This window comes from Allobosea sp. GW821-FHT10B12, from assembly GCF_059415545.1.
The window spans coordinates 55,986-110,062 of the sequence record NZ_JBWKNL010000012.1 but is presented as its reverse complement, the minus strand read 5'-3'; the positions used below and the strand labels follow the sequence as shown (position 1 = coordinate 110,062).

Below are 54,077 nucleotides of genomic sequence, written 5' to 3'. Positions count from 1 at the left end.
TGGGCGGGATCAATGGCTGGCTCGTCACCAAGGGCGCACCGAAGGAAGCGGTCGCCTTCCTGAAGCACTTCGTCAGCGCCGAGCCGCAGAAGCGCCTCGCCGCCGGCAACTTCATCGTGCCGGTCTACAAGGGCGCCGAGGCCGGGCTCGGCAGCGCCTTCATGCGCAACATCGCCCAGAACATCGCCAACTCGACCTACCACCAGAACTTCTACGACCAGGATCTCGGCCCCTCCGTCGGCCGCGTCGTCAACGACGCGACCACCGAGATCGCCGCCGGCACGATGACGCCGAAGCAGGCGGCCAAGGCGATCCAGGACGCCTTCCGCCAGGGCAACTGACGACAAGCGAGGACGCGGGGGCGTGGCACGCCCTCTCGCCGATCGCAGCGCCGGGCGGCGGATCGTCTTCCGCCGGCCGACCTCCCCTGCCCGTCCTCCATCGCGCGAGGTGATCATGGCCGCTCTCGCCGGACGCAGAGTCGCCGATACCGGCAAGCTCTCGACCATCCTGCTCTTCCTGCCGCCGGCGTTGCTGCTGTTCACGCTGTTCGTGGTGCTGCCGGTCGGCGAGGCCGCCTGGTATTCGGGCTTCAACTGGAACGGCTTCGGCAGGCCGACCAACTGGATCGGCCTCGACAATTACCGCTTCGTCTTCGACAACCGCGCCTTCGGCACCGCCTTCAAGAACAACGTGCTGATCATCGTCGTCTCGCTGGTGATCCAGCTGCCGCTGGCGCTCTCGCTCGCGATCATCCTGGCCGACCGCTTCCGCGGCTCGGTGGCGCTACGGATGGTGTTCTTCCTGCCCTATATCCTGGCGGAGATCGCCACCGGCCTGATCTTCAGCTTCGTCTATGACGGCGACTACGGCCTGCTGGCCGCGATCTACAAGAGCTTCGGGGCGCAGGCGCCGCATCTGCTGGCGAGCCCGCAGACGGCCTTCGCCGCCATCCTCGTCGTCGTGGTGTGGAAGTATTTCGGCTTCCACATGATGCTCTTCATCGCGGCACTGCAGACCATCGACCGCTCCATGCTGGAGGCGGCCAGGATCGACGGCGCCAGCCGCTGGCAGAGCCTGCGCTACGTCGTCATCCCCTCCCTGGCGCCGACCATCCGCCTCTCGGTCTTCTTCGCCATCGTCGGCTCGCTGCAGCTCTTCGACCTGGTGATGCCGCTGACGCGCGGCGGCCCTTCGGACTCCTCCCACACCATGGTGAGCTTCCTCTACACCTTCGGGATCACCCGCATGCGCGTCGGCTTCGGCAGCGCCGTCGGCGTCATCCTGTTCCTGATCTGCGTGGTGTTCGCCTTCACCTATAAGCGCTGGATCATGCGTGATGAGTGAGCCTGCCGCCTCCACCCCCTTCAGCGACGACGGCTTCAGCCCGGCCGCGGTCGGCAAGGCGCTCTATCTCCTCGCCGTGGTCCTGTTCGTGATGACGCCGCTGGTCGCGACGGTCCTCGGCGGCTTCAAGTCGCTCGGCGAATTGCGAACCAACCCGTTCGGACTGCCCGGCGTCTGGGAGTGGAGCAACTACGCCGACATCCTGCTCTCGCGGCGCTATTGGCAGCTGCTGGGCAACTCCTTCGTCATCGCCACGCTGACGGTCGTGCTGACGCTGATCTGCGCCTCGATGGCCGCTTTCGTCTTCGCCCATCTGCACTTCTTCGGCCGCGACATGCTGCTGAACTACCTGACGATGGGCCTACTCTTCCCGGCCGCCACCGCGATCCTGCCGATGTTCATCAAGGTGCGCGATCTCGGCCTGCTCGACAGCCATATGGGCGTCGTCCTACCCCAGGTCGCCTTCGCGCTGGCGATGAGCATCCTGCTGCTGCGACGCTTCTTCAAGGACCTGCCGACGGAGCTGCTCGAAGCCGCGCTGGTCGACGGTTGCTCCTATCCCAAGTTCTTCCGCTACGTGACTCTGCCGCTGTCGCGGCCGATCCTGGCAACGGTCGGCACCATCACCTTCGTGCATAGCTGGAATTCGTATCTGATCCCGCTGGTGATGCTGAACAGCGACAGCCTCTACCCCTGGCCGCTCGGCATCATGGTCTACCAGGGCGAATATTCGACCGAGTGGCACCTGATCCTCGCCTTCATCACCCTGACCATCCTGCCCACCGTCCTCCTCTTCCTCGTCGCCCAGAAACACATCGTCGCCGGGCTCACCGCCGGCGCGGTGAAAGGCTGAGCGGCTGCTTCATCCGGCTATCAAGGAGCCTCCCATGCGAAAGATCGGCGTCGGCATCATCGGATGCGGCAACATCTCGACGAAATACATGACGGCGATGCAGCAGTTCTCGACCATCGAGCTGCGCGCCGTCGCCGACATGCGCTCCGCTCCGGCCGAGGCGCGCGGCGCCGAGTTCGGCGTGCCTGCGATGCGGGTCGACCAGCTGCTCAAGCGCGACGATGTCGAGATCGTCGTCAACCTGACCGTGCCGCTGGCCCACACCGATGTCAGCCTCGCGGTCCTGCGGGCCGGCAAGCACGTCCATTCCGAGAAGCCACTCGGCGTCAACGTCGCCGAGGCCCGCAAGGTGATGGACCTTGCCCAGGAGAAGGGCCTGCGCGTCGGCTCGGCCCCCGACACCTTCCTCGGCGGCGGCCACCAGAGCGCCCGCAAGCTGATCGATGACGGCGCGATCGGCAGGCCTGTCGCCGGCAATGCCTTCTTCGGCTGCCCCGGCCATGAGCGCTGGCACCCGGCGCCCGGCTTCTACTATCTGCGCGGCGGCGGGCCGATGCTCGACATGGGTCCCTATTACATCACCGACCTCGTCAATCTGCTCGGGCCGATCGCCTCCGTAGTCGGCTGCGCGACGCAGCCAAAAGCCGAGCGCCTCGTCACCAGTCAGCCGATGAACGGCGCGCTGATCCCGGTCGAGGTCGCGACCCATGTCACCGGCGTGCTCGAATTCGTCTCGGGCGCGGTCGTCTCGATCACCATGAGCTTCGACGTTCCCAAGCACCGCCACAGCCCGATCGAGATCTATGGCTCGGAAGGCAGTCTCTCCGTGCCCGATCCCAACCGCTTCGGCGGCGAGGTCCTGCTCGCCAAGGCCGGCGGCGACTGGCAGGAACAGGCCCTCAGCCACGGCAATAGCGAGGGCGAGTTCCGCTCGATCGGCGTCGCCGACATGGCGGCGGGCCTCATCTCTGGCCGGCCGCACCGGGCCAGCGGCGCGCTGGCGCTGCATGTGCTCGAAGCGATGGAAGCCTTCCAGACCGCCTCCGACGAGGGGCGGCGCGTCACGCTTGCAACCACGGTAGAGCGGCCGGCGATGCTGCCGCCCGGCCTGCCCACCGGCACTCTGGATTGAACGGAGATCGACATGACAAGGACTGCGCTGATCGTCTGGGGCGGCTGGAGCGGCCACGACCCCGACCTCTGCAGCTCGATGATCCGGGGCTGGCTGAAGGCGGAGGGCTTCGACGTGCGGGTGGAGACCGCGACCTCCGTCTTCCTCGATCCCGAGATCCGCAACTACTCGCTGATCGTCCCGATCTACACCATGTCGAAGATCGAGAAGCCGGAGGCGGCCGCCCTTTGTGAAGCTGTCGCCGGCGGCGTCGGCCTGGCCGGCCATCATGGCGGCATGGGCGACGCGTTCCGCGACGCGGTCGACTACCAGTTCATGTGCGGCGGCCAATGGGTGGCGCATCCCGGCGGGATCATCGACTACAAGGTCGACATCACCCGCCCCGACGACCCGCTGATGCAGGGCGTCGCCAGCTTCGAGCACCGCTCGGAGCAGTATTACATGCATGTCGACCCGGCCAACGAGGTACTGGCGACCACGACCTTCAGCGGCGAGCACGCCCCCTGGATCGACGGCGTGGTGATGCCCGTGGTCTGGCGCAAGCGCTACGGGGCGGGGCGGGTGTTCTATTCCTCGCTCGGCCACCGCGCCTATGAGCTCGACGTCCCTGAAATCCGCACCATCATGACGCGCGGCCTGCTCTGGGCCGCGCGCTGACATCTGGGCGCGGAGTCCACCTGAACGGCTGGACTTAAGGCCCCCGCCAATGCCAAGGCCTGCGCTGCGAGACAGGATGAAAGCCGATCCCGCGGCGCAGATTCGAGGAGAAGTCGTGGAGGACGAGGTGGATCGGATCCGGACCCCGATCAGGAGAGCGACGCTGGAGGATGTGGCGCGCGAGGCCGGGGTCTCGCTCGCCACGGCCGACCGGGTCGTGAACCAGCGCGACGGGGTGCGCGCCAAGACCGTCGAGAGCGTGCGGCGCGCCATCGCCAAGCTCGACTACCGGGCCAATCCGGCCGCCGCCCGGCTGGCCCGCGGCCAGTCCTTCCGCTTCGCCTTCATCCTGCCCTCCAGCACCAACGCCTTCATGGCCGGGCTGATGCAGCAGGTGCGTCGCATCAGCGACTGGCTGGAGCCGCAGAACGCCTTCATCGACGTGCTGCAGCTCGACGTCTTCGATCCCGAGGCGCTGGCGAGCGGCCTGTCGGGCCTCGCCGAGCATTTCCACGGCGTCGCCACCGTGGCGCTGGACCATCCCAAGGTCCGGGCCGCCATCGACGATCTCGTCGCGCGCGGCGTTCCCGTGGTCACTTTGGTCTCGGATGCTCCGACCTCCCGCCGCGCCCATTATGTCGGCATCGACAATCCGGCGGCGGGCCGCACCAGCGCCTCGCTGATGGGTCGTTTTCTCGGTGGCCGCAGCGGCCCGGTCGGCGTCATCCTCGGCTCGATGTCGCTGCGCGACCATGTCGAGCGGCTCTTCGGCTTCCAGCAGGTACTGTCCGGCGAATATCCCGGCCTGACCCTGCTCCCGGTGCTGGAAGAGCGCGACCAGAGCGAGCGCAACGAGGCGGCGGTGGCCCGGCTTCTCGCAGCGCATCCCGATCTGATCGGGCTCTACAATGTCGGCGCCGGCAATGAGGGCATCGTCGCTGCGTTGGAGGCTGCCGGCAGGCCGCTCGTCTTCATCGCGCATGAATTGACCGAGGCGACACGGCGCGGCCTTCTCTCCGGCGCCGTCGCCGCCGTAATCAACCAGGACGCGGGCCATGAAGCTCGCTCGGCAGCGCGGGTTCTGATGGCAGAGGTCACGGGCGAGTCGATCCTGCCCGACCAGGAACGCATCCGCATCGAGATCTTCCTGCGCGACAATATGAACTGAGCCGAAATGACGGCGAGCCGGGCCGGTGAAGAAATCGGTGGCGGCATCTCGTCGGCCATCGCGCAAGCCCTTGGCGCGGGCCGACGGGAGGAGGCGGACGCGGTGGTACTGCATGCCATTGTCTTGAACATTGTGATCGCGCTCGCCTTCTCGGCACTGTTTCTGGCGTTCGGCCGACCGATCTATGCGCTGCTCGGCGAGGTGGGCGGCGAGCTCGATGCGGGGCTGGCCTACGAGCGGCTCGCGACCTCCGATCAACCGCACGCTGGCCGACGGCAAACAACCCATGCTCGCCGCGCAAGGCAAGCGGGCAAACTGCCGAAAACCGCACGTTTCCAGAGTCGGGAATGGGCCAGCCGCGGACCCCTCCGCTTGCGCTCTCGGTGGATTCAGGTCCCCGCAACCAAATTACCTTCCAGCTCAAGCAAAAGCCCCGGAGCGCCAAACGCGACCGGGGCTTTTTTCTGCAGGTAGCTGTACGAATACGTGGCTCAGCTCGGGGTCTCGTCTCGGGCGAGAATCTCGGCGAGATGCGTCATGGCTTCAAGTCTCTCGACATCCGAAATGGTCGTAGCCGCTTGGATCAACCGGTCCCGCAATGCTTCTGCGGGTTGCTTGGCGTAGCGCGTCTGCTCCGCATCGGACAGCCCCGGAGCTGCTATTCCCAAGGCGATGCCTTCGTAGAAATAAGCTATCGGCACTGCGAGCGGCTCGACAAGTTTTCCCAAAGCGCCTGCGCTGATACGGCTCTTGCCGTCCTCGTATCGGCCGAACTGCTGATAGCTCACCTCAATGAAGTCCGCGAGCTCACCTTGGCTGAGCCGCAGTTCCTTGCGCCGCTGCCTAATTCGCTTCCCGATCTCCCGATCAATGAAGTCGAGCCGCCCGCGTGGCATGGCGCCACTCCTCCTGCTTCATCAATCATAGCGTGCTTCATCAGAAGAATGCTCGTCAAGGTGAGGATCGCTAAGGCAGGCAGCAGGAGCTCTGCCTGACGAGCCATGGTGGCGCCTGGCTTGCCCTCGCGCTGAAACTGACCTGATCCTGAGATCCAAGAACCCGGCTCCGGCCGCCAGAGCGCCCGAATGGAGCCATTCCGGCATTTGCGGCGGGTCTTCGCGCTTTGGCCGGGGCCTACTCGGGCGCAAGTTTCGCACGCTTCGCTGCCTCCCGGATGATCCGGCCAAGTTCGAGCGCGCCCGGGCCGGCGCCGTCCGGATCCGGGTAGACGAGGTAGAGCGATCCGCTCCGCTCGGCGCCGGTCTGCAGCGGCAAGGGCTTGAGCAGGCCGGAGCGCAGCTCCTCACGTATCCAGTCTTCGGGGTACCAGGCGAAACCCATCCCCATGCAGGCGGCGTGGATCGACGTCGCCTTGTTGCTCATGGTCAGGCGCCGTTCGGCAACCTCCCAGACGCTGGGCCTCACGCGCCTGGAACCGCTGTCGCGAATGACGAGGTGTCGGTGTCCCGCCAGGTCCTGAATGGCCAATGGCCGCTGCAGCTGATGCAGCGGGTGGAAAGGGGCGGCGGCACAGATGGCGCGATAGCTCAGCAGGACATCGCCGGTATGTCCCGCCGGCAAGTTGTCGGCGCAGATGGCCAGGTCGACGGCGCCGGCCTGCAGCAACTCGTCGGTCCCGCCCATCACCGTCTCGTAGAGCTCGATCCGGGTTTCAGGATAGGCCTCGGCGAACCTGTCCAGGCATTGCAGAATGAGCCAGGTCGGGAAGAGGGCCTCGACTGCGAGGCTGAGCATCTGCTCTCGGCCTTTGGCGAGATTATGAGCCGCGCGCTCGAGCCGCGCTGCTTCATCGACCAGGGCCTTGCCGCGCCGATAGAGAATCTTGCCGTCCCGGGTGAGCGAGGCCTTGCGCCCCTCGATCCGGAAGACCGCTAGGCCAAGCTGCTCTTCGATCTGGCGCACGGCGTAGCTGACCGTCGATTGCGATTTGTTCAGCACCGCCGCAGCTTGCGCGAAGCCGCCGGCTTCCACGATGCTCGCGAAGGCCCGCCATTGGTCGAGTGAGATACGGGGTATCATTGATCGATTGTATCGATTGATAGAGACGAAAAATTGAACTTTTATATCGATCAAGGCGATGGCTGAATAGCCCCATCGAAAGCGATGGGGCAGGCCATGAAAGTCCTGATTGTCACAGCCGAGCCGCGTGGCAAGTCCTTTGCGGCGACACTGGCGGAGCGCTATGTCGACGGTCTGGGGCTCTGCCGGCAGGTCGAGGTGGAATGGCTGGACCTGCTGGCGGTGGGCTTCGACCCTCGCCTGCAGGCGGCTGATCTGGCGCTCTATCACGGGGCCGGTCCAGTGCCGGTCGATGTCCGGGTCGAGCAGCAGCGCATCGAAGCGGGCGATGCCGTGATCCTGGCCTTTCCGGTCTACTGGTGGTCATTTCCGGCGGTGCTGAAAGGGTGGATCGACCGGGTCTTCACCAAGGGCTGGGCCTTCGACTCGAAAGCTACGCCCAAGCCGCTCGCCGGGAAGACCGTGCGCCTGATCGCCACTGGCGGCGCAGGGCCGCGGGCCTATGACAAGCATGGCTATCGTGCCGCGATCACCGCTCAGATCGAGCACGGCGTGTTCCATTTCAGCGGTGTCGACGATGTTGCGACACATCTCTTCCTCGATGTCGAAAGCGGTGATCCCGCAGATCGTGAGGCCGATCTTGCCGCAGCGTTCGCGCTTGGCGCCTCGCTCCCCTGCCGCGCGTCCATTGCGGCCTGATTCCTCTCCAACCCAAAGGTCGAAGACGATGTCTACCCGTAGCCGTGAGATCCACCTGAAGAGCCGCCCGTCCGGCGTGCCGACGCGCGATGCCTTTGCTTTCGTCGAAACCGCGCTGCCCGCGCCAGGAGCAGGCCAGATCCTGGTGCGGAACACCTGGATGTCGGTCGATCCCTATATGCGTGGCCGCATGGTCGATCGCAAAAGCTACATCGCGCCCTTCCAACTCGATGCAGTTCTGGAGGGTGCCGCGGTTGGCGTCGTCGAGCAAAGCGCCGATCCGGCCTTCGCGGTCGGCGACCGGGTCGTCCACTTTGCCGGCTGGCGCGAGCGAGCCGTGTTGGATGGGCGGTTCTCGACGAAGATCGCGACCGACGACATCGCGCCGCAGACCTATCTCGGCGCGCTCGGTTTCCCGGGCCTCACCGCCTATGTCGGGCTCGTCCGGATCGCCGAGGCCAGGGCGGGCGAGACGGTCTTCGTCTCGGCAGCGAGCGGCGCGGTTGGCAGCATCGTTGCGCAGATCGCCAAGCTGCTCGGCTTGCGCGTAGTCGCTTCGGTCGGCTCGCGCGACAAGGCCGACTGGCTGCTGAACGAGGTCGGCGTCGACGCGGTCGTCAATTATCGCAAGGCGCCGGACCTGACCGTCGCTCTGTCGCAGGCCGCTCCCGAAGGCATCGACATCTATTTCGACAATGTCGGCGGCGATCATCTGGAGGCAGCGCTGGCGATGGCCAATGATCACGCCCGCTTCGTCCTCTGCGGCATGATAGCCGGCTACAATCAGGAGGGTGGGGCAAAAGGGCCGGCGAATATCTTCCTCGCGATCGAGAAGCGTATCCGTCTGCAGGGCCTGATCGCCTCCGACCATGTCGATGCCTTCCCCGAGTTGATCGCGGTGGTCGGTGGCTGGATCAGGGAAGGGAAGATCAAGCTCCGTGAGACCGTCTATGAAGGCCTGGACAGCGCGCCCGACGCCTTCATCGGTCTGTTCAAGGGCGCCAACACAGGCAAGATGCTGGTCAAGCTCTAGAGCCGGGTTCTCATGGGAGCCGCGCCGAAAGGCGCGGCTATTCTGTGGTCCGGCGAGATCGCTGACAAGAACCGTTCTGGGCCTGGCCGGCTGTTGGCAGGGGGATAGGAGAATTCAGATGACCGTCGAAAAGACAAAAGGACCGGCTTCCTACTTCCCTTCGATCGAGAAGACCTATGGACAGCCGATCAGCCACTGGCTGGCGCTCCTCGCCGCATTAGGCGACAGGAAGCATGCGGAGATGATTGCCGTGCTGAAGTCGGAGCATGGGATGGGGCATGGGCACGCCAACGCCCTGGTGGCCTATCATCGGGCCAAGGGCAGCGGCGGCTAGCCTTTCACATCAGGCGCCGATCCATTGGGCGCGGGCTGCATGGGCTGTTGACGGGCTCTGGCGCGACACAGGCCGTCGACCCGGCGATCGGGTCGCTTTGCCTTGATCGCCCATGAGGGCGATGCATGTCCTTGATGTCAGCTAAGGTGCTGACAAACCACCACTCTGGTAGATGAGTGGTGCCCAGGAGAGGACTCGAACCTCCACGCCCTTGCGAGCGCCAGCACCTGAAGCTGGTGCGTCTACCAATTCCGCCACCTGGGCAACGGCGGTTCGTTTACGGGGGCCGAACGCAGCTGTCAACGGGCTAAGCCGGCTTTTCCAACAACGGCCCGAAAAGCCTTGCACGGGCGGCGCCGCGCCGCCTTCACAGCTGCGCCGCGATGAATTAGGACAAGCCCGACGGCCTTAGTTTTCAGCGCTTCCAAACGGAGCTTCGCGTCATCATGACGGTCCTGCCTCCCGCTTCGCAACTCGTCACGGTCTTCGGCGGCTCGGGCTTCCTCGGGCGCCATGTCGTGCGGGCTCTGGCGCGTCGCGGCTATCGCGTCCGTGCAGCCGTGCGTCGCCCCGATCTTGCCGGCTTCCTGCAGCCGCTCGGCATCGTCGGCCAGGTCACCGCGGTTCAGGCCAATCTGCGCTATCCCGATTCGGTCGTGGCCGCCGTGCACGGCGCCGATGCGGTGATCAACCTTGTCGGCATCATGCAGGAGAAGGGCCGGCAGAATTTCTCCTCGGTGCAGGCGCAGGGCGCGCGCAGCGTGGCGCAGGCCTGTGCGAACCTCGGTGTCGATCGGCTGATCCAGGTCTCCGCGCTCGGCGCCGACGCCGATTCGAAATCAGCTTATGCCCGCGCGAAGGCGGAGGGCGAGGCGGCTGCCCGCGCTCTGGTCAAGCAGGCGATCGTGTTTCGTCCCTCGGTGATGTTCGGACCGGAGGACACCTTCTTCAACCGCTTTGCCTCGCTGGTGCGCATGCTGCCGGTGCTGCCGCTTGCCGGAGCCGAGACCAAGTTCCAGCCGGTCTTCGTCGGCGACGTCGCCGAGGCGATCGCGCGCGCCGTCGACGGCAAGGTCGAGGGCGGCAAGGTCTATGAGCTTGGCGGCCCGCAGGCGAAGACGCTGCGGGAGCTGGTCGACTACGTCTGCGAGGTCACCGGCCGCAAGCGCCTGATCGCGCCGATGCCCTTCGGTCTCGCCCGCCTGCAGGGCCAGGTCCTCGAAATCGCGGACATGCTGACGCTCGGCCTCATGCCGAATGAACTCGTCCTGACGCGCGACCAGGTCAGCCTGCTCGAGAGCGATAACATCGTCTCCGCGACGGCCGAGAAGGAAGGCCGGACCCTGCATGGGCTCGGCATCGCTCCGGTCTCGTTCGAGGCCGAGGTGCCAGGCTATCTCTGGCGCTTCCGCAAGGCGGGCCAGTTCGCCACCGCACGCGCCAACTGAGCGGTCGTCAAGGCACCAGCACCAGCTTGCCGGCCGTGCGCCGGCTTTCCAGCGCAGCGTGGGCGGCGCCGGCCTGCGCCAGCGGGAAGGTGGCGCCTGGCAACAGCCTGAGCTCGCCTGAGGTCGCAAGCGTGAACAGTTCGTCGAGCTCGCTTGCGAGGCGTTCGGGCGCCAGATGCGGCAGCAGCGAGAAGCCGGCGACGACACGATTGCCGAAGATCAATGTCTTCAGCGCTTCGCCGTCCGGCTGGAAGTCGGCGAGCGAGAGCGGACCGTAGAGCACGAGCCGGCCGAACGGCGCGAGCAAGGTAAGGCATTGCGCCGGGATGTCGCCGCCGGAAGCATCGAAGATCAGGTCCGGGCCCGCGCCATCGGTCGCGGTACGAACCTGTTCCGGCCAGTCGGGGCGGGTGTAATCGACGCTGGCATCGGCGCCGAGTTCGCGCGCCAGGGCCAGCTTCTCGGCCGAGCTCGCCATGGCGACGACCCGCTTGGCGCCGCCACGCTTCGCCAGCTGGACCAGCAGGCTGCCGACCCCGCCGGCCGCGGCGCTGATCAGGACATTGCGTCCCGCTGCCGGATGACTGCGCAACAGATGCAACGCGGTGAGGCCCTGGACCTGCAGTGCGGTGGCTGCCGCGAAGGGGATCTCAGCCGGCAGGCTGACGACAACATCTGCGTTGATCGCCACGTATTCGGCATAGCCGCCGCTCTGCATACCGGCGGCATAAAGGGCGGCGGCGACACGATCCCCGACCAAGAGGGTGGTGACGCCTTCCCCTAGCGCCGCGATGGTGCCGGCGATCTCGACGCCGGGACTGAAGGGTAGGGGTGGTGTCACGACATAGCGATCCTGCCGCATCAGCACCTCGAAGAAGTTGACGCCGACAGCGCCGACCGCGACCAGCACCTCGCCGGGGCCGGGCACCGGCGTCTCTGTCTCGACGATTTCGAGCACTTCGGGGCCGCCGAAGCGGCTGTACTGAACGGCTTTCATGGGCAGGCCTCACGCGAAGGGGATGAGCGTGGGTGGCGTTCTGGGCTAGGATGCCGGCCGGTGACTACACACCGATTTGTTTGCAGCAGACCGAGAGGTGGGCATGGCTGATCCGATGAAGCGCCTGCCGATGCTGCCGGTCGAGCGGGCGCTCAAGGTGATTTCCGGCCGCTGGAAGGCCGTGATCCTCTACCAGCTCTTCGACGGTCCCAAGCGCCTGTCGGAGTTGCAAAGGCGGGTCCCCGCCATCACCCAGAAGGTGCTGATCCAGCAATTGCGCGAGATGGAGGAGCACGGCCTCGTCAGCCGCGAAATCCTGCCGCAGGTGCCGGCACGCGTCGACTATGCGGCGACGGCGCTCGGCCAGAGCCTTGCCCCGGTGATCGCAACGCTCTGCGACTGGGGCCGCCGCCATGCCGCCGATCTCGGCGAACTCGATACGTTGTCGGAATGCCGCTACCGCCCCGGAGCACGATCCGAGGCGGCATGAACGAGGATTTGGGCGAGAGCCAGACGTCGCCGGGGCGCGTCGACTGGTGTGGCCGTCGAGAACCGGAGCGGAGCGTACATCAGTACGTGAGCACCGGAAGCGCAGACGGTCGCGTCAGGCGGCTGCCCCGGTAGACGTCTCAGAGCATGCTGGGCAGGACGCGATCCGGCGGCTTGTGCCCGTCCATGAAGGTCTTGATGTTGACGATGACCTTCTCGCCCATGTCGGCGCGGCCTTCATGGGTGGCCGAGCCCATATGCGGCAGCACGACGACGCGGTGCTGACGGGCGAGCTTGAGCAGGCGCGGGTTGACCGCCGGCTCATGCTCGAACACGTCGAGCCCGGCACCGGCGAGCTCGCCAGCCTCCAGCATGCGCGACAGCGCCGATTCATCGACGATCTCGCCGCGCGCCGTGTTCACCAGGATGGCGTCGGGCTTCATCAGCTTGAGCCGCCGCGCCGAGAGCAGGTGATAGGTCGCCGGCGTGTGCGGGCAGTTGACCGAGACCACGTCCATGCGCGCCAGCATCTGGTCGAGCGAATCCCAGTAGGTCGCGTCGAGCGCTTCCTCGATGCGGGCGTCGAGTCGGCGGCGGTTGTGATAGTGGATCGACAGGCCGAAGGCGGAAGCGCGCCTCGCCAGCGCCTGGCCGATGCGGCCCATGCCGACGATGCCGAGGCGCTTGCCGGTGATGCGGCGGCCGAGCATCCAGTTCGGCGACCAGCCGGCCCATTCGTCATCGGTGATGATGCGGGCGCCCTCGGCGATGCGCCGGGCGACGGCGAGGATCAGCGCCATCGTCATGTCGGCGGTGTCGTCGGTCAGCACGCCCGGCGTGTTTGTCACGGTGATGCCGCGCTGCACGGCGCTGGCGACGTCGATATTGTCGACGCCGTTGCCGAAATTGGCGATCAGTCGCAATTGCTCGCCGGCCTGGGCGATCAGCCCGGCGTCGATCTTGTCGGTCACGGTCGGGACCAGCACGTCGGCGGTCTTCATCGCCTCGACCAGAGCCGCCTGGCTCATTGGTGTATCGTCGAGATTGAGCCTGGCGTCGAAGAGTTCGCGCATCCGCGTTTCGACCACGGCGGGCAGCTTGCGCGTGACCACGACCAGGGGCTTCTTCTTCGACATGGGCGGCTCCTTGAAGGCCCCTCAGACTCCGACATTGCCGGCACAACGCCAAGCCAGGCGCGACCAGTGGCCGCACTGTCTCCTTTCCGCCTCAACCCCCCATTAACCGAGGCGCATCAGGAATTGAGTCGGACAGTTTCGACGATCGGCAGCCGCCTCGTTGTCTAGCAGCGTTGCGGCGGAACACAACCTGACCCTTTGGGGCGTATTGCGCTACGACTGGGCAGGCCGGGGAGTGAGTTGGATGACGGTTAAGAGGACGCGGGGCCCGTTCGGCCTTCTGCTTGCAGCGGGTCTTGCCCTGCTGGCGACGCGGAGCGCGGCCCAGGAGGTTGCGAGCGGCCCCGTCTCCGGGCTGCCGCTGCCGCGCTATGTCAGCCTGAAGTCGGACCGGGTCAATCTGCGCGAGGGGCCGTCGAAGGAGCATCGCACCAGCTGGGTGTTCCAGCGCGCCGGGCTCCCCGTCGAGGTCACCGCCGAATTCGAGACCTGGCGGCGCGTGCGCGACGCCGACGGCACCGAAGGCTGGGTGTTGCACAGCCTGCTGTCGGGGCGTCGTACCGTCCTGGTTTCCCCTTGGTCTAAGAACAAGGGTGAGGCCTTCTCCCTGCGTGATTCGGCCAATGAAAGCGCACCGGTGGTCGCGACTCTCGAGCCCGGGGTCATAGCCAATGTGCAATCCTGCCAGAATACCTGGTGCCGGGTCACGGTCAGCAAGATTTCCGGCTACATCAAGCAGGATCGGCTCTGGGGCGTCTATCCCAACGAGAGCGTGCAATAAGGCCGCGACCGCTCCGGTCGAACCCGGTTGGGCTGTGGAGAAGATGTCAGTCGGCAGCCTTGCGCAGCCTGACAACGACGTCGACCCGGCTGATCTCGTAGCCGGCGGGCGGAGGCGGCAGTTCGGCCACGTCGACCGCCGAGGCCGGGATATCGATGACCTTGTCCTCGCCATCAATCACGAAATGGTGGTGATCGCTGTTGTCGGTGTCGAAGAAGGTCTTGGCGCCGTCGATGGCGAGCTCGCGCAGCAGGCCCGCTTGTGTAAATTGATGGAGCGTATTGTAGACCGTGGCGAGCGAGACCGGCACGCGCGCCTTCATCGCCTCCTCATAGAGCATCTCGGCGCTGACATGCCGGTCGCCCTTGGCGAAGAGCAGCCAGCCGAGCGAGACGCGCTGGCGTGTCGGCCGCAGGCCCACACGGCGCAGCTTCTGGCGCACATCGTGGAAGGGGCAGCCCTGCCGCGCGTCCGATCCATAGCCCTGGTCCTGCGTCTGGCCGTCCATGCCGCGCGTCGACTCCATGAAACTATCCCACCATCGGGACATCAACGTTTAGATTCGATGTAAGGCCTTGGCTACCTAGCCGCAAGCATAGCGGCGCTGCTGACAGCCTTCGGCGCGGCGCCTTGGCAGGAAACGGGCTTCGTCCCCGGAGGCGCCCATGCCTGATGCCGCCCTGCTCTGGCTGTTCTTTTCTCTCGTCTTCGGCATCATCATCGTGCCCGGCATGGACATGACCTTCGTGCTCGCCAATGCGCTGGCGGGCGGGCGCCGCCTCGGACTCTACGCCACGGCAGGCGTCGTTGCGGGTGGGGTGGCGCATGTCGTGGTCGGAGCTCTCGGCGTCGGCGCGCTGCTGAAGCTGTTTCCGGCTCTGTTCAACCTCCTGCTGCTCGCAGGTGCTGCCTATATCGCCTTGATCGGGTTCGCACTGCTGCGCAGAGGCGCTGCGCTCGGTGCGATTCCGGCGGCGCGGAGCCGCGACGCGGCTGCGGCCTTCCAGCAGGGCATGTTGACCTGCCTGCTCAATCCCAAGGCTTATCTCTTCATGTTCGCGGTGTTTCCGCAGTTCTTAAGGCCAGAGGCTGGTCAGATCTGGTTGCAGGCTGCGATCCTCGGGCTGATCATCGCGGCGACACAGTTCGGCGTCTATGGTGGGCTCGCTATCGCCGCTGGCGGGGGACGCGGCGTCCTTGCCGGCCATCCCCGGGCGGAGGCGGTTCTCGGCCGGGCGGTCGGCGCACTGCTGATCGTCGTCGCCATGCTCACGCTGGTCGAGGGCTGGCGCAGCCTCGTCGACTGATCATCCACGGCCGAGGCGGCCTTGCGCCCTTTCGTTCCGCAGCGACACCGTGTTAGGCACGTTGCATCGGGAGTTGGCCGCCGGATCATGGTGGCCGAAACGGAGTGAAGTCGGATATGGAGCGGCAATCGTCATTCAGCTACGAGGAGATCCTCGCTTGCGGGCGCGGTGAGCTCTTCGGGCCGGGCAATGCGCAGCTGCCGCTGCCGCCGATGCTGATGTTCGACCGCATCGCCGAGATCAGCGAGACCGGCGGCGAGCACGGCAAGGGCATGGTGCGCGCCGAGCTCGACGTGCGCCCCGACCTCTGGTTCTTCGACTGCCATTTCAAGGGCGATCCGGTGATGCCGGGCTGCCTTGGCCTCGACGCGCTCTGGCAGCTCACCGGCTTCTTCCTCGGCTGGCTCGGCCTGCCCGGCCGTGGCCGCGCGCTCGGCGTCGGCGAGGTCAAGTTCGCCGACCAGGTGTTGCCTTCGGTCAAGCACGTCGTCTACGGCGTCGATTTCAAGCGCGTCTTCAAGTCCAAGCTCGTCCTCGGCATCGCCGATGGCTGGCTCGAAGCCGACGGGAAGCGTATCTATACGACGACCGATATGCGCGTCGGCCTGTTCAAGCCCGAAGCGGCCTGAGCAAAATAAGCCCGACGCCTTGCCTTCGCCGGCCGCGCGGTCCATTTGCGCGGTAGGCGATCTATTACAGGTCCGGGGTTGGCCTCCCGGCCCGTCACCAAAGAGCCGGAGAAGCAGCATGAGACGCGTTGTGGTCACCGGGATGGGCATCGTCTCGTCCATCGGCAACAATACGCAGGAAGTGCTGGCCTCGCTGCGCGAGGCCAAGTCCGGCATCTCCTATGCGGCTGATTTCGCCGAGCACGGCTTCCGCAGCCGGGTTGCCGGCGTGCCCTCGCTCGATCCCTCGACCGTGCTCGACCGCCGCGCCATGCGCTTCCATGGCGGCGGCTCGGCCTGGAACCAGGTCGCGATGGAGCAGGCCATCCGCGACGCCGGGCTCGAGGACAAAGAAATCAGCCATGAGCGCACCGGCATCATCATGGGCTCGGGCGGCCCCTCGACCCGGGCGCTGATCGACGCCTATGACAAGGCGCGCGAGAGCGGCTCCTCCAAGAAGGTCGGCCCCTTCGCCGTGCCCAAGGGCATGTCCTCGACCGCCTCGGCAACGCTGGCGACCTGGTTCAAGATCAAGGGCGTCAACTATTCGATCTCCTCGGCCTGCGCGACCTCGAACCATTGCATCGGCAACGCCTATGAGCTGATCCAGTGGGGCAAGCAGGACGTGATCTTCGCCGGTGGCTGCGAGGAGCTCGACTGGACGCTCTCCGTGCTGTTCGACGGCATGGGCGCGATGTCCTCCGACTTCAACGAGACGCCCGCGGTCGCCTCGCGCGCCTATGACGCGCGCCGCGACGGCTTCGTCATCGCCGGCGGCGCCGGCGTCGTCGTGCTGGAGGAGCTCGAGCACGCAAAGGCCCGCGGCGCCCGCATCTATGGCGAAGTCGTCGGCTATGGCGCGACCTCGGACGGCTACGACATGGTCGCTCCGTCCGGCGAAGGCGCCGAGCGCTGCATGCGCATGGCGCTGCAGGGCGTGAAGGCCAAGATCGACTATATCAACCCGCACGGCACCTCGACCCCGGTCGGCGACGCCAAGGAGATCGAGGCGATCCGCGCCGTCTTCGGTTCCGGCGAGAAGAGCCCGCCGATTTCGGCCACGAAGTCGCTGACCGGCCATTCGCTCGGCGCCACCGGCGTGCAGGAGGCGATCTACTCGCTGCTGATGCTCAACAACGACTTCATTGCCGAGAGCGCCCATATCGAGGAGCTCGACCCGGCCTTCGCCGACATGCCGATCGTGCGCAAGCGCATCGACAATGCCGGCCTCGGCTGCGTGCTCTCCAACTCCTTCGGCTTCGGTGGCACCAACGCCACCATCGTGATGAAGCGCCTCGAAGCCTGAGGGGGCCGGCGATGCTGTTCATGGTGATCGAGCATTTCGACCAGGCGCGGGTGAAGGAGATTTACACCCGCTTCCACAAGCATGGCCGGATGATGCCTGAGGGCCTCACCTATATCGACAGCTGGATCTCCGCCGATTTCGCCCGCTGCTTCCAGGTGATGCAGTGCGACGACGTCACCAAGCTGCAGGAATGGGTGCTGGCCTGGGGCGATCTCGCCCGCTTCGAGATCGTGCCGCTGGCGAGTTCGAAGGATACGGCCGAGGCCGTGAGGAAGCATTTGTAGTGGCCACGGCGGCGCGCTTGCGCTTAATGGTTGATCGGCCGTGCCAGCGGCACTGTAGCGTCCTTCCTTCCTTCCCTCCCGGTTCCTGAATCCGTTCGAGACAGGCATATGCTCCCCCTGATGCACAACAAGCGCGGCCTCGTCATGGGCGTCGCCAACCAGAACTCGATCGCCTGGGGCATTGCCCGGACCCTGCATGCGCACGGTGCCGAAATGGCGTTCACCTATCAGGGCGAGGCGCTCGGCAAGCGCGTCAAGCCGCTGGCCGAGAGCATCGGCTCGAAGCTGGTCATCCCCTGCGATGTCGAGGATGTCGCGACGGTCGATGCCGCCTTCGCGGCGATCGACGAGGCCTGGGGTAGCGATCCCGAGCGCAACACGCTCGATTTCCTGATCCACGCCATCGGCTTCTCCGACAAGAACGAGCTCAAGGGGCTCTATGCCGACACCACCCGCGAGAACTTCTCGCGCACCATGGTGATCTCCTGCTTCTCGTTCACCGAAGCCGCCAAGCGCGCTGCCGCGCGCATGCCGCAGGGCGGCAGCATGATCACGCTGACTTATAGCGGCTCGAACCGCGTGATGCCGAACTACAACGTCATGGGCGTCGCCAAGGCGGCGCTGGAGGCGAGCATGCGCTATCTCGCCGCCGATTACGGGCCGAGGGGCATCCGGGTGAACGCGCTCTCGCCCGGACCGGTGCGCACCCTCGCCGGCGCCGGCATCTCGGACGCCCGTGCCATGTATTCCTGGCAGCGCGCCAACTCGCCCCTGCGCAAGTCGGTGACGCTGGAAGAGATCGGCGGCTCGGCGCTCTACTACCTCTCCGAGCTCTCGGGCGGGGTGACCGGCGAGGTCCACCATATCGACGCCGGCTATCACATCACCCAGATGCCGGTGCTGGAAGGCCTGCGCGCCGCCGATACCGGCAACGGCGACTAACTCGACCAGGCCCTTCCGCCGCTCGCGCGGCAAGGCTATCCTCTCCTCCGGTGGAACCAGGGGCGTATGCCGTCGGTTCGATCAGTGAGCCATGGAGGACGCTCATGGTCACGGTGAAATACGAGATCGTCCAGCACGATGGCGGCTGGGCCTACAAGGTCGGCGACGCTCTTTCGGAAACCTTCCGCTCGCATGACTCGGCGCTGAAGGCGGCCAACAAGGCCGCCGCTCGTCAGAAGCGGCCTGGAGTCACCGATGGCATCGTCTACCAGGATGCTGACGGTGAATGGCACGAAGAGCTCGCCGATGGCCGTGACCGGCCGAACACCCGGATCGTCGACGGCGGCTGAGGCGGCGCCTCATCTCTGTGTGAAGAAGGTCAGCAGCACTTTGTTCTTCTCGCCGAGCAGGCAGAGGAAGCGGCGCGGCCTGTCGGACTTGTCGGTCTTCAGATAGGCCTCGCCCATGATGATGCGCGTCACCGGGGTATCCTCGACCTTGGTCTCCGCCACGGCGACCGTCAGCCCGTCCTCGTCGATATAGATGTCCTTGATCTCGGGCTCGCGCGCCGTCAGCGCCGCCATCGCGGTCGACTTGCAGGCCGAGAGCTCTGGCGAGGATGGCTTCTCTGGCGTGGCCGGAGATGCCGGCGAGCCGGTCTGAGCGAGGGCCGGGGCGGAGAGCAGGGCGAGCAGCGCGATCGTGCAGGCGATATGTCGAAGCATGTGAACCTCGGTTGTTGCCGAGGTTCAACGCGTTCGGGGCGATCGGGTTCAGATCAGGCGTCTAAAGCCTGCTCGAGATCCGCGATCAGGTCGTCGGCATGCTCCAGCCCGATCGAGAGCCGGATCAGCCCGTCGCTGACGCCCATGCTGGCGCGAACCTCCGGCGTGAAGCGCTGATGCGTCGTCGTCGCGGGATGGACGATCAGGCTTTTGGCGTCGCCGAGATTGTTGGAGATGCGGATCAGCTTGAGCTTGTTGAGGAAGCGGAAGGCGCCGTCCTTGCCGCCTGCGACCTCGAAGGCGATCAGCGTCGAGGGGCCGCTCATCTGCCTGGCGATGATCTCAGCCTGCGGATGCTCGGGGTCGCCGATGAAGGCGACATGCGGCAGATCTTTGCGGCCCTTCAGCCATTTGGCGACCGCGGTTGCGCTCTCGGCCTGGCGGCGGATGCGCAGGGGCAGCGTCTCCAGCGCCTTCAGCATCACCCAGGCGTTGAACGGCGACATGGCCGGGCCGGTCTGGCGCAGGAAGGTCTGGATTTCGCCCTCGATCAACTCCTTCGAGCCGAGCACGAGCCCACCGAGACAGCGGCCCTGGCCATCGATGTGCTTGGTGGCGGAATAGGCGACGAGGTCGGCGCCGAGCTCGAGCGGACGCTGGAACAGCGGCGTCGCGAAGACATTGTCGACGATCAGCTTGGCGCCGGCTTCCCTGGCGATTGCGGCGACGGCGGCGATGTCGATCACCTCCAGCGTTGGATTGGCCGGGCTCTCCAGGAAGAACACTTTTGTGTTCGGCCGGACCGCGGCGCGCCAGGCGGCAAGATCGGTGCCGTCGACCAGCGTCGAGGCGACGCCATAACGCGGCAGATGGTCCTCGACGATGTAGCGACAGGAGCCGAAGAGGGCGCGCGCCGCGACGACATGATCGCCGGCCCTGACTAGGCTCGACAGCGCTGCGGTGACGGCGGCCATGCCGGTTGCGGTCGCACGGCAGGCTTCGGCGCCTTCGAAGGCGGCCATGCGCTGCTCCAGCATGGTGACGCTGGGATTGGAGAAGCGGGCATACTGGAAACCCGGATCCTTGTTGAGGAAGCGTGCCTCGCACTGCTCGGCGCTGTCGTAGACATGGCCCTGCGTCAGGAACAGCGCTTCCGAGGTCTCCCCGAACTGCGAGCGCAGCGTGCCGGCATGGACCAGGCGGGTCTCGGGGTGCAGCGCTGCTGTGTCTGCCGCTTCGATTGTCATGGTCTGTCGTCCAGTCCGTTCGATATAACGGACAGAGGGAATATCACCGTCGATTGCGTTCGTAAAGGCGAACGAATTTTCTGCGTGGGGAACGCCGGGCGGCATCCGGCGTCCCTCCATTCAGGCGATGCGTGGTTCAGGCGGCTAGAGTGCGCTCGCTTTCGGTCATGGCCTCGCCAACATTGGGACGACCCTTGCCGGTCGTGATCAAGTCGCGAAGGCTACCTTCGATATACATGCGCCAACCCTGCGAGCAGGCTTCATAGCATTCGTAGGTCGGCACGAGGCCGCGATGCGTGAATGTGACCTCGGTGAGGTCGCCCTTGTCGGCGATATCGAAGACGATGTCGGTGCCCTTCCACTCGGTTTCGTCCTCAGTGAAGCTGAAATAGTTGTCGAGCACCCGCCAGGCGATCTTCTGGCCAGGGATCGCCTCGATGACCGCGATCGTGCTGCGATGCAGGTCCTGGTAGCGATAGGCGAAGACGTCGCCGACATGCTCGGTGCCACCGCTGATCTCCTGCGACCACCAGCCGCGCACATTGGCGATGGCGGCGAAGACGGCGTCCGGCGACTGCGGGACAGTGAAGCTGAGGGTGTAGTCGTGATGGGCCATGGCGTTCTCCTCTCGTGTGGTGCGACGGGGAGAACCGTAGCCGGATGCCTCGGACGGCTGTGAGTAACAAGTCGGGCGCGAAATCGATCCGGAAATCGCAGCGACAGATTATATGGCGCGCGCGATGTCAGGCGCGCAGGTTGCTGGCAGGGATGACGACTTCGCCATCCTCCTTGGTGAACAAGCCGATATCCGGGTTCGGCAGGATCTTGAGAACCTCCTCCGAAGGCCGGCAAAGCCTTGTCCCCTTCGGTGTCTCGACGATCGGGCGGTTGATCAGGATCGGATGGGCGAGCATGAAATCGACCAGCGCGTCATCGCTCCACTTTGCATTGCTGAGATCGAGTTCGGCATAGGGCGTGCCCTTTTCGCGCAGGAGCCCGCGTGCGCCGATCCCCATGGCCGCGATCAAGTCGACGAGCCGGGCTCGGCTTGGTGGTTCCTTCAGATACTCAACAACGACAGGCTCTTCGCCGCTCTGCCGGATCATGGCGAGGGTGTTGCGGGAGGTGCCGCAATCCGGATTGTGGAAGATCGTGATCGTCATGGCTTTTCCTCGGCGGCTTGCATTGTGGTGCTGTCGGCTGGCGCTTGCAGCAGCCATGTCATCGCTGCCAGGGCACAGAGCGCGCCTGCGAGCTCCGCCAGGATGAACCCCGCCAGGTCGAAGGCCCGAATGCCGGAGAATGTGTCGGTGAAGGACCGTGCGATCGCGACGGCCGGGTTGGCGAAGGAGGTCGAGGCGGTGAACCAATAGGCAGCGCAGATATAGAGGCCGACCAGCCAGGGGACGGCTTTTCGCTCGAAGCGGTGGCCGGCGAGGATCGTCGCGGCGAGGCCGAAGCTCGCCACCCCTTCCGAAAGCCATTGGGCGCCGCCGGCGCGAATTTTCAGGGATGTCTGGAGCAGTGGCAGCGCGAACATCGCGTGGGCAATGACGGTCCCGGCGATGCCGCCAGCGACCTGGCCGAGGGCGTAGAGGCCCGCTTCCCGGCGCGGCAGATCCCCTTTGAGCGCAAAGATCAGGCTGATCGCCGGATTGAAATGCGCTCCAGAGATTGGCCCGAGCGTTGTGATCAGAACGACGAGCATTGCCCCTGTCGCCAAGGTGTTGGCGAGAAGGGCCAGAGCGGCGTCGCGGGCGAGTGTGTCCGCCATGATCCCGGAGCCGACGACGGTCGCGACGAGAAACGCCGTGCCGACGGTTTCGGCTGCGAGCCTTTGGGGAAGGGCGCTGTTCACGGCGACACGGGCTCGCAGCAGGTGGCGAGGGCGGCCACCGCCGGGCCGCAGACCTCCGGATGACCCTGGCAGCAATCGCGCATCAGGAAGGCGACGAGCCCCGACAGGGCCGGATAGGCCACGCTGTAGATGATGGAGCGCGCCTTGCGTCGCGACTGGATCAGGCCGGCGTGCTCAAGATGGTTCAGGTGGAAGGAGAGCCGGGACGAAGAGGCGCCGACCGCTTCACCGATCGAACCTGCGGCGAGGCCGTTCGGTCCCGCTGTCACCAGCAGCCGGACGATGCGCAAGCGCGTCTCCTGCGATAGGGCGGCGAAGGCCTCGAGGGCTTGCGCTTCGGTCACTTATATCTCAATCTCTCAAGAGTTATTGAAATGATGGTAGCGCAAGATGAATCCCGAAGCCAGCCCTGCGTCGATCGATTTTCAGGGCGATGCCCTGCTCGGCCCGCTTCTGGAGGCGCTGGAGTCTCATGGATCGAAGCCACTGTTGCTCGAGTACGCGGAGCGTACGATCCAGCCGGGCTATCATGTGACCGAGGTCAAGGCCGGCGCCTTCGTCGCGCTGGATTGCGGTGGCAATCCCGATCGCTGGCAGGAAACCATCCTGCAGATCGAGGATCTGCCTTCGCAGGACGGCCGCAGCTATATGCTCGCCGGCAAGTTCAGGGCGATCCTCGATCGGGTCGCGGAGCGGATTGCCCTAGCGCCGGAGGCGCGCCTGAGCTTCGAGGTCGGCCTGCCGGACGAGCCAATGCGGATCTTCGATCTCGGCGCCGTGCTGCCGGAGAACGATCGCATCGTCTTGCGGCTGATAGCGCGGCCGGCGATCTGCAAGCCGCGCCATCGAGCGGCTGAGCGGGAATCCAGCACAGCGTGCTGCGGCCCGACGTCAAAATCGAAATGCTGCTGACCTGCTTCGATCTATCCGGCAGCGCGGCCATTTGCCGGGTCATTATCCGCGATTGTGTTCGCGCAGATGCTGACGGTCGAGAGCCAGAGCCAGAAGGCTCGCGACGGTTTCGACGAGCGTACCGGGCTGGGGTGGGCGCTCCTCAGGATCGAAGGCCAGGCCGATGACCGCCCGGCAGCCCGCGGACGTCAGCACCGGCCAGAAATCGAAGCGCGAGGCATCGAAGGGGTAGACGTCCGCGACGGCGACCTTGCCCGTCGCCAGGGACGAGCGCGCTGCCTCGATATCGATCGGGACAGGCTCGATGCTGCCGCGCCTCAAGGCGAGATCGACCGAGTTCTCCGACATCAGCATCAGGACGACGGGGACCTTGAAAAGTGCTTCAAGCGCATCGGCCGTGCGCGAGAAGATCGCCTCTGGACCATCGGCTGCGATGAGGTTCTGGCCGTAGGATTGGACGAGCGCGGCTTGCCGCCTGGAAAGCGCTGCATCGTCAGCCCTGCGACGGGCGGTCGAGGCCACGGCGCTCGCTATCACACCGATCACGAAGAGCAGGCCGATCGCCCAGATATTCGCGGGGTCGTCGACGCGGAGCGTCAAGCGCGGCTCGGTCAGGAAGAAGTTGTAGGCGAGCGCCCCGAGAACGGCCGAACACAGCGACGGGCCGAGCCCGAAAGCGACGGCCGCGATGAGCACGGGCACGACAAAGACGAGTGACAGGTTGGGAATTGTCACTGCGCTGTCGAGCCCGACCGCCACCGCCGCCGCGATCGCGGTCATCGCGACGGTGACAAGATAGCGAATGACCACCGGAGCGTTCGACAGCTGCAAAGCCGGCAGCGTATCGGGCTCTGGGAGGAGCTTGAACTCCTGCGGCGTACTTTGAGCACTCATGGCCGCGCCTCCTTCTGCCGTTGCCCGTGCGTCCATAGAGTGCACCGGCACTATCGGCGGCGATCCAGCCTCCGAGATAAGAGGGCGGATGATCGCTCACAACGGCGTCAGCCTGCCATACGATCCAGCTACGGGCCGCATAAAGCCCGCATAAGCGCTTTTCAGGCGTGCCCGGCGATAGATCGGAAGCTGCTCTTGCCCCGCGGCGGAGCCCTTAGATCGCGGCGCCGTCGCTGACGATGTCGGCGCCGAGGTCGACCCGCACCGCCCGCACGATCTCCGCTTCCGCCTCTGCGCCGCGCCGGCGCGGGTGGGCGGCGGAGATCTTGTGTTCGGCAATGATCTGGCCGGGCGCGCCCGAGAGCACCACGACCCGGTCGGCGAGATAAGCGGCCTCGTCGATGTCGTGGGTGACGAACAGCACCGTCTTGCCGGTGCGGCGGCGGACCTCGATCAGCTCGTCCTGCAAGGTCTCGCGCGTCAGCGCATCGAGCGCCGAGAACGGCTCGTCCATCAGGAGGATCTCGGGCTCGACCGCGAGCGCGCGGGCCAGCGAGACACGCTGACGCTGGCCGCCGGAAAGCTGGTGCGGCCAGCGCTGGGCGAGATGGCCGAGATCGACGAGATCGAGCATCTCCTGCGCCTTAGCCAAGCGTTCGGCCCGCGGCGTCTGGCCTTCGAGGCCGAAGCCGACATTGGCGATCACCTTGCGCCAGGGCAGCAATCGCGAGTCCTGGAAGACCAGCGCGACTGGCCGGCGGGTATCGTCCTGGGCGTTGATTACGACCTCGCCGCCGCTCGGCCGGGCGAGGCCGGCGATGACGCGCAGCAGGGTCGACTTGCCGACGCCGGACGGACCGACAATGGCGAGGAACTCGCCGTGGGCGACGGAGAGGTTCAGCTTGTGCAGCACCTCTGTCGCTTCGCCGTCGCGGGTGAAGGTGAGCGACAGCTCCTTGATGTCGATCACGCTTTCCAACGCAGCACCCATCCCTGAAAGGCGACGAACAACGTGTCGAGCAGGCCGTAGAGCGCTGCCATGGTCAGCATGTAGATCACCACGAGGTCGGTCGCGAGCAGGCTGGAGGCCTGCATCATGCGCTGGCCGACGCCGGCGACGCCGAAGATCTCGGCCGCGACCACCGCCATCCAGGCCTGACCGAGTGCCGTGCGCACGCCGACCAAAATGCCGGGCATCGCCGCCGGCAGCAGGATCTTGGTCAGGCGCTGGAGCGGCGAGCGGAAACCGAAGGCGTCGGCGACCTCGATCAGGTCGCGGTCGACGCCGCGGATCGCGCCCTGCGCCGCGAAGAAGACGATCCAGAACACGCCGATCGCGATGATGAACACCGCGGCCTGCGGGTTGACGCCGAACCAGATGATCGCGAACGGCACCCAGGCGAGGCCGGGGATCGGCCGGAGCAGCCTGACCACCCAGGCCGTTGTCTCCTCGGCGATCCGGGACATGCCGGTGAAGACGCCGAGCGCGATGCCGAGGCCGGCGCCGGTGAAGAGGCCGATGAAATAATGGCCGAGCGAGCCCATGATCGCCGAGAGCCAGGCGCCGGACTTCACCTCGCGCAGGAAGGCGCTGGGCAGGGCGCTCGGGCCCGGCAGGAAGGCCGGATTGACCAGGCCGAAATAGGGGATCGCCTCCCAGAGCAGAAGGAAGGCGACGAGGCCCGTCAGGGCGAGGGCCGGAGCCCGCAGTGAACGCAAGTCTTTAGCCCCGTCAGCCCTTGATCGCGCGCTCGTAATACTGCGTCTCGAACAGGCCGTCGAACGGAAGTTCCTTCTCGAGCGAGCCGAGCTTGACCTGATAGGCCTGCATGGCGCGGGCCGGCTCGATGATCTTGCGCGGGTCGATCTCGAAGCGGGTGGCCGGCGAGACCAGCGCCTTCTCGATCAGCGCGGGGTCGACGATGCCCTTGCCGAGCGCGGCGCCGACATGGGGCGCTGCCTTGGCCGGCGTCTTGATCAGCACATCGGCGGCCTTGATCAGGCCGGAGACCAGGCCCTGCACGGCGGCGGCGTTCTTGGTGGCGAAGGCGCCGGAGACGGCGACGACCGTGCCGGGCTGGCCGGGGAAGACGTCCTCGCCGCCGGCGATCAGCTTGATGCCGGGGTTGCGGGTCTGGATGATGGTGAGGGCCGGCTCGCGCACGATCGCGCCCTCGACGGCGCCGGCGAGCACGGCCTGCTGCGTCGCGTCGATGCCCATCGGCACGATCTCGACATCGCCCTTGTCGGCCTTGGCGACCTCCCAGAGCCAGTATTGCAGCACGGTGTTGGGCACCGAGCCGGCCGGCTGGGTGGCGAGGCGCGCCGGCTTGCCGGTCGCGGCCTTGTGCGCCTTGAAGGCGGCGGCCGCGCTCGTTCCGGTGGTGAAGAACTTCGCCAGGGCCGGGGCGGCGACGAAGACGTTCTCGCCGGTCGCGGTCGAGGCGACGACGCGGATGTCGACGCCCCGGGAGCGGGCGACCGCGAGCGGGGCGACGCCGGCGACATAGAGGTCGATCGTGCCCGAGGCGAGCGCCTGGATCATGTTCGGGCCGGATTCGAACACGGTGAAGGCAGGCGCGATGCCGGCCTGCTTCAGCCAGCCCTCGCCATTGGCGACGAAGATCGGAGCGGTGCCGATGATCGGGATGTAGCCGATGCGGGCGGGCACTGCCTCCTGGGCCAGCGCGCCGGCAAAGGGCAGCGCTGCGGCGAGCGACGAGCCGGCGAGCAGGAACTGGCGGCGGTCCATGATCTAATTCCCCAGATGGCGTGTGATATCTAGCCTATTGACGTCTGATAAAAGGATTTTCTATCTAAAGACAAGCATTGCCCTTCAAAAAGAAGAAAATTCTCCATTGCTACGGAATAGCAAAGGGTTTTTTCTCTCTCACCATGGATCGAGAGATGGACGCCATCGACCGCAAGATTCTGACCGTGCTGCAGGCAGATTCCAACATCTCGATCGCGGAGCTCGCCGATCGGGTTGGGCTGTCGCAGACGCCGTGCTGGAAGCGCATCCAGCGCCTCGAGCAGACCGGGGTGATCATCAAGCGCGTCGCGTTGGTAGCACCCGAGAAGATCGGGCTCGGCCTCACCGTCTTCGTCCAGATCGAGACGGCCGATCACTCCGGTCCCTGGCTGGAGAAGTTCGCCCAGAGCGTCGCGGCGATGCCGGAGGTGATCGAGTTCTACCGCATGGCCGGCGATGTCGACTACATGCTGCGCGTCGTCGTCGCCGACATGGCCGCCTATGACACCTTCTACAAGAAGCTGATCGAGACGATCCCGCTCAAGAACGTCACCTCGCGCTTCGCCATGGAGCGGATCAAGGCGACGACGGCCTACAAGGTGCCGGACCTGCCGAAGGCGTCGTAGGCTTCATTGCGAGGAGCGCAGGCCCGTCATCGCATGCCGGGCACTTGCCCCGGCGGGCGCGCTCCCGCATGAACGCTCCCGAATTTCTCGAACGGGGCGTGCCCATGTCCAGCTATGTCATCGATCAGCCGAAGGTCGCCGCGATTCCGGTGGCCGGTGGTGGGCTCTTCCCGGTGCGCCGCATCTTTTGCGTTGGCCGCAACTACGCCGAGCACACCCGCGAGATGGGCGGCGATCCCGATCGCGAGGAGCCGTTCTTCTTCACCAAGCCGTCCGATGCCGTGCTGACCGACGGCGCCGACATGCCCTACCCGCCGAAGACCGCCGATCTGCACCATGAGATGGAGCTCGTGGTCGCGATCGGGAAGGGCGGCAAGGACATCGCCGAGGCCGACGCGCTCTCCCATGTCTTCGGCTATGCCGCCGGCTTCGACATGACCCGCCGCGACCTGCAGGGCGCCGCCAAGAAGGCCGGCAAGCCCTGGGACATGGGCAAGGGCTTCGACTCGTCCGCGCCGATCGGCGAGCTCGTGCCGGCCGCCAAGGCTGGCCATCCGGACAAGGGGTTGATCGAGCTCAAGGTCAACGGCAAGGCTCGCCAGAGCTCCGACCTCGCCAAGATGATCTGGAACGTGCCGGAGACGATCTCGTACCTCTCCGGCTTCGTCACGCTGGCGCCCGGCGACCTGATCATGACCGGTACCCCTGAAGGCGTCGCCGCCGTCGTCAAGGGCGATCTGCTCGAAGGCTTGATCGCCGGCGTCGGCACCGTCCGTACAAAGATCGTCTGACTGGCCGGCCCAAGGAGAGTACCATGCGTCTGACCACCGAAGCCTCCGGCGTCTTCCCGATCGCGCCGACGCCGTTCAATCCGGATGGCAGCGTCGACTGGACCTCGGCCGACCGGCTGTTCGACTTCTATCACGGCATCGGCTCTGACGGCGTCACCGTGCTCGGCATCATGGGGGAGGCGCCCAAGCTCGAGCCGGAGGAATCGATCGGCCTGGTCAAGCGCGCTGTGGCGAAGATGGGCGGCAAGCCGATCATCGTCGGCGTCTCGGCGCCTGGCTTTGCGGCGATGCGCTCGCTGGCGCGGCAGGTGATGGATCTCGGTGCCGGTGGCGTGATGATTGCCCCGCCGACCAATCTGCGCACCGACGATCAGATCACCGGCTATTACGCCCAGGCCGTCGAGGCGATCGGCGCCGACATCCCCTTCGTCATCCAGGATTACCCGCTGACGCTCTCGGTGGTGATGACCCCGGCGGTGATCCGCAAGATCATCCAGGACAATCCGTCCTGCGTGATGCTGAAGCATGAAGACTGGCCGGGCCTCGAGAAGATCTCGACGCTGCGCAAGTTCGAGGCGGAAGGGACGCTGCGGCGCGTTGCCATCCTCACCGGCAATGGCGGGCTCTTCCTCGATTTCGAGATGGAGCGCGGCGTCGACGGCGCCAATACCGGCTATGCCTTCCCGGAACTGCTGATCGACGTGGTCAAGGCCAGCAAGGCCGGCCGCCGCGACGATGCGCACGACATCTTCGACGCGCATCTGCCGCTGCTGCGCTATGAGCAGCAGCAGGGCGTCGGCCTCGCCGTGCGCAAATATGTGATGATGAAGCGCGGCGTCCTGGCGAGCGATGCGCAGCGCAAGCCGGGGCCGGGCCTAACCGCGGCGGCTAAGGCCGAGGTCGACTACCTGCTTGGCCGTCTCGCGAAGCACGACCCGCGCGCGAAGCTCTAAGGCGCCGCTACCGAGCTACTGAAGCGAGGGCCGCGCTTTCGAAGCGCGGCTCATGAAAGCCGTGGACGCGGGCCTCCGAGCCGTGCAACCCTGAGCTGCGGCTTGGGGAATTTGCTATGCGTTTTGCTGTACTGCTCGGTGGTGCCGCGTTGATCGCTCTTGGTTCGACCGGGCCGGTCTCGGCACAAGGCGGCGGCGCTCATCCTGAGTGCCGGGGCATGAGGGATCAACGCTCCTGCAATTGCGCACTCAACAATGGCGGGCGAGTGATCGATGATCCCGGTCGCCCTGGCCGCAAGGTCTGGCGGACGGCCAGGGTCGGCACGCCCGCACATATGGCGTTCATGAACTGCACCAACGGCTCGGGGCGATAGCCGAGTCAGGCCCTGGCACTCTCTTTGCTGTCGCGGCGCGTAGCGCCGCGACAGCTTGTTTGTCAGTTTGCCAGTTGAACCAGCCGGTCGAGCGCCGGGCCGAAGCCGATCAGCGTGATATTGAACGAGACGATGTCATTGTTGGACAGGTTGAGCGCCGCCGCGGTCAGCGTCTTGCCGCCCTTCATTGCGTCGGTCGCGACGGTCGGGAAGGAGATCGGTAGCAGGCAGCCCGAGGGCGTGCAGGTCGAGAAGCGCAGGCCCTGGCCGAGGTCCCTGTCGTCGAGCTTGAGCACTGCGCCGTTCTCGAGCTTGAGCCAGAACGGCATCAGGATCGTGCCCTCGGCGCGGCCATCCTTCGGGGGGCGCAGTTCGATCGCGAAGACGCGCTGATTGGTGCGGCTGTCGCCCTGCGATTGCGTCAGCACGCACAGCTTCTGGCCGTCATTGATGCGGCAATCGACCGTCCAGTCGCCATAGACCTCGTTCACCGCCGAGGCGCCGTTCGGCAGTCGCGCGGTCTGGCCGGCCGGCTGGCTTACAGTCGGCGCTGCGGCCGGAGCCTGGGCAGTGGCGGGGCGGGCTGGCGGACTCGCCGGGCGAGCCGGCGGATTCGCTGTCGCTGGCCGGGCCGCTGGTGCCGGGCGTGTCGCGGGAGCGGGGCGAGCGGCTGGTGCACGCGGTGCCGGTTCAGCCTGTGATTCAGCCTCCTCCATTTGCTCGGTCGCTTGCGGCTCGCGCTGGGCAAGCGCTGGCGACACCAACAGCGCGAAGGTGAGGAGCGCGGCGGAGAGGGACGTGCTGGATTGGATCATGGTGTCGCGTTTCGATAGGGACTGAAGCGGCGGCTGGTTGTTGAAGGTCGATGCCGTCGTTCTAGCGAAAAGCGAGAAAGTGTCTACTGCTGGATGCTTGCGACGATTGCGGTTCGCGATCTATGTCGATGGATTTATAGTATAGTAATTCTAATTTGTGAACCTCTTCACGGCTCTGCTTCAGGCAACGTGAGCGGCTTCACTCCGCAGTTCCTCCGCCGACGGGATGCGGCCCTCGAACCACCACGCTGCGGCGGCGCGCGACATCGCCGCGCCGTCATGGCCGATGCCGGGCACGGTGATCAGTGACCAGTTGCAGGGCAGGCCGCGTTTGGCTGCCTCCGCCTTGGCGAAGTCGAGCATGAAATGCGCGCGGGCATAGCGCATCGGCCCCTGCGCGAGCGCCTCAGCCTGTGCCGGCAGGTTGGGATCGCTGGTCACGATGTCCTGGTCGCCGGCGAAGATCACCATCGGCCAGGCGAGCCAGCGCGCCAGTTCCGCCTCGCCGAGGCCGAGGTCGCCGAGCCCTTCCGGGAAACGCCGCTCCGACGTCGGCAGCGTGTACCAGCCGGAATTGGCGGCGAAGGCGGTCTCAAAGGGTGTTTCGCTCTGCGTCGCCAGCAGGCGGTGCACGAACTGGCCGCCGGCGGAATGGCCGAACAGCTTGACCTTGTCGCGCGTGGTGACGCCTGCCTTGCGCAAAGCCGCCAGCACGCGGGCCGGCACGGCATAGAGCCAGTCGTCCTGAGCCGCGATCGCGCCGTCCTCGCCGACGACGAGGCCGTTATTGTAGCCTTCGGCCTTGGGGAAGTGCTCATTGCCGAAGGTCGGCGCGACGATCAGCAGATTGTGCTTCTCGGCCGCGTCGATCCAGAAGTCGCGATAGTCGTCGCCATTGCGCAGCATGCCGTGCTGGACGAAGACCACTTCGTCCTCGGGGCGATGCCGCGCCGGTCGATAGAAGTTGATCTCCAGCGGCCGCTGCGGATGGCGAGCGTCGATGAAGGGCAGGGTGCTGCGGCCCTGCGGCGGATCGAGAGTAAGCGTCGTGCTCATGCGGCCTTCGCAGTCGTATGCAGGTGGCAGGCGGCGCTGCGGCCGGGCGCGATCTCCGTAAGGTCCGGACGGACCTCGCGGCAGACCGCCATGGCGTGCTCGCAGCGCGGGTGGAAGGGGCAGCCCGAGGGCGGGGCCAGCGGCGAGGGCAATTCGCCCTTGAGCGGCTGGAAGCTGCTCTTGCGCCGTGCCGCCGAGGGGATCGCCTTGATCAAAGCGGCGCTATAGGGATGCGCCGGCTCGGCGAAGATCGCGGTGGCGCTGCCGATCTCGACGATGCGGCCGAGATACATGATCGCGACGCGGTCGCTGATATGGCGGACGAGGCCGAGATCATGGCTGACGAAGAGATAGGTCAGCCCGTGCCGCTCGCGCACATCCATGAACAGGTTGATCACCTGCGCCTGGATCGAGACATCGAGCGCCGAGACCGGCTCGTCGCAGACCAGGAAATCCGGCTTCACCGCGAGCGCCCGGGCGATGCCGATGCGCTGGCGCTGGCCGCCGGAGAACTGGTGCGGGTAGCGCTCGCGATAGGCGAGGTCGAGCCCGACCTCGGACAGCGCCCGGTCGACCGCGCCGTCGATTTCTGCCTTCGGCACGAGCTTGTGGACCGCGAGCGCCTCGCCGACGATGCGGCTCACCCGCATGCGCGGATCGAGCGAGGCATAGGGGTCCTGGAAGATCATCTGCACCTTCAGCAGATAATCGAGCCGGTCCTTGCCCTTCAGCGCTGCGGCCGAGCGCCCCTTGTAGAAGACCTCACCCTCGGTCGGCGGCAGGATGCCGGTCGCGATCCGCGCCAAAGTCGACTTCCCGCAGCCGGATTCGCCGACGAGGCCGAGCACCTCGCCCTTGCGGACGCTGAGATCGACGCCGTCGACCGCCCTCAGGGTCGAGGGCGGCGCATGCCGGCCGATCGCGGTCAGGATGCGCTCGGCCATATTGGCCTTGCCGCGGAAATATTTGCGGACGCCGCGCAGCTCGAACAGGGTCTCGCTCATGCGGCCACCTGATCGGGCACGGGGTTGTGGCAGCGCAAGGTCCGGCCGTCATGGGCCTGCGGCTGCGGATCGCTGTCGGCGCAGACCGGCAGCGCCCGCTCGCAGCGTGGCCGGAACGGGCAGCCGGAGGGACGCGAGTCGATGCGCGGTGCCATGCCGTCGATCTGGTGCAGGCGCTCGCCGGGCTCGACCATCGTCGCCGAGGAGTTGAGCAGGCCGAGCGTATAGGGATGGCGCGGCCGGTCGAGCACGGTCTCGACCTCGCCGATCTCGACGATGCGGCCGGCATACATCACCGCCACCCGGTCGGCGAGTTCGGCGACCACGGCGAGATCATGGGTGATCCAGATCACGGCGGCGCCGCTCTCGCGCGAAAGCTTCTGCACCTCGTAGAGGATCTGCGCCTGGATGGTGACGTCGAGCGCCGTGGTCGGCTCGTCTGCGATGATCAAATCGGGATCGTTCAGCAGCGCGGTCGCGATCGCGACGCGCTGGCGCATGCCGCCGGAGAACTCGTGCGGGAACTGCTTCAGGCGCGCTTCCGGCGAGGAGATGCCGACCCGCGCCAGTGCCTTGGCGGCTTTGTCGAGCGCTTCTTGCCGGCTGCAGGCGCGATGCTCGAGGATCGCCTCGCTCATCTGCTCGCCGATGCTGAGCACCGGGTTCAGCGTCATCAGCGGATCCTGGAAGATCATCGCGATCCGGTCGCCGCGCAATTGGCGCAGGCGCTCCTGCGAGGCGGCGCGCAGATCGTCGCCGTCGAACAGCACTTCGCCCGCGACGACCTCGCCCGGCGGATCGATCAATTGCACCAGCGAGAAGCCGGTCACCGACTTTCCCGAGCCGGACTCGCCGACGAGGCCGAGCACCTCGCCCTTGGCGACGCTGAAATCGACGCCGTCGACCGCCGGCCAGGCGCCGTCCTGCGCATGGAACACGGTCTTGAGCCCGTGCACGGAAAGGAGAGGAGCGTCGCTCATGCGCGCACGTTGAAGCTGCGGCGCAGGCGATCGCCGACGAGGTTGAGCGACATGATCAGGAGCACGAGCGCGATGCCGGGGAAGACGGCGATCCAGTATTCGCCGGAGAGCAGGAACTCGAAGCCGTTGGCGATCAGCAGGCCGAGCGAGGGCTGCGTCACCGGCACGCCGACGCCGAGGAAGGAGAGCGTCGCCTCCAGCGTGATCGCCGAGGCGATGCTGATGCTGGCGACGACGAGCACGGCGCCGACCGAGTTCGGCAGTAGATGCGCCAGCATGATGTGGCGGGTCGGCAGGCCGAAATTCACGGCCGCCTCGATATATTCCTTGCGCCTTTCGACCAGCGCGGCCGCCCGCATCAGCCTTGCGTACTGCGCCCATTGCACCAGCACGATGGCGAGGATGACCTTGTCGACGCCGCGCCCGATCGAGGCGAGCAGCACCAGCGCGACCAGGATCGAGGGGAAGCCGAGCATGAAATCGACGACGCGCATGATGATGGCGTCGACAACGCCGCCGAACTGTGCCGCGGCGAGCCCGGCAAGGATGCCAATCGAGAGTGCGCCGATGGTCGAGGCGAGGCCGACCAGCAGACTGGTGCGCAGGCCGTAGAGGATGGCGCTCAGCATGTCGCGGCCCTGCGCGTCGCTGCCGAGCCAGAAGGTGAAGCCGCTCATGCCTTGCTCGCCCGGCGCCAGGCGGTTGTCCATCACGCTGAGCGAGCCGAGGTCATGAGGGTTCTGCGGCGTAATGAACGGCGCCAGCAGAGCGAGCGCCACCATGATGCCGAGCAGGATCGCGGCGCCGCGCGTGGTCGGGCGGTTGCGCAGATGGCGCAGCACCTTTTCGCGCAAGGGCGTATCGGCCTTGATGGGGCCGGCGAGGCGGGGAGTGTCGAGGCTCATGCCTGCTCTCCGGCCAGCTTCACCCGCGGGTCGAGGGCGGCATAGAGCACGTCGACCAGGAAGTTGACGGTGACGAAGAGCAGCGTCGCCAGCAGGACGTAAGCGACGACCACCGGCCGGTCGAGCTGGTAGACCGAGTCGATCAGCAGCTTGCCCATGCCAGGCCAGGCGAAAACGGTCTCGGTGATGGTCGAGAAGGCGACGAGGCTGCCGAACTCGACGCCGACCACGGTGACGACCGGGATCAGGATGTTGCGCAGGATGTGCCGGTTGACGATGCGCCTGGGGCGGACACCCTTGGCGCGGGCGTATTTCACATAGTCCAGCGTCATCGTCTCGGTGGTGCCGGCGGCGACGAGGCGCACGATAAGCGCGAGATTGGGGATCGCGAGATTGAGTGCGGGCAGGGCGATGTGCTGCAGCCCGTCCAAGGTCAAAAGGCTGGTCTGGATGCCGAGGAACGAGACCGTCTCGCCGCGCCCTGCGGTCGGCAGCCAGCCGAGCCAGACGGCGAAGAGCAGGATCAGCATCATGCCCTTCCAGAAGCTCGGCAGCGAAAAGCCGAGCACGGTGCTGGCCATGACGATGCGGGCGCGCCGGCTGTCGGGGTTGAGCCCCGCCATCAGCCCGAGCGGGATGCCGGCGGCGAGCGCCAGCATCATCGCCAGCAGCACCAGTTCGAAGGTCGCCGGCAGGCGCTGCAGGATCAGCTGCAACGCCGGGACGCCGTGCACGAAGGAACGGCCGAGATCACCCTTCAGTGCATTGGCCATGAAGGTCAGGTATTGCTGCCAGACCGGCAGGTCGAGCCCGAGCCGCCGGATCAGCGCCTGCCGCTCGGCCTCGCTGACCTGCGGCGAGACCAGGAGCTCGATCGGGTCGCCGATGCCGTAGACGGCGAAGAAGACCACGACCGAGACCGCGAGCAGCACGAGCACGCTCTGGATCAGCCGCTGCAGGACATAGGCGGTCATGCGCCGACCCTCGAATAGATGACAGCTGGCTTACTTCGCCGGCTTCACCGACATGGCGAGCATGAACTGGTCGGCGCGGCCGGCGACTGAAAGCTCCGACTTGAAGGCCCAGATGCCGCTTTCGAAGTGCAGAGGGATAAAGGCACCGTCGGCGAGGACGAGCGTCATCGCCTGCTGCAGCAGTTCGGCGCGCTTCTTGTCGTCGAGCGTCGAAACCGCGGCGCGGATCACCTTGTCGAACTCGTCGTTCTTGTAGCCGCCATAGTTCGAGCCGCCGAGGGTCTTGGCCTCGTTCGGGGTCGGCGGCCACTGGCGCAGGAAGGAGGCGGCCTCGCCGGTTGCCGAGCCCCAGCCGCCGAGCGCGACGCTGAATTCCTTCTTGGCGCGGCGCGGGAAGTAGATCGCGCGCGTCATCGCGTCGACCTCGGTCTTGATGCCGATCTGGGTCAGGTACTGCGCGACCGCCTGGGTGATCTGGCTGTCGTTGATGTAGCGGTCATTGGTCGAGGACAGCGTCAGCTGGAAGCCGTTGGGATAGCCGGCCTCTGCCAGCAGCTTCTTGGCCGCGGCCGGGTCATAGGCGAGCTTGGGCGGGTTCGCCAATGTGCCGAACATGCCGGTCGGCAGGTACTGATAGGCCGGCTCAGCCGCGCTATCCATGATGCGCTTGACGATAGCCTCGCGGTCGATGGCGAGCGACATCGCCTTGCGCACGCGCACATCCTTGAGCGGGTTCTTGCCGTCGGGCGCCTTGACGAAGGGGCTCTCGTCGCGGGCGACGTCGAGCTGGAAATAGACCACCCGGGTCGAGGGCGTGATGACCGAGCCGAAACGCTTGTCGCTCTTGATCCGGCCGAGGTCGCGCGCCGCCGGGTTCTCGATCACGTCGTAGTCGCCGGCGAGCAGGCCGGCGAGGCGCGGGCCGGCATTGGTCACCGGCAGCAGGCGCACAGTTGCCCAAGGCTGCTGGCCGCCCCAATGATCGGGGTTGCGCTCGAGCTCGATCGCCGAGCCCCGCACATAGGACTTCAGCTTGTACGGTCCGGTGCCGATCGCCATCGAACCGTCGTTGAAGTTGTTGACCGCCGGCCAGGGGCCGGTGACGCCGCAGTTGCTGGCGATGTCGTACTTGATCTCGCCATGCTGGACGATCGAGGCGGAGAGGATCGGCAGGCCCGAGAGCAAGTTCGGCAGCAGCGGCTCCGGCTCCTTGGTCTCGATGATCAGCGTGCCGGCGTCCGGTGTCTCGACCTTGGCGAAATTGCCGGTGATGTCGGCGAAGGAATCGGAGACCTTGGTCTCGTTCTTCAGCGTGCGGCAGAAGGTGAAGACCACGTCCTGTGCGCCGAAGGGCTGGCCGTTGGTGAACTTGGCGCCCTGGCGCAGCTTGAAGGTCCAGCGGTTCTTGCCGTCGTTCTCCCAGGAGGTGGCGAGGCCCGGCTGCAGCGCCTGCTTCTCGTCCTGCCGCACGAGATTGTCGAAGATGTGCTGGGCGAGCGCGTTGTTGGGGGTGAGGTCGTGATAATGCGGATCGACGGCGGTCGGCTCGGAGGCGAGCGCGATGCGCAGGGTCTGTGCCATGGCCGGCACACTGAGCATGCTGGCGCCGAGCAGAAGGGTGATGAATGCGCGCTGACGCATCGGTCCGTCTCCGTTCCCGTAGCTGATGGTTTTGACAGCTTTATTTTCACGCGGTAGCAAACATGAAAATGATCCGACGTCAATCACCGGGAGAGCCATGTCACGCGCCCTGAAGCCGACGACGGATCTCGCCAATCGCATCGCTCGAATCTACCCCTCGCTGAGCGAGGGCCATCGCAAGGCGGCCGACTTCGTGCTGCAGAGCCCGCTCGACTCGGCGACCGTCACGATCGAGGGCCTGGCCGAGAAGAGCGGCACCTCGACCGCGACCGTGACCCGCTTCGTCCGGGCTCTGGGCTACCGCAACTATGGCGATTTCCGCGCGGCGCTGTCGACGGCGCTCAAGGTCGCTTTGGGACCGGTCGAAGGCCTCGCCGATGCCCGCGCCGCAGCCGGTTCGGTCTTCGCCACCATGGCGACGACGCTGAAGGGCGAGGCCGCCAATCTCGACGAGGCGATCGCGACGCTGGAGGAGGAGACGGTCAACCGCACCATCGGCCTGATGCTGAAGGCGCGCCGCATCTTCATCGTCGGCTCCGGCGCCAGCCACTATGTCGGCGCCTTCCTGGAAGATGGGCTTGCGCTTTATCTCGATGCCGAGGTCGTCTTCGCCTCCTCGCGCGGCGGGCCTGAGCGCGCCGTCCGCCATATGCTCTCGGCCAGTCCGCAGGACGTCGTCATCGCGATCTCGTTGCCGCGCTATTCGCGCGCCACGCTGGAGCTCGCCAAATTTGCCAAGAAGCGCGGCGCCGTCCTGATCGCGCTCACCGACGGCCCGTCATCGCCGCTGGTACCGCTGGCCGACATGACCTTCTTCGCGCCGGCCCGCAACAGCTTCCTGCCGAACTCGCCGACTGCGGCCTTCGCCGTGGCCGACGCGCTGATCACCACGCTGGCGCGTGAGCGCCCTGACGCGGTCGAGGCGCTGAAGGGGCTGAGCGAGAGCCTGCTCTGGACCTTCCACTACTGAGCAGGTTCAGGCCTTCTTCTCGTCGGCGAGCTTGGCGACCCGGCGCAGCGAGAGCAGGTAGCCCTGCGTGCCGAAGCCGGCGATGACCCCGTCGGCGCGCAGCGACATATAGGAATGGTGCCGGAAGCTCTCGCGCTTGTGGACGTTCGAGATGTGGCACTCGATCACCGTGCCGTCGTAGGCGTTGAGCGCGTCGAGGATCGCAACCGAGGTGTGGGTGAAGGCGCCGGGGTTGATGACGATGCCGACCGCCTGCTCGCGCGCCTCGTGGATCCAGTCGATGATTTCGTATTCGCGGTTCGACTGGTGGAAGCGGATCTCGAGATCGAGCTCCTTGCCCAGTGCCCGGCAGGCATCCTCGACATCGGCCAATGTCTCGGAGCCGTAGATGTGCGGCTGGCGCTTGCCGAGCAGGTTCAGGTTCGGTCCGTTGAGGACGTAGACGAGGCGGGACATGGGCGAGCTCCCTGGCGCGTATCGGTTGCCGATGGTCGGCCGCCGGTTCGTCGCAGCAATCCGACTCCATTCCAGATGAACCGGACGATCCATCCGGTCAATCAAAATTAACTGGATGGTCCATTTGACTGCACTGCGCTAGACTTGCCTTGAGGGAGGCAAGCGATGAAGCGGACAGGCAGCGTGCGGGAGAAGGGGGCGAACTGGACGCAGGATCCCGATGGCGTCCGACGCGACATCCTTGCAGCAGCCCGGACGGAGTTCGTCGAGAAGGGGCTGAGCGGCGCCCGCGTCGACGAGATCGCCGCCCGCACCGCGACCAGCAAGCGCATGATCTACTATTATTTCGGCGACAAGGAAGGGCTCTACCGCGCCGTCCTCGAAGACGCCTATCAGCGCATGCGCGACAGCGAACGGAAGCTCGATCTCGCCGCCTTGCCGCCGCGCGAGGCGCTGGCGAAGCTCGTCGCCGCCAGCTTCGACTATCACGCCGACGATCCCGGCTATGTCAGGCTGATCATGGTCGAGAACATCCATCATGCCCGCCATCTGCAGGGCTCGCAGACCATCGCCCCGCTCAACTGGCCGGCGATCGAGACAGTCCGGGGGGTTTACCAGCGCGGTGTGAACGAGGGCGTATTCCGTGCCGGTCTGGACCCGCTCGACATCCACCTGACCATCGCGGCGCTCGGTTTCTTCAACGTCTCCAATCAGGCGACTGTCCGGGAATTGTTCGGCCATGACACTGCCGAGCCGGCGATCCGCGAACGACGCCGGAACCACGTCGTCGAGACCGTCCTGCAGATGGTCCTGATCTGAGCGATGGTGGCCTTGGTCGGCGTTCCGCGTCAGGAAGGGCTGTAATCTTTGGCGGTTGGGCAATGTCAGCGAGTTAGAATTAGTATAAAAAGATAATGCTGAATATTGCTGCAACGATACTTGACGCGCAGTGCTGCAAGGAAGATGGCGTTAGTTCCTATCTCTTTGCGATTTCTGCTCCTATGCCTCGATTCTGCCGCCGCTCCTCCAGGACGTTGTTCCTGCTCTCGACAGCGCTTGCCAGCCAGCCGGTCGTCGATGCTCGCGCCCAGCAGGCGCCGAGCCGGCAAGGCGCGACGCAGTCCGCTCCGGCCGGCGGCGCGATCGAACTCAGTACCATCGAGGTCCGGGGCGAGGGCGAGGCGGCCATCGGCTACTACGTGCCAATGGTGACGACCGGCGCGAAGCTGCCGATCCTGGCCCGCGACATCCCGCAGACGGTCTATGCCATACCCCGCCAGCAGCTCGACGAGCAGAATGCGGTGAGCCTGCAGGACGCCCTGCGCTACACGCCCGGTGTCAGCGTTGCGGTTGGCGACGGCCAGCGCGACGAGGTTCGCATCCGCGGCTTTTCGGCGCTGGCTGATCAGTATGTCGATGGATTGCGGGACGACGCCTACTACTATCGCGACCTCTCGAACATCGAGCGGGTCGAGGTTCTGGAGGGGCCGGCTTCCGTGCTCTACGGCCGTGGCTCGCCCGGCGGTCTCATCAATCGCATCACCAAGAAGCCGCTGGCCGAGCCGGTCAATACGATCGGCCTGACGCTCGGCTCGGGCGGGCAGCGTCGGACAGAATTCGATTTCGGCATCAAGAGCGCCAATGACTTCGCCCGTTTCCGGGTGACCGGCGCGGTCGAGGATTCCGAGAGCTTCCGCAATCAGTTCTTCCTGCAGCGCCAGGCCGTGGCGCCCTCGTTGCTGCTGAACCTCACGCCGGACAGCAAGCTGACGATCCAGGGCGACTATCTGCACGACGACCGCCTCGCCGATCTCGGCATTCCGTCCTTCAACGGCAAGCCGGCGCGCGTGCCCCGCTCGACTTTCTACGGCTCGGCGATCGGCGACAAGCAGACCAAGAACACCTTCGATGTCGGCGGCGTCACGCTCACCTTCGACCACCGCTTCAACGACAGCCTGTCCTGGCGTAGCGGCTTCCGCTTCTACGACTTCGCACTCGACCGGAACTATGTGACCTGGAGCGCGCCGACCGCCGGCGCCAATCCGACGATCACGCTGGATCTGGCGCATCGGACCCGCCGCGAGACCGGCGCCACCTGGCAGAACGAGCTGACGCAGAAGACGACCATACTCGGCCTGAACCACACGCTGCTCTACGGCGTCGAGGTCAACGGTCAGGACAAGCGCGAGCAGAATTTCGGCCGAAACGGCGTCGCGACCTACTCCCTGTTCGCGCCGCAGCTCGTCCCCTTCCAGACGATCTCGCCCGCTACCCTGCCAGGCACCAATGCCCGCAACCAGTTCCGCACCGTCGGCCTCTATGTCCAGGACCTCATCGAGCTGACCCCGCAGCTCAAGCTGATGCTCGGTGGCCGCCTCGACTGGATCAGCCAGAAGCGCAACGACAAGACCGCGGCCAACATCGATCTGGAGCGCACCGATCGGACCTTCAGCCCGCGCGCCGGCCTGGTCTACCAGCCCTGGCAGCAGCTCTCGCTCTATGCCTCCTACAGCCAGTCCTTCCAGCCGCTGGCGGATTTCGTCGCCTTCCGGCGCGGCGCCGACGCCTCCTCGCCGCAGCGGACGACGGGCTATGAGATCGGTGCGAAATACGATCTCAACGACAAGGCCAACATCTCGCTTGCCCTGTTCGACATGGAGCAGAACCATGTCCAGGGCTCGGATCCGTCGAACCCGACTGTCGCGATCGACATCGGCACGCAGCGGGTGCGCGGCGTCCAGCTTTCGGTCGCGGGCGAAATCCTGCCGAACTGGTCCGTGACTGGCGGCTACACCTATCTCGAGGGCGAGATCCGGAACTTTGGCGATCGCGGCCCGACCGGCCTGCCGGTCAACGGCAACCGGCCGGCGCTGCTGCCGCAGCACAGCGGCCATCTCTGGATCAAGCGCGAGCTGCCGAAGGGATTCTATGTCGCCGCCGGCGTCCATGCCGAGAGCGAGCGCTTCGCCTCGCAGTACAACATCACCCGGCTGCCGGGCTATGTGACCTTCGATCTCGGCGCGGGCTGGCGCAACGAGCGCTGGGACGTGACCGCGACTGTGCAGAACGTGCTCAACCGGCGCTATTTCGTCTCGGCGCTCGGCACGACCGAGGGCTACAACATGCCGGGCGCGCCGACGACCTTCATGCTCTCGGCGCGCATGAAGATCTTCTGATCGTCGAGCAGGACCAAGCGCTACGGGGTCGCGACGCGCCGGCTGCTGGCGACGCCGAAATGGCAAATCGCCTCGCCGAGCTTGGGCGCTGTGTTCGGGAAGATGATGTAGCCGTCGCGCGGGGCGCTCACCTTGCTGCCATCGGCGCGGTGGGCGAGGGTGGCGCCGGCCTTGACCGCATCGCCGGTACGCCAGCCGGTCTCGGCGCGGTCGCCCTCCGTCTCGCAGAGCAGGACCTCGATCATCTCGATCACGTCGCGCAGAGCCGCGGGCGGGGGGGGGGCATCGACCAGCTGCAACTGGGCCAGCGTGTTGCGGATCGCGGCATAGCCGATATCGGCGGCCTTGGGATCGTCATGCGTGCCGCATTCCAGCGTCACCGCATAGCCGCCGCAAAAGCGCATGAACTCGGTCGTGCCATAGCCCTCGGTGACGTTGAGCTTCGGCACCGGCAGGCGGGCGCGGATATCGAGCAGGCGCGCATAGTTGTCGAGCCAGCCATGGATCGCCGTGGAAACGCCCAGGCACGAGGCGAGCGCCATTTCCTCCTCAGCTCGCGCGAAGGGTTCGAGTTCGCCGCGATTGTTGCCGGGGCCGAAGAAGACGAAGGGCTCGCCCTCCTGCCGGAAGGAGTGGATGTCGAGCAGCGCGTCGTGCTGGCGCAACAGGGCGCAGACGGGATTGCCGATCCGGTCTTCGTAATCGCCCGCCAGCGGCCGCTCGCGCAGGTCGCGGTTGAAGTTTCGGTCGCCTTCGCGCGTCTTCAGGCGAAAGGCCTTGGGATTGGTGACGGGCAGGAAGGTGACCTCGCCGCGCAGGATCTTGATCTTGCCGGTCCGGCACTCTTCGATGACACGGCGGATCGCGGTCGGCCCGCAAGGCTCGTTGCCGTGGACAGCGCCGGTCACGATCAGCTTGGGGCCGGGCTTCAGGCCGATGAAGCTGACGGTTTCGAGCGGGCCGTCGTCGAGGTCAGTGGCAGTCACGGGCAGGGTCTTTCGTCGGAAGGAAGGCTCAGGCCTTGCGGGTCTGCGAGTGCGGATCGAGGATGTCGCGCAGGCCATCGCCGAGCAGGTTGAGGCCGAGCACCGTCAGGAAGATGGCGAGGCCCGGGAAGATCGAAATCCACGGCGCGGTCGAGATCTGGTCGCGCGCATCCGACAGCATCGAGCCCCAGCTCGGGAAGGGCGGGCGGATGCCGAGGCCGAGGAAGGAGAGCGAGGCTTCGGCGAGCACGGCGCCGCCCATGCCGAGCGTGCCGATCACGATGATCGGGCCGGCGATGTTCGGCAGGATCTGGGTGAACATGATCCGGAAGGTGCCGTAGCCGAGGGATCTCGCCGCCTCGACATAGCCGAGCTGCTTGACCGAGAGGGTCGCCGCCCGCGTCAGCCGGCAGGTGAAGGACCAGTTGGTCAGGCCGAGCGCGATCAGCAGGCTGGTCAGGCCCGGCTGCAGGATCGCCATGATCGCCAGCGCGAAGATCAGCGAGGGGATGGCGAGCATCATGTTGGTGAGGCCGTTGACGAAATCGTCCCACCAGCCGCCCCAATAGGCGGCGGAGAGGCCGAGCGCGACGCCGATGCACGTGTTGATCAATTGCGAGACGATGCCGACCGTCAGCGAGATTCGGGCGCCATGCAGAACGCGGCTGTAGATGTCGCGGCCCTGTGCATCGGTGCCGAACCAGAATTCAGAGCCCGGCGGGACTTCCGCGTTCATCAGGTTGGCGTCCATCACCGGGTCGGTATGGGCGAGCCAGGGCGCGAAGACGCCGCCGGCGACGACGAGGGCGAAGCAGGTGGCGCCGATCCAGAGGTTGGCACGGAACTTCATCGGGGAGCCTAGCTGTACTTGATGCGCGGATCGACGACGGCGCAGAGCACGTCGACGGCGATGTTCACGACGAGGAAGAAGAGCACGATCGTCAGGATGCAGCCCTGCACCGCCGGAATGTCGCGCCAGGTGACGCTGTCGACCAGGAGCGAGCCGAGGCCCGGCCAGGCGAAGAGCTTCTCGACAACGACGGCCTGGCCGAGCACCGAGCCGAACTGCAAGCCGAGCGTGGTCAGCACGATGACCAGCGCATTGCGGGCGACATGCCAGCGCATGACGCGATAGGAGTTTGCGCCCTTGGCGCGGGCGGTGCGGACGAAATCGGCGTGCAGGATCTCGAGTACGGCGGCGCGGGCGGTGCGCGCCAGCAAGGCCAGGGGCGAGACGCCGAGCGCGATCGCCGGCAGCACGATGTAGCGCGGATCGCCGTTGCCATAGCCGAAGCTCGGGAACCAGTTCAGCGTCAGCGCGAAGGCGTACATCAGCAGCAGGCCGAGCCAGAACATCGGCAAGGACAGCCCCGAGACCGCGAAGACCATCGAGAGCATGTCGACCCAGCTCCCCGGTTTCAGTGCCGCGAAGAAGCCGAGCGGCACGCCGATGACGATGGCGAAGGCCATGGCCGCGAGCGCAAGCTGCAGGCTCGGCCAGAGCCGCTCGCCGATCAGGGCGGTGACGGGCTGGCGGGTACGGAAGGAATCGCCGAGATCGAAGGTGGCGAGCCCGCCGACATATTTGGCGAAGCGCAGCGGCAGCGGATCGTTCAGGCCGAACTGCTCGTTCATCCGCGCGATCGTCGCAGCGTCGATATTGCTGCGGCCATCGGCCATCTGGCTGGTGGCGAAACTGCCGGGGATGACGCTGAACATCACGAAGATCAGCGCGGCGACAGCGAGCAGGATCGGGATGGCCTGCAGCAGCCGGCGAAAGACATAAGGCAACATGACAAAAGGCTCCTGAGCGTCGGGGTTCGGCCGACGGGCGGAGGCGGACAAGCCCCCGCCGCCTTGTGACGGCGGGGGCTCGGGATGGGATTACTTCGCCGCAGGCGAGGTGGTGTCGACCCAGAGCTCCTCATAGCGCTGCAGCGCGAGCTCGGTCGAATTCGGCTGGAGGCCGTGCAGCCAGGGCTGATAGGCCAGCACCGCCTTGTTGTAGTTGAAGAACCAGACCGGCGCCTCTTCCTGCAGGAAGGCGTTGGCCTTCTTCAGCAGGTCGAGCTGCTTGGCCGGATCGGCCTCGTTCGAGGCGTCGTCGATCAGCTTGTCGTAGGCCGGATTCTTGAAGGTGGTGTAGTTGCAGGACGAGCGCGGCGTCGAGGAGTGGAAGCACTTCAGCGCCGTCAGCGAGTCCGGGCCCGAGGTATTCGACCAGATATAGGCCTGGAAGTCACCGCCCACGACGACGCCGCCGAGCGCCGAGGTCTCGACCGGCTTGACCTTCACCTTGATGCCGACCTTGGCGAGCATCGGGATCGTCGCCTCGACGATCGGCACGCCCCAGCTCTCGTTCGGCGTCGCGGTCCATTCGAACTCGAAGCCATCGGGATAGCCGGCCTCGACCAGCAGCTTCTTGGCCTTGTCGGGATCGAAAGCGTAGGGCTTGGCATCCTTGTCGAAGGCCGGCGAGGACAACGGCAGCCAGCTCGCGGCGCGGTAGGCCTTGTCGCGGACGAGGCGCTTGATGATCAGGTCGCTGTCGATGGCGTAGTTGATTGCCTGGCGCACCCGCTTGTCGGAGAAGGGCTTGAAGGTCGGGTTCATGCCCATATTGCGGGTGAAGACCTCGGCGACCTCCAGGATGCCTTTCGACAGGTTCGGGTCGGCCTTGTAGGCGACGTACTGGGTCGAGCCGAGGATCGAGACGTCGACCTCCTTGTTGCGGAAGGCGACGTCGCGCGCGGCGGCCTCGCCCATCGGCGAGATCACGAGCTTGTCGGCATAGGGCTTGCCGGCGAGGTAGTACTTGTCCCAGCGCTCGAAGGCCATGCGCGAGCCCGGCACGTGCTCGACGAACTTGAACGGTCCAAGGCCGATCGGCTTGTCGAAGAAGCCGGCGGCCTGCGCTTCCTTGGCCGGCAGGATCGCGGTCTGCGCCTGGAACAGGAAGTAGCCGGGATCGGCCTTGTCGGTCAGCGTCATCGAGAAGCTGGAATCGTCGATCTTCTTCAGGCCGGAGATTTCCTTGGCCTGGCCCTTCTGGACATCGGTCGCGCCGACGATGCGGGCGACATAGCGCGCGCCGGGATAGTTCTTCGACCCGTCCATGATGCGGGTATAGGACCAGATCACGTCGTCGGAGGTCAGCTTGCGGCCGTTGTGGAAGAGCGCATTGTCGCGCAGCTTGTAGGTATAGGTCTTGCCGTCGGCCGAGACCTGGACGCTTTCGGCGATGTCGAGCACCGGCTTGCCGTTCTTGGCATCCCATTTGTAGAGCATGCCGTGCAGGGCATAGCCGTAGATCTCGTCCTGGATCTGGTTCGAGACATGGCTGTCATTGCTGACGAAGGACGCGCCATAGGGCGCGGTGAAACGGATCGTGCCGCCGCGGCGCGGCTCCTGGCCCTGCGCCTGCAGGGTGAAGGCCGCGAATGTCAGCGCGGTCGTGAAGGCAAGCTTTTTCAACACGTCGAAACCTCCCAATTTTTTCGGTGAACTCTTGTGAGATCGACGCCGTTGGCCGGCGCCGGTATTCGTTCCATCTGAGACCTTAGCGGGCTTTCACGCCCTGTCTTGTTGTTTCCATTGTGCAGTGCGTTCAGGCGGCTCCTGAACGCTCATGGACGACCTTGCCGCCGCGGATGGTGAGATCGCAGCGCGTGTCCTTGAGAATCTGCTCCGGCGTGGCGGAGAGCAGATCGCGCGAGAACACGGCGACATCGGCGAGGAAGCCGGGCTTGAGCTTGCCCTTTACCTCTTCCTGCTTCTGCGAGAAGGCGCCGTATTCGGTATAGGCCTGCAACGCCTCCTCGATCGAGACGCGCTGGCGCTCGTCCATCACCGTGCCGCGCCAGGTCTGGCGCGTCAGCATGGTGTGGAAGTTCGGGAAGGGATCGGGGTCGCAGACCGGCGCATCGCTGCCGGTCGCCGGCTTGAGGCCAAGGTCGAACCAGGTCCGGAACGGATAGCTCGGCAGCGCCCGCTCCTCGCCGAGCACCTTGACGTAGGCGTCGCCGAAATCGTGGATGAAGACCTGCTGCGGGCAGGGATAGATGCCGGCCTTGACCATCCGCTCATGCTGCTGCGGCGTCGAGAAGCCGCAATGCTCGATGCGGTGGCGCCGGTTGGGATCGGGATGGGCAGCCAGCGCCTTCTCATAGGCGGTGATCAACTGTTCGATCGCCGCATCGCCAATGGCGTGGCAGGCGAGCTGGTAGCCCTTGGCATGGGCGTCGAGCACCTGCCGCTCCAGATCCTCGTTCGAGAGCATCTGGACGCCGGTGGTCTTGTCCTCGCCGAGATAGGGCTCGCTCATCCAGGCGGTGCGCCCGCCGGCCGAGCCATCCAGGAAGATCTTGACCGCGCCGATCATCAGCATGTCGTCGCCGGTGCCGGAGATCAGCCCTGCTTCATGGCATTGCGGCACGATCGAGCGGCCCTCGTCGCCGAGCAGAGCGAGCCAGGTCCGCACCGGCAGGCGGTCATCGCGCTTGGCCTTGTGATAGGCGGCGATCTCGTTGAAGCCGGTCACCATCCCGACCGCCGCGTCCATGCAGCTGGTGATCCCGAGCGAGAGCAGATAATTGCCGCCGCGCTCGATCGCGGCGATCAGCTGCTCGTCGCTGGGCGCCGGGATCGCGGCCTTGACCGGCGCGCGAGCGTTCTCGGCCAGCATACCGGTGAGCCGGCCGTTCTGCTGCTCGATCAGCCCGCCGGGCGGCGTCGGCGAGGTCTCGTCGATGCCACCGAGCTTGAGCGCCAGTGAATTGCAGATCGAGATGTGGCCGCAGGTCCGGACCAGCATCACCGGATTGTTCGGGGAGGCGCGGTCGAGTTCCTCGCGGAAGGGATGGCGGCCGGTGTCGAGCTTGGTCTGGTCATAGCCGCGCGCCAGCACCCATTCACCGGGCTTCAGCGTTGCGGCGCGGGCGGCGATCTGGCCGAGCAGCGCCTCCAGCGTCGGCGCCACCGCAGGGCGGGCATCGACCCAGTCCATGGTCAAGCCGACCGAGATCAGATGCAGATGGGAATCGTTCAGCCCCGGCGTCGCCAGCCGGCCAGCGAGGTCGATGACCTTGGTCGAGGGCCCAACGAGCTCGGCGATCTCGGCTTCCTTGCCGGCGGCGAGTACCTTGTCGCCCCACAGCGCCAGCGCCTCGACCACGCCCTCCTCGCGCCCGCACCAGATCGGCCCGCCGCGCAGCACGATATCGGCCTTGACGCTCATGCCCTTTGCTCCGTCATCCCTGCATCCTCCAGTCTTGTCGCAGCCGGCGCTTTCGGCCGGTCGTGGTCTTCGATCCCGCTCAGATGTCGTCGAGCGGGAAGATCGGGCGGCGCACCTTCTTGTAAGGGCGCTCCTTGAAGTTCCTGGTCGAGAGCGCGCCGGTGTCGACCTCGATCACCTCGCGGGCGATCGGCTCGAAGGCGGCGCGGAAATGCTGCATCGACTTGACGATGACGGTCGACTTCCGCGTCGGGTCGACACCGAGCGAGGTGAACTGGGCGAGGTCGGTGGCCTGGCCGTTATGAGTGATGACGATGATCTCGACATCGTCGACCCGCAGCAAGGCCGAGAGCCCGTAATTGCGCCAGACGCCGCCAGCCATCGGCCCATAGCAGATGAAATGCCCGTCGGTCAGAGCGACGACATGGGCGTCGAGCTCGAGCGGGCCGCCGCCGGTGTTCGGGTCGACCTTGCCGCCGAGCTTGAGCTTTACCTTGTTGCCAACGCCGGCCGTCTGCGCCGCGAGCGCGGCTTCCGGATCGCGGATGGCGTGGAAGCCGACATTCCTGAGGCCGGCGTCGAGCACGGCGCGCAGCAGGTTGGTCGCGTCGCCATAGGCGCCGGAGCCGGGATTGTCGGAATAGTCGGAGATCACCACTGGCTTGCCGCCGGCTTCCGGCCCAGGGGTGCCTTCGCCCGCCTTGGCCCTGGCCATCGCCTCCTTCAGCGGGGTGAAGTGGATCGAGGAGAAGCGCCGCTGCTCCCAGGCATAGTCCATCAGCTCCTCGGCGATGGTCTGCGCCTTGCCACGATCGTCATGGGTGACGGCGATGGAGGGGCCGATGTCGCGCACGTCGGCCGAGGAGAAACCGGCCTGGACGCTGACCACCAGCGCATCGCCCGCCGCCTCCAGCACATCGCCGCGGCGCAGCAGTTCCATGAAGGGCGGCGAAGTGGTGCGTCCCCCATCGAGCGCGTAGAGGATCGGCCGGCGGGCGACCGCGACACGCGGCCTGATCTCGCCACGCATCGCCCGCTCCAGCAGTTCGGCGCCCTGCCAGGTCCGTTCGTACTGGTCGATATGCGGATAGGTCCGGTACGAGATCAGCGCGTTGGCGTTATCCGCCATGAGCTGCGTCAGCGTCGCGTGCAGGTCGAGGATCGCAACGACGGGAACGTCCTGCCCGACCTTGGCGCGGATGCGCTGGAGCAACTCGCCCTCGCCATCGTCGGAGCTCTCGGTCGCCATGGCGCCGTGCAGATGCAGCAGCACGCCATCGAGCCGCTCGCAGGCGGCGAGGATCATCCCGGCAAAGACGTCGAAGGCCGCGTCGGTGACGCGGCCCGAGGGGTTCGCTCCGGTGACGAGCGGGTGGACGAGGTTCCAGCCGAACTTCTCGGCCGCCTCGAACGCTGCGCCCATCGAGGTCCGGGTGCCCTGGAAGGCCGTGGGGACCTCATTGTCGCGGAAGACGCCGTGATGACGGAACACCGCCTCATCGGTGAGCTGAACACTGAAGGTGTTCGTCTCGTGCATGAATTCCGCGATCAGGACGCGTCTGGCCATCGTGCGATCGTTCCCCCTGGAACCATTTTTTGTTTTGTAGCGCGGGTCCGGGTGTTTGCCAGCCCGGACCCGTTCATGCGCCCCCTGACTTTGGCCCGCTTGCCGGGCAGGGGCGAATATGCTTCGCGCGAGTTCAGGCCGCGCGGGCCGCGTGGCTCTCGCCGGGAGCGTTGCCGAGATCCTCGGGCCGGGCATAGGCGCGGCCGAAGCGGTTGGCGAGGAAGGCGTCGAAGCCGATATCCTCCTGCTTGACGAAGCCCTTCTGCGGCAGCTTGCCCTGCGCCAGCAGGTCGAGCACGGCGCAGATGCCGGACGCCGTGGTGATCTGGATGGCGCTGCGCATCACGCCGCCGACCACGGCGCTGTAGACCTTGTTGGCATAGGTCTGCTGGGTCAGGCGCCCGTTCATCCGGCCGCTGGCGGTGACGAAGATCACGACTACGTCCTGCAGCGTGCTCGGCAGGGCGTTCTCGAAGATGTCCTTCAGCACGTCGCGGCGATCGGCAAGGCGCAGATCCTGCAGCAGCGCTTTCATGATCGCGCAATGGCCGGGATAGCGGATGGTCCGGTAATTCAGGGTACGGATCTTGCCGGCGAGGGTGTCGCAGAGCGTACCGAGCCCGCCGGAGGTGTTGAAGGCCTCGTAGGTGACGCCGTCGAGCGAGAACTCCTCGCGCTCCTCCATCGCCGGGACCAGAGTGCGCTCGCCGCTGACGATAGCCTCGCAGGGCTCGCAATACTCGTTGATGACCCCATCCGTGCTCCAGGTCAGGTTGTAGTTCAGCGCATTGGACGGGTATTGCGGCAGCGCGCCGACGCGCAGCTTCAGGCTGTCGAGCTGGTCGAAATCGCGGGCAAGGTCGGCGGCGACGATCGAGATGAAGCCCGGCGCCAGTCCGCATTGCGGGATCAGCGCCGCCTTGGCGGTCAGCGCCAGCTCCTTGACGCGGCGGGTCGAGGCGACGTCCTCGGTCAAATCGAGATAGTGCACGCCTTGCGCCGCGGCGGCCTCGGCGATGCGTGTCGTCAGGTCATACGGGGCCGCCGAGAGCACGGCGAAGGCGCCGTTCAGCACCTGGGCGAGCTCGGCGTCGTCGGTGATGTCGACCCGGCGGGTCGAGATCGTCGGGCTGGTCCTGATCGCGGCGAGCTGTTCGTTGGAACGGTCGGCGATCACCACGCGGTAATCCCCGGTAGCGCCGAGCAGGTCGGCGATGGTTGCGCCGATCTTGCCGGCGCCGATAACGACCACGTTTTTCATGGTTCCCCCGATGAATCTGTTTCTGAAGACAGATTCACCGAAGGCTTCGTCGGTTAGAAGCGGGCGACACGACGATTCATATGGGATTTTTCAGCGAAACGCCGTAAGCTCTCGGCGTTATGCTGATTGACCAGACCGATCGCCAGCTTCTGACCCTGCTCACAGAGAACGCCCGCGCGCCGGTGGCCGAGCTAGGCCGCAAGCTCGGTCTGTCGCGCACCACCGTGCAGAGCCGGATCGAGCGGCTGGAGCGCCGCGGTGTCATCGCCGGCTATACGGCGCGGCTTTCCGAGGATTACGAGAAGGGCCAGGTCAAGGCGCATGTGCTGATCACCGCCTTGCCGAAGCTCGCCGCCCGGGTTGAGACTGAATTGCGCCGGATTCCCGAGATCAGGATCCTGCATTCGGTCAGTGGCCAGTTCGACATGATCGCGGTCGTCGTGGCGCCCTCGATCGGTGAGCTCGACGGGTTGATAGACCGGATCGGCGCGCTCGAAGGCGTCGAGCGCACCATGTCCTCGATCATCCTCTCGACGCGGATCGAACGGTAGTCCGCCGTCTTTCCGGGGTAGGCCGCAGGCTTGAGCCCGGAACCCATGAACACGACGCCGATCCAGTTCGTCATGCTCGCCCTTGTGGCGAGCATCCACGTCTTGAATACCGCACTCGACCAGCAAAGGCGTGGATGGTCGGGACAAGCCCGACCATGACGGAGAGGTCGTGGTCATGGGTTCCGGGCTCGCTGCTGCGCAGCGCCCCGGAATGACCATATCAACCCGGCAGCACCCGCGCGCCGATGCGCGCCGCGGCGTCGAGCAACGCGTCGAGATGCACCGGATGTCCCTGCGGCGCGACGATCGAGGTCAGCGAGGAGATGCTGAGCGCTCCAGCGAGCGCGCCTGAACGGTCGAAGATCGGCACGCCGACGCCGGTCAGGCCGATGAAGAAGTCGTCGGCCGCCAGTTCCCAGCCCTGCGCGCGGATGCGGTCGGCCTCGCGCCAGAGCAGTTCCGGATCGGTCTGGCTCGCCGGGGCGCGCTTGGGCAGGTCGAGCGAGAGGGCGAGGCGGCGTTGCTCGTCGTCGAGATAGGCGAGCAGCACGCGCGGGCCGCCGCCGCAGTTCAACGGCGCCTGCGCCCCGACTGCGAACCAGGTGGCATCGACATGCGGCAGGGAGGCCCGCACACGGTCGACGCAGAGGCCGCGCCCGGCGATATGGACCCAGATGAAGGCGGTGGCACCTGTCTTCTCGGCGATGGCGGTCAGGTAGGGGCCGGCGATGTCGCGCAATTCGCGTCCTGTCGTCACCGCGCTGCCGAGCTCGATCAGTCCGACGGCCAGCGCATAGCTCTGCGAATGCTCGTCATATTCGACGAGTTCGTTGAGCTGCAGCGTCAGCAGCAACCGTCGTGTCGTGCCCTTGTCGAGCCCGACCTGCCGCGCCAGCTCGCTCAGGCCCAGCCGCGGCTGCTCCGGCCGGAAAGCACGCAGCAGGGCGATGGCGCGGTCGACGGCCCGGACGATCGGCACGCCCGGCGGCAGTTGCGCGGCCCTGTCCCCGTCTTTCTGGTTCATCGCAAATGAGGGTACGCCATGATCGTTTGCTGAGCGTGTCGCCTAATAACACGCCATGTCAAGCATTGACACGGATTTTGTCTCTCGCTTTCATGACGGCCGAGCTTGCCAACGGGCGCCCGATCGGGTGCGATCCGCCTGAACCGGCTGCCAATGAACGAACGGGGGAGAACGACGATGACCGGATTGAGATTTGGCCTGGCGCTCGCCGCCTCCGTCCTGGCGCTCGGTGTGGCGCAGGCGCAGACACCGAAGAAGGGCGGCACGGTCCACGTCGTCGTCCAGCCCGAGCCGCCGATGCTGATGCAGGGGCTCAACCAGAACGGCCCGACCAATATGGTCGCCGGCAACATCTACGAGTCGCTGCTGCGCTATAACGAGAAGCTCGAGCCGCAGCCCTCGCTGGCGAAAAGCTGGGAGATCTCGCCGGACGCCAAGGTCTACACCTTCAAGCTGCAGGAAGGCGTGACCTGGCATGACGGCAAGCCGTTCAGCGCCGACGACGTCGTCTTCACCCTCGACAAGTTCCTGCGCGAGGTCCATCCGCGCTGGCGCCCGATCGTCAACGCCCAGGTCGAGAAGATCGAGAAGGTCGACGACCTCACCGTGAAGATCACGCTGAAGCAGCCCTTCGGCCCGATGATCATGACGCAGGAGGTCGCCTCCGCGCCGATGATCCCCAAACACATCTATGACGGCACCGATTACCGCGCCAACCCGGCCAACAACACGCCGATCGGCACCGGCCCGTTCAAGCTGAAGGAGTGGAAGAAAGGCTCCTACATCCACCTCGTCAAGAACGAGAACTACTGGCTGAAGGGCAAGCCCAACCTCGACGAGATCTACTGGCAGATCATCCCCGATGCGGCGGCGCGCGCCGTCGCCTACGAGACCGGGAAGGTCGACGTGCTGACCGGCGGGTCGGTCGACGTTTACGACGTTGCCCGCCTATCCAAGCTGCCCAACACCTGCATGACCACCAAGGGCTGGGAGATGTTCGCACCCCATGCCTGGCTCACCCCGAACGTCCGCAACGGCATTCTCGGCAACAAGCAGTTCCGCCAGGGGTTGATGTACGCGATCGACCGCGAATTCGGCCGCGAGGTGGTCTGGGGTGGTCTCGGCAAGCTGCCGACCGGCCCGATCTCGTCGAAGACCAAGTTCTATTCGGACGACGTGCCGAAATACGCCTTCGACCCGAAGAAGGCGAAGGAGCTGATCAAGGCTTCCGGCTACAAGGGCGAGACCATCCGCCTGCTCAACCTGCCCTATGGCGAGACTTGGACGCGCTGGACCGAGGCGATCAAGCAGAACCTCGAGGATGTCGGGGTCAAGGTGCAGGTCGAGAACACCGACGTGCCCGGCTGGACCCAGAAGGCCAGCAACTGGGACTTCGATCTCAACTTCAACTTCCTCTACCAGCTCGGCGATCCCGCCATGGGCGTGGCGCGCAGCTACATCACCAGCAACATCGCTAAGGGCAATCCCTTCGCCAATGTCGGCGGCTACTCCAACCCCGAGGTCGACAAGCTCTTCGCCGAGGCGGCGATCGCGCCCACGGACAAGGAACGGCAGGAGCTTTACACGAAAGTGCAGAAGCTCCTCGCCGACGAGTTGCCGGTGCTCTGGCTGCTGGAGATGGATTTCCCGACGATCTATCGCTGCAACGTCAAGAACCTCGTCACCACCGGCATCGGCGTCGACGACGGCTTCCGTGACGCT

59 protein-coding genes and 1 tRNA gene (2 of these 60 cut by a window edge) are annotated in these 54,077 nt (G+C 66.0%); 28 read left to right on the top strand and 32 right to left on the bottom strand.

Annotated elements, in window-relative coordinates:
• The 7 genes from AC07O0_RS27545 to AC07O0_RS27515 all read left to right on the top strand — a co-directional run.
• Positions 1 to 341, top strand: partial view of an ABC transporter substrate-binding protein gene (locus tag AC07O0_RS27545; protein ID WP_494627602.1) — the 3' end only. 919 nt of this gene lie to the left of the window's left edge; the window shows 341 of its 1,260 coding nt (coding positions 920–1,260); its start codon lies beyond the left edge, outside the window; its stop codon occupies positions 339 to 341.
• Between the two features lie 115 nt (positions 342 to 456).
• Positions 457 to 1,347 (top strand): carbohydrate ABC transporter permease, encoded by an 891-nt coding sequence (locus AC07O0_RS27540; protein ID WP_494627628.1) that lies wholly within the window; start codon positions 457 to 459, stop codon positions 1,345 to 1,347.
• On the top strand, positions 1,340 to 2,200 hold the full coding sequence (locus tag AC07O0_RS27535; protein ID WP_494627601.1) for a carbohydrate ABC transporter permease: 861 nt from the start codon (positions 1,340 to 1,342) through the stop codon (positions 2,198 to 2,200). Before AC07O0_RS27540 ends, AC07O0_RS27535 begins: the two co-directional genes overlap by 8 nt.
• A gap of 34 nt (positions 2,201 to 2,234) precedes the next feature.
• Complete coding sequence (locus AC07O0_RS27530; RefSeq protein ID WP_494627599.1) at positions 2,235 to 3,332, top strand: Gfo/Idh/MocA family protein; 1,098 nt, start codon at positions 2,235 to 2,237, stop codon at positions 3,330 to 3,332.
• A 12-nt stretch (positions 3,333 to 3,344) separates the two neighbouring features.
• Positions 3,345 to 3,989: a ThuA domain-containing protein gene (locus AC07O0_RS27525; RefSeq protein WP_494627597.1), complete on the top strand. Its 645-nt coding sequence runs from the start codon at positions 3,345 to 3,347 to the stop codon at positions 3,987 to 3,989.
• A gap of 127 nt (positions 3,990 to 4,116) precedes the next feature.
• The gene (locus AC07O0_RS27520; protein ID WP_494627595.1) at positions 4,117 to 5,157 is read left to right on the top strand and encodes a LacI family DNA-binding transcriptional regulator; all 1,041 of its coding nucleotides are present in this window, start codon (positions 4,117 to 4,119) and stop codon (positions 5,155 to 5,157) included.
• A 6-nt stretch (positions 5,158 to 5,163) separates the two neighbouring features.
• Complete coding sequence (locus AC07O0_RS27515; protein WP_494627593.1) at positions 5,164 to 5,631, top strand: MATE family efflux transporter; 468 nt, start codon at positions 5,164 to 5,166, stop codon at positions 5,629 to 5,631.
• A 17-nt stretch (positions 5,632 to 5,648) separates the two neighbouring features.
• On the opposite strand, the gene AC07O0_RS27510 is transcribed toward AC07O0_RS27515, so the two are convergent.
• Together AC07O0_RS27510 and AC07O0_RS27505 are read right to left on the bottom strand one after the other, a co-directional pair.
• Positions 5,649 to 6,053 (bottom strand): helix-turn-helix domain-containing protein, encoded by a 405-nt coding sequence (locus AC07O0_RS27510; RefSeq protein ID WP_494627591.1) that lies wholly within the window; start codon positions 6,051 to 6,053, stop codon positions 5,649 to 5,651.
• Positions 6,054 to 6,291: 238 nt separating this feature from the next.
• A complete protein-coding gene (locus AC07O0_RS27505) occupies positions 6,292 to 7,197 on the bottom strand; it encodes a LysR family transcriptional regulator (RefSeq protein ID WP_494627626.1) in 906 nt (301 codons plus the stop codon).
• A gap of 96 nt (positions 7,198 to 7,293) precedes the next feature.
• On the opposite strand from AC07O0_RS27505, the gene AC07O0_RS27500 reads away from it, so the two are divergent.
• From AC07O0_RS27500 to AC07O0_RS27490, 3 genes are all read left to right on the top strand, one after another.
• Positions 7,294 to 7,896, top strand: coding sequence for an NAD(P)H-dependent oxidoreductase (locus AC07O0_RS27500; protein ID WP_494627589.1), 603 nt, complete (start codon positions 7,294 to 7,296; stop codon positions 7,894 to 7,896).
• A 28-nt stretch (positions 7,897 to 7,924) separates the two neighbouring features.
• Positions 7,925 to 8,929: an NADP-dependent oxidoreductase gene (locus AC07O0_RS27495; protein WP_494627587.1), complete on the top strand. Its 1,005-nt coding sequence runs from the start codon at positions 7,925 to 7,927 to the stop codon at positions 8,927 to 8,929.
• Between the two features lie 118 nt (positions 8,930 to 9,047).
• Complete coding sequence (locus AC07O0_RS27490) at positions 9,048 to 9,263, top strand: DUF4287 domain-containing protein (protein WP_494627586.1); 216 nt, start codon at positions 9,048 to 9,050, stop codon at positions 9,261 to 9,263.
• Between the two features lie 177 nt (positions 9,264 to 9,440).
• On the opposite strand, the gene AC07O0_RS27485 is transcribed toward AC07O0_RS27490, so the two are convergent.
• Positions 9,441 to 9,527: transfer RNA gene (locus AC07O0_RS27485), tRNA-Leu, on the bottom strand.
• Between the two features lie 182 nt (positions 9,528 to 9,709).
• Here AC07O0_RS27485 and AC07O0_RS27480 point away from each other — a divergent pair.
• Positions 9,710 to 10,711: a complex I NDUFA9 subunit family protein gene (locus AC07O0_RS27480; RefSeq protein WP_494627584.1), complete on the top strand. Its 1,002-nt coding sequence runs from the start codon at positions 9,710 to 9,712 to the stop codon at positions 10,709 to 10,711.
• A 7-nt stretch (positions 10,712 to 10,718) separates the two neighbouring features.
• Here AC07O0_RS27480 and AC07O0_RS27475 read toward each other — a convergent pair whose 3' ends face one another.
• Positions 10,719 to 11,708, bottom strand: a complete 990-nt coding sequence (locus AC07O0_RS27475) for a quinone oxidoreductase family protein (RefSeq protein WP_494627582.1) — start codon at positions 11,706 to 11,708, stop codon at positions 10,719 to 10,721.
• 103 nt (positions 11,709 to 11,811) lie between these two features.
• On the opposite strand from AC07O0_RS27475, the gene AC07O0_RS27470 reads away from it, so the two are divergent.
• Positions 11,812 to 12,198, top strand: a complete 387-nt coding sequence (locus tag AC07O0_RS27470; RefSeq protein ID WP_494627580.1) for a winged helix-turn-helix transcriptional regulator — start codon at positions 11,812 to 11,814, stop codon at positions 12,196 to 12,198.
• A 139-nt stretch (positions 12,199 to 12,337) separates the two neighbouring features.
• Here the strand turns inward: AC07O0_RS27470 and AC07O0_RS27465 are convergent, their stop codons facing one another.
• Positions 12,338 to 13,333, bottom strand: a complete 996-nt coding sequence (locus AC07O0_RS27465; protein WP_494627578.1) for a 2-hydroxyacid dehydrogenase — start codon at positions 13,331 to 13,333, stop codon at positions 12,338 to 12,340.
• A 244-nt stretch (positions 13,334 to 13,577) separates the two neighbouring features.
• On the opposite strand from AC07O0_RS27465, the gene AC07O0_RS27460 reads away from it, so the two are divergent.
• Complete coding sequence (locus AC07O0_RS27460; RefSeq protein WP_494627576.1) at positions 13,578 to 14,114, top strand: SH3 domain-containing protein; 537 nt, start codon at positions 13,578 to 13,580, stop codon at positions 14,112 to 14,114.
• Positions 14,115 to 14,160: 46 nt separating this feature from the next.
• On the opposite strand, the gene irrA is transcribed toward AC07O0_RS27460, so the two are convergent.
• Positions 14,161 to 14,640, bottom strand: coding sequence for an iron response transcriptional regulator IrrA (irrA, locus tag AC07O0_RS27455; protein WP_494627574.1), 480 nt, complete (start codon positions 14,638 to 14,640; stop codon positions 14,161 to 14,163).
• 139 nt (positions 14,641 to 14,779) lie between these two features.
• Between irrA and AC07O0_RS27450 the strand changes: the two genes are divergently transcribed.
• From AC07O0_RS27450 to AC07O0_RS27425, 6 genes are all read left to right on the top strand, one after another.
• Entirely contained in the window at positions 14,780 to 15,421 is a 642-nt protein-coding gene (locus tag AC07O0_RS27450) for a LysE family translocator (protein WP_494627572.1), read from the top strand.
• A 116-nt stretch (positions 15,422 to 15,537) separates the two neighbouring features.
• Complete coding sequence (gene fabA, locus AC07O0_RS27445) at positions 15,538 to 16,050, top strand: 3-hydroxyacyl-[acyl-carrier-protein] dehydratase FabA (protein WP_152015061.1); 513 nt, start codon at positions 15,538 to 15,540, stop codon at positions 16,048 to 16,050.
• A gap of 118 nt (positions 16,051 to 16,168) precedes the next feature.
• Positions 16,169 to 17,395, top strand: a complete 1,227-nt coding sequence (gene fabB, locus AC07O0_RS27440) for a beta-ketoacyl-ACP synthase I (RefSeq protein WP_494627569.1) — start codon at positions 16,169 to 16,171, stop codon at positions 17,393 to 17,395.
• Between the two features lie 11 nt (positions 17,396 to 17,406).
• Entirely contained in the window at positions 17,407 to 17,679 is a 273-nt protein-coding gene (locus tag AC07O0_RS27435; protein WP_454029758.1) for a DUF3303 domain-containing protein, read from the top strand.
• 108 nt (positions 17,680 to 17,787) lie between these two features.
• Positions 17,788 to 18,621: an enoyl-ACP reductase FabI gene (fabI, locus tag AC07O0_RS27430; protein ID WP_494627567.1), complete on the top strand. Its 834-nt coding sequence runs from the start codon at positions 17,788 to 17,790 to the stop codon at positions 18,619 to 18,621.
• A 104-nt stretch (positions 18,622 to 18,725) separates the two neighbouring features.
• Positions 18,726 to 18,971, top strand: a complete 246-nt coding sequence (locus tag AC07O0_RS27425) for a DUF2188 domain-containing protein (protein WP_454029756.1) — start codon at positions 18,726 to 18,728, stop codon at positions 18,969 to 18,971.
• A 9-nt stretch (positions 18,972 to 18,980) separates the two neighbouring features.
• Here AC07O0_RS27425 and AC07O0_RS27420 read toward each other — a convergent pair whose 3' ends face one another.
• The 6 genes from AC07O0_RS27420 to AC07O0_RS27395 all read right to left on the bottom strand — a co-directional run bounded on the left by AC07O0_RS27420 (position 18,981) and on the right by AC07O0_RS27395 (position 22,795).
• Complete coding sequence (locus AC07O0_RS27420; RefSeq protein ID WP_494627565.1) at positions 18,981 to 19,346, bottom strand: hypothetical protein; 366 nt, start codon at positions 19,344 to 19,346, stop codon at positions 18,981 to 18,983.
• Between the two features lie 53 nt (positions 19,347 to 19,399).
• Positions 19,400 to 20,593, bottom strand: coding sequence for an O-succinylhomoserine sulfhydrylase (locus AC07O0_RS27415; protein WP_494627563.1), 1,194 nt, complete (start codon positions 20,591 to 20,593; stop codon positions 19,400 to 19,402).
• Between the two features lie 136 nt (positions 20,594 to 20,729).
• Positions 20,730 to 21,209, bottom strand: a complete 480-nt coding sequence (locus tag AC07O0_RS27410) for an SRPBCC family protein (protein WP_494627561.1) — start codon at positions 21,207 to 21,209, stop codon at positions 20,730 to 20,732.
• Between the two features lie 127 nt (positions 21,210 to 21,336).
• Positions 21,337 to 21,756 carry an arsenate reductase (glutaredoxin) gene (gene arsC, locus AC07O0_RS27405; protein ID WP_494627559.1) on the bottom strand — a complete coding sequence of 140 codons (420 nt, stop codon included), beginning with the start codon at positions 21,754 to 21,756 and terminating at the stop codon, positions 21,337 to 21,339.
• On the bottom strand, positions 21,753 to 22,451 hold the full coding sequence (locus tag AC07O0_RS27400) for an aquaporin (RefSeq protein ID WP_494627557.1): 699 nt from the start codon (positions 22,449 to 22,451) through the stop codon (positions 21,753 to 21,755). The genes arsC and AC07O0_RS27400 overlap by 4 nt, the downstream gene beginning before the upstream one ends.
• Positions 22,448 to 22,795 (bottom strand): ArsR/SmtB family transcription factor, encoded by a 348-nt coding sequence (locus tag AC07O0_RS27395; protein ID WP_494627555.1) that lies wholly within the window; start codon positions 22,793 to 22,795, stop codon positions 22,448 to 22,450. The genes AC07O0_RS27400 and AC07O0_RS27395 overlap by 4 nt, the downstream gene beginning before the upstream one ends.
• Before the next feature lie 46 nt (positions 22,796 to 22,841).
• On the opposite strand from AC07O0_RS27395, the gene AC07O0_RS27390 reads away from it, so the two are divergent.
• Positions 22,842 to 23,363 carry a DUF6428 family protein gene (locus AC07O0_RS27390; RefSeq protein ID WP_494627553.1) on the top strand — a complete coding sequence of 174 codons (522 nt, stop codon included), beginning with the start codon at positions 22,842 to 22,844 and terminating at the stop codon, positions 23,361 to 23,363.
• 42 nt (positions 23,364 to 23,405) lie between these two features.
• Here AC07O0_RS27390 and AC07O0_RS27385 read toward each other — a convergent pair whose 3' ends face one another.
• From AC07O0_RS27385 to AC07O0_RS27370, 4 genes are all read right to left on the bottom strand, one after another.
• The gene (locus AC07O0_RS27385; protein WP_494627551.1) at positions 23,406 to 24,257 is read right to left on the bottom strand and encodes a DUF4118 domain-containing protein; all 852 of its coding nucleotides are present in this window, start codon (positions 24,255 to 24,257) and stop codon (positions 23,406 to 23,408) included.
• A gap of 214 nt (positions 24,258 to 24,471) precedes the next feature.
• Positions 24,472 to 25,248 carry an ABC transporter ATP-binding protein gene (locus tag AC07O0_RS27380; RefSeq protein ID WP_494627549.1) on the bottom strand — a complete coding sequence of 259 codons (777 nt, stop codon included), beginning with the start codon at positions 25,246 to 25,248 and terminating at the stop codon, positions 24,472 to 24,474.
• Positions 25,224 to 25,976 (bottom strand): ABC transporter permease, encoded by a 753-nt coding sequence (locus tag AC07O0_RS27375; protein WP_494627548.1) that lies wholly within the window; start codon positions 25,974 to 25,976, stop codon positions 25,224 to 25,226. Before AC07O0_RS27375 ends, AC07O0_RS27380 begins: the two co-directional genes overlap by 25 nt.
• A gap of 13 nt (positions 25,977 to 25,989) precedes the next feature.
• On the bottom strand, positions 25,990 to 27,009 hold the full coding sequence (locus AC07O0_RS27370; RefSeq protein ID WP_494627546.1) for an ABC transporter substrate-binding protein: 1,020 nt from the start codon (positions 27,007 to 27,009) through the stop codon (positions 25,990 to 25,992).
• A gap of 155 nt (positions 27,010 to 27,164) precedes the next feature.
• Between AC07O0_RS27370 and AC07O0_RS27365 the strand changes: the two genes are divergently transcribed.
• From AC07O0_RS27365 to AC07O0_RS27355, 3 genes are all read left to right on the top strand, one after another.
• Positions 27,165 to 27,635 (top strand): Lrp/AsnC family transcriptional regulator, encoded by a 471-nt coding sequence (locus AC07O0_RS27365; protein WP_164547550.1) that lies wholly within the window; start codon positions 27,165 to 27,167, stop codon positions 27,633 to 27,635.
• A gap of 104 nt (positions 27,636 to 27,739) precedes the next feature.
• A complete protein-coding gene (locus AC07O0_RS27360) occupies positions 27,740 to 28,426 on the top strand; it encodes a fumarylacetoacetate hydrolase family protein (RefSeq protein WP_494627543.1) in 687 nt (228 codons plus the stop codon).
• A 23-nt stretch (positions 28,427 to 28,449) separates the two neighbouring features.
• Positions 28,450 to 29,379 (top strand): dihydrodipicolinate synthase family protein, encoded by a 930-nt coding sequence (locus AC07O0_RS27355; protein ID WP_494627542.1) that lies wholly within the window; start codon positions 28,450 to 28,452, stop codon positions 29,377 to 29,379.
• 436 nt (positions 29,380 to 29,815) lie between these two features.
• Here AC07O0_RS27355 and AC07O0_RS27350 read toward each other — a convergent pair whose 3' ends face one another.
• From AC07O0_RS27350 to AC07O0_RS27320, 7 genes are all read right to left on the bottom strand, one after another.
• Complete coding sequence (locus AC07O0_RS27350; RefSeq protein ID WP_494627540.1) at positions 29,816 to 30,244, bottom strand: invasion associated locus B family protein; 429 nt, start codon at positions 30,242 to 30,244, stop codon at positions 29,816 to 29,818.
• A 504-nt stretch (positions 30,245 to 30,748) separates the two neighbouring features.
• Positions 30,749 to 31,624 carry an alpha/beta hydrolase family protein gene (locus AC07O0_RS27345; RefSeq protein WP_494627538.1) on the bottom strand — a complete coding sequence of 292 codons (876 nt, stop codon included), beginning with the start codon at positions 31,622 to 31,624 and terminating at the stop codon, positions 30,749 to 30,751.
• Positions 31,621 to 32,628 (bottom strand): ABC transporter ATP-binding protein, encoded by a 1,008-nt coding sequence (locus tag AC07O0_RS27340; protein WP_494627537.1) that lies wholly within the window; start codon positions 32,626 to 32,628, stop codon positions 31,621 to 31,623. Before AC07O0_RS27340 ends, AC07O0_RS27345 begins: the two co-directional genes overlap by 4 nt.
• Positions 32,625 to 33,608: an ABC transporter ATP-binding protein gene (locus AC07O0_RS27335; protein WP_494627535.1), complete on the bottom strand. Its 984-nt coding sequence runs from the start codon at positions 33,606 to 33,608 to the stop codon at positions 32,625 to 32,627. The genes AC07O0_RS27340 and AC07O0_RS27335 overlap by 4 nt, the downstream gene beginning before the upstream one ends.
• Positions 33,605 to 34,513, bottom strand: a complete 909-nt coding sequence (locus AC07O0_RS27330; RefSeq protein WP_494627533.1) for an ABC transporter permease — start codon at positions 34,511 to 34,513, stop codon at positions 33,605 to 33,607. The genes AC07O0_RS27335 and AC07O0_RS27330 overlap by 4 nt, the downstream gene beginning before the upstream one ends.
• On the bottom strand, positions 34,510 to 35,487 hold the full coding sequence (locus AC07O0_RS27325; protein WP_494627531.1) for an ABC transporter permease: 978 nt from the start codon (positions 35,485 to 35,487) through the stop codon (positions 34,510 to 34,512). Before AC07O0_RS27325 ends, AC07O0_RS27330 begins: the two co-directional genes overlap by 4 nt.
• A 30-nt stretch (positions 35,488 to 35,517) precedes the next feature.
• Complete coding sequence (locus AC07O0_RS27320) at positions 35,518 to 37,128, bottom strand: ABC transporter substrate-binding protein (protein ID WP_494627529.1); 1,611 nt, start codon at positions 37,126 to 37,128, stop codon at positions 35,518 to 35,520.
• A gap of 97 nt (positions 37,129 to 37,225) precedes the next feature.
• Between AC07O0_RS27320 and AC07O0_RS27315 the strand changes: the two genes are divergently transcribed.
• On the top strand, positions 37,226 to 38,098 hold the full coding sequence (locus AC07O0_RS27315) for a MurR/RpiR family transcriptional regulator (RefSeq protein ID WP_494627527.1): 873 nt from the start codon (positions 37,226 to 37,228) through the stop codon (positions 38,096 to 38,098).
• 6 nt (positions 38,099 to 38,104) lie between these two features.
• On the opposite strand, the gene aroQ is transcribed toward AC07O0_RS27315, so the two are convergent.
• On the bottom strand, positions 38,105 to 38,554 hold the full coding sequence (gene aroQ / locus AC07O0_RS27310; protein ID WP_494627525.1) for a type II 3-dehydroquinate dehydratase: 450 nt from the start codon (positions 38,552 to 38,554) through the stop codon (positions 38,105 to 38,107).
• 165 nt (positions 38,555 to 38,719) lie between these two features.
• On the opposite strand from aroQ, the gene AC07O0_RS27305 reads away from it, so the two are divergent.
• Positions 38,720 to 39,373: a TetR/AcrR family transcriptional regulator gene (locus AC07O0_RS27305; RefSeq protein ID WP_494627523.1), complete on the top strand. Its 654-nt coding sequence runs from the start codon at positions 38,720 to 38,722 to the stop codon at positions 39,371 to 39,373.
• A 182-nt stretch (positions 39,374 to 39,555) separates the two neighbouring features.
• Entirely contained in the window at positions 39,556 to 41,730 is a 2,175-nt protein-coding gene (locus tag AC07O0_RS27300; RefSeq protein WP_494627521.1) for a TonB-dependent receptor, read from the top strand.
• Positions 41,731 to 41,750: 20 nt separating this feature from the next.
• Here the strand turns inward: AC07O0_RS27300 and AC07O0_RS27295 are convergent, their stop codons facing one another.
• The 7 genes from AC07O0_RS27295 to AC07O0_RS27265 all read right to left on the bottom strand — a co-directional run bounded on the left by AC07O0_RS27295 (position 41,751) and on the right by AC07O0_RS27265 (position 50,780).
• Positions 41,751 to 42,716 (bottom strand): succinylglutamate desuccinylase/aspartoacylase family protein, encoded by a 966-nt coding sequence (locus AC07O0_RS27295; RefSeq protein WP_494627519.1) that lies wholly within the window; start codon positions 42,714 to 42,716, stop codon positions 41,751 to 41,753.
• Between the two features lie 28 nt (positions 42,717 to 42,744).
• Complete coding sequence (locus tag AC07O0_RS27290) at positions 42,745 to 43,566, bottom strand: ABC transporter permease (protein WP_092155420.1); 822 nt, start codon at positions 43,564 to 43,566, stop codon at positions 42,745 to 42,747.
• A gap of 8 nt (positions 43,567 to 43,574) precedes the next feature.
• Entirely contained in the window at positions 43,575 to 44,510 is a 936-nt protein-coding gene (locus AC07O0_RS27285; protein WP_494627516.1) for an ABC transporter permease, read from the bottom strand.
• Between the two features lie 90 nt (positions 44,511 to 44,600).
• Entirely contained in the window at positions 44,601 to 46,190 is a 1,590-nt protein-coding gene (locus AC07O0_RS27280) for an ABC transporter substrate-binding protein (RefSeq protein WP_494627624.1), read from the bottom strand.
• A gap of 133 nt (positions 46,191 to 46,323) precedes the next feature.
• Positions 46,324 to 47,952: an amidohydrolase gene (locus tag AC07O0_RS27275; protein ID WP_494627514.1), complete on the bottom strand. Its 1,629-nt coding sequence runs from the start codon at positions 47,950 to 47,952 to the stop codon at positions 46,324 to 46,326.
• A 79-nt stretch (positions 47,953 to 48,031) separates the two neighbouring features.
• Complete coding sequence (locus AC07O0_RS27270) at positions 48,032 to 49,519, bottom strand: M81 family metallopeptidase (RefSeq protein ID WP_494627512.1); 1,488 nt, start codon at positions 49,517 to 49,519, stop codon at positions 48,032 to 48,034.
• Positions 49,520 to 49,652: 133 nt separating this feature from the next.
• Entirely contained in the window at positions 49,653 to 50,780 is a 1,128-nt protein-coding gene (locus AC07O0_RS27265) for a saccharopine dehydrogenase family protein (RefSeq protein ID WP_494627510.1), read from the bottom strand.
• Between the two features lie 119 nt (positions 50,781 to 50,899).
• Here AC07O0_RS27265 and AC07O0_RS27260 point away from each other — a divergent pair, with 119 nt between their 5' ends.
• Positions 50,900 to 51,331 (top strand): Lrp/AsnC family transcriptional regulator, encoded by a 432-nt coding sequence (locus tag AC07O0_RS27260; RefSeq protein WP_494627508.1) that lies wholly within the window; start codon positions 50,900 to 50,902, stop codon positions 51,329 to 51,331.
• A gap of 220 nt (positions 51,332 to 51,551) precedes the next feature.
• On the opposite strand, the gene AC07O0_RS27255 is transcribed toward AC07O0_RS27260, so the two are convergent.
• The gene (locus AC07O0_RS27255) at positions 51,552 to 52,355 is read right to left on the bottom strand and encodes an IclR family transcriptional regulator (RefSeq protein ID WP_494627506.1); all 804 of its coding nucleotides are present in this window, start codon (positions 52,353 to 52,355) and stop codon (positions 51,552 to 51,554) included.
• Positions 52,356 to 52,532: 177 nt separating this feature from the next.
• Here AC07O0_RS27255 and AC07O0_RS27250 point away from each other — a divergent pair, with 177 nt between their 5' ends.
• Positions 52,533 to 54,077: the 5' portion of an ABC transporter substrate-binding protein gene (locus tag AC07O0_RS27250; protein WP_494627504.1), read on the top strand. It continues 12 nt past the right edge of the window; the window shows 1,545 of its 1,557 coding nt (coding positions 1–1,545); its start codon is at positions 52,533 to 52,535; the stop codon falls past the right edge of the window.

Bases quoted from the DNA above. Each gene is read 5' to 3' on its own strand.
- AC07O0_RS27330 (WP_494627533.1), bottom strand. From the start codon at position 34,513: ATGAGCCTCGACACTCCCCGCCTCGCCGGCCCCATCAAGGCCGATACG.
- AC07O0_RS27465 (WP_494627578.1), bottom strand. From the start codon at position 13,333: ATGTCGAAGAAGAAGCCCCTGGTCGTGGTCACGCGCAAGCTGCCCGCC.
- AC07O0_RS27335 (WP_494627535.1), bottom strand. From the start codon at position 33,608: ATGAGCGACGCTCCTCTCCTTTCCGTGCACGGGCTCAAGACCGTGTTC.
- AC07O0_RS27450 (WP_494627572.1), top strand. From the start codon at position 14,780: ATGCCTGATGCCGCCCTGCTCTGGCTGTTCTTTTCTCTCGTCTTCGGC.
- arsC (WP_494627559.1), bottom strand. From the start codon at position 21,756: ATGACGATCACGATCTTCCACAATCCGGATTGCGGCACCTCCCGCAAC.
- AC07O0_RS27290 (WP_092155420.1), bottom strand. From the start codon at position 43,566: ATGAAGTTCCGTGCCAACCTCTGGATCGGCGCCACCTGCTTCGCCCTC.
- AC07O0_RS27325 (WP_494627531.1), bottom strand. From the start codon at position 35,487: ATGACCGCCTATGTCCTGCAGCGGCTGATCCAGAGCGTGCTCGTGCTG.
- AC07O0_RS27480 (WP_494627584.1), top strand. From the start codon at position 9,710: ATGACGGTCCTGCCTCCCGCTTCGCAACTCGTCACGGTCTTCGGCGGC.
- AC07O0_RS27380 (WP_494627549.1), bottom strand. From the start codon at position 25,248: ATGGGTGCTGCGTTGGAAAGCGTGATCGACATCAAGGAGCTGTCGCTC.
- AC07O0_RS27435 (WP_454029758.1), top strand. From the start codon at position 17,407: ATGCTGTTCATGGTGATCGAGCATTTCGACCAGGCGCGGGTGAAGGAG.
- AC07O0_RS27345 (WP_494627538.1), bottom strand. From the start codon at position 31,624: ATGAGCACGACGCTTACTCTCGATCCGCCGCAGGGCCGCAGCACCCTG.
- aroQ (WP_494627525.1), bottom strand. From the start codon at position 38,554: ATGTCCCGCCTCGTCTACGTCCTCAACGGACCGAACCTGAACCTGCTC.
- AC07O0_RS27495 (WP_494627587.1), top strand. From the start codon at position 7,925: ATGTCTACCCGTAGCCGTGAGATCCACCTGAAGAGCCGCCCGTCCGGC.
- AC07O0_RS27525 (WP_494627597.1), top strand. From the start codon at position 3,345: ATGACAAGGACTGCGCTGATCGTCTGGGGCGGCTGGAGCGGCCACGAC.
- AC07O0_RS27285 (WP_494627516.1), bottom strand. From the start codon at position 44,510: ATGTTGCCTTATGTCTTTCGCCGGCTGCTGCAGGCCATCCCGATCCTG.
- AC07O0_RS27540 (WP_494627628.1), top strand. From the start codon at position 457: ATGGCCGCTCTCGCCGGACGCAGAGTCGCCGATACCGGCAAGCTCTCG.
- AC07O0_RS27420 (WP_494627565.1), bottom strand. From the start codon at position 19,346: ATGCTTCGACATATCGCCTGCACGATCGCGCTGCTCGCCCTGCTCTCC.
- AC07O0_RS27505 (WP_494627626.1), bottom strand. From the start codon at position 7,197: ATGATACCCCGTATCTCACTCGACCAATGGCGGGCCTTCGCGAGCATC.
- AC07O0_RS27340 (WP_494627537.1), bottom strand. From the start codon at position 32,628: ATGAGCGAGACCCTGTTCGAGCTGCGCGGCGTCCGCAAATATTTCCGC.
- AC07O0_RS27305 (WP_494627523.1), top strand. From the start codon at position 38,720: ATGAAGCGGACAGGCAGCGTGCGGGAGAAGGGGGCGAACTGGACGCAG.
- fabA (WP_152015061.1), top strand. From the start codon at position 15,538: ATGGAGCGGCAATCGTCATTCAGCTACGAGGAGATCCTCGCTTGCGGG.
- AC07O0_RS27270 (WP_494627512.1), bottom strand. From the start codon at position 49,519: ATGGCCAGACGCGTCCTGATCGCGGAATTCATGCACGAGACGAACACC.
- AC07O0_RS27365 (WP_164547550.1), top strand. From the start codon at position 27,165: ATGGACGCCATCGACCGCAAGATTCTGACCGTGCTGCAGGCAGATTCC.
- AC07O0_RS27315 (WP_494627527.1), top strand. From the start codon at position 37,226: ATGTCACGCGCCCTGAAGCCGACGACGGATCTCGCCAATCGCATCGCT.
- AC07O0_RS27260 (WP_494627508.1), top strand. From the start codon at position 50,900: ATGCTGATTGACCAGACCGATCGCCAGCTTCTGACCCTGCTCACAGAG.
- AC07O0_RS27425 (WP_454029756.1), top strand. From the start codon at position 18,726: ATGGTCACGGTGAAATACGAGATCGTCCAGCACGATGGCGGCTGGGCC.
- AC07O0_RS27410 (WP_494627561.1), bottom strand. From the start codon at position 21,209: ATGGCCCATCACGACTACACCCTCAGCTTCACTGTCCCGCAGTCGCCG.
- AC07O0_RS27415 (WP_494627563.1), bottom strand. From the start codon at position 20,593: ATGACAATCGAAGCGGCAGACACAGCAGCGCTGCACCCCGAGACCCGC.
- fabB (WP_494627569.1), top strand. From the start codon at position 16,169: ATGAGACGCGTTGTGGTCACCGGGATGGGCATCGTCTCGTCCATCGGC.
- AC07O0_RS27360 (WP_494627543.1), top strand. From the start codon at position 27,740: ATGTCCAGCTATGTCATCGATCAGCCGAAGGTCGCCGCGATTCCGGTG.
- AC07O0_RS27275 (WP_494627514.1), bottom strand. From the start codon at position 47,952: ATGAGCGTCAAGGCCGATATCGTGCTGCGCGGCGGGCCGATCTGGTGC.
- AC07O0_RS27370 (WP_494627546.1), bottom strand. From the start codon at position 27,009: ATGGACCGCCGCCAGTTCCTGCTCGCCGGCTCGTCGCTCGCCGCAGCG.
- AC07O0_RS27515 (WP_494627593.1), top strand. From the start codon at position 5,164: ATGACGGCGAGCCGGGCCGGTGAAGAAATCGGTGGCGGCATCTCGTCG.
- AC07O0_RS27490 (WP_494627586.1), top strand. From the start codon at position 9,048: ATGACCGTCGAAAAGACAAAAGGACCGGCTTCCTACTTCCCTTCGATC.
- irrA (WP_494627574.1), bottom strand. From the start codon at position 14,640: ATGGAGTCGACGCGCGGCATGGACGGCCAGACGCAGGACCAGGGCTAT.
- AC07O0_RS27255 (WP_494627506.1), bottom strand. From the start codon at position 52,355: ATGAACCAGAAAGACGGGGACAGGGCCGCGCAACTGCCGCCGGGCGTG.
- AC07O0_RS27530 (WP_494627599.1), top strand. From the start codon at position 2,235: ATGCGAAAGATCGGCGTCGGCATCATCGGATGCGGCAACATCTCGACG.
- AC07O0_RS27385 (WP_494627551.1), bottom strand. From the start codon at position 24,257: ATGAGTGCTCAAAGTACGCCGCAGGAGTTCAAGCTCCTCCCAGAGCCC.
- AC07O0_RS27535 (WP_494627601.1), top strand. From the start codon at position 1,340: ATGAGTGAGCCTGCCGCCTCCACCCCCTTCAGCGACGACGGCTTCAGC.
- AC07O0_RS27355 (WP_494627542.1), top strand. From the start codon at position 28,450: ATGCGTCTGACCACCGAAGCCTCCGGCGTCTTCCCGATCGCGCCGACG.
- AC07O0_RS27390 (WP_494627553.1), top strand. From the start codon at position 22,842: ATGAATCCCGAAGCCAGCCCTGCGTCGATCGATTTTCAGGGCGATGCC.
- AC07O0_RS27300 (WP_494627521.1), top strand. From the start codon at position 39,556: ATGCCTCGATTCTGCCGCCGCTCCTCCAGGACGTTGTTCCTGCTCTCG.
- fabI (WP_494627567.1), top strand. From the start codon at position 17,788: ATGCTCCCCCTGATGCACAACAAGCGCGGCCTCGTCATGGGCGTCGCC.
- AC07O0_RS27510 (WP_494627591.1), bottom strand. From the start codon at position 6,053: ATGCCACGCGGGCGGCTCGACTTCATTGATCGGGAGATCGGGAAGCGA.
- AC07O0_RS27470 (WP_494627580.1), top strand. From the start codon at position 11,812: ATGGCTGATCCGATGAAGCGCCTGCCGATGCTGCCGGTCGAGCGGGCG.
- AC07O0_RS27265 (WP_494627510.1), bottom strand. From the start codon at position 50,780: ATGAAAAACGTGGTCGTTATCGGCGCCGGCAAGATCGGCGCAACCATC.
- AC07O0_RS27500 (WP_494627589.1), top strand. From the start codon at position 7,294: ATGAAAGTCCTGATTGTCACAGCCGAGCCGCGTGGCAAGTCCTTTGCG.
- AC07O0_RS27460 (WP_494627576.1), top strand. From the start codon at position 13,578: ATGACGGTTAAGAGGACGCGGGGCCCGTTCGGCCTTCTGCTTGCAGCG.
- AC07O0_RS27320 (WP_494627529.1), bottom strand. From the start codon at position 37,128: ATGCGTCAGCGCGCATTCATCACCCTTCTGCTCGGCGCCAGCATGCTC.
- AC07O0_RS27475 (WP_494627582.1), bottom strand. From the start codon at position 11,708: ATGAAAGCCGTTCAGTACAGCCGCTTCGGCGGCCCCGAAGTGCTCGAA.